This is a genomic window from Anaeroglomus insulsum (assembly GCF_050689095.1).
In the GTDB taxonomy this organism is placed as follows: Bacteria; Planctomycetota; Phycisphaerae; order Sedimentisphaerales; family Anaerohalosphaeraceae; genus Anaeroglomus; species Anaeroglomus insulsum.
The window spans coordinates 1-57,671 of record NZ_JBOGCL010000013.1; the positions used below are offsets into that span (position 1 = coordinate 1).

Below are 57,671 nucleotides of genomic sequence, written 5' to 3' on the forward strand. Positions count from 1 at the left end.
TGAACAAGAGTTCTTTGATCTCGAAACCTTTACCGGCCTCAGCGACTTTCATCAACGCGTTGCATGTTATCAGGCATACTATAATCTGGTCAGGGTGAATATGAATAAACAGTATCAATCCCCCTGGCAGATCGTACAGGACGAATGGCCGAAAATGAGGATTGAACTTGCTAAATTCCCGCCGCTTATGTTAGACTGGATTGGTCCCGATTATATGACCAAAGAAAAATTCGCTCTAAGGGGGGATGATGTACCATGTTATCCCTAATTCCGTCTTTACTGCAATCTAATGTCGGGCTGGCCGAAACCAGCCCGACTCCGCCAATTGGCGGCAGAAGGAGCTTTTTATAGTGGAGCAGCAATGCTACTTGATTGATATGAGGAGCATCACCGCTGACACTCACCGTTGGCTCGCTACAAGCCTGTGAAGAATGCCTGCAAGCGATGCCCCGCTTTGGGGCACCGTCTCTGCACGCCTCTTCACACAATAAATGTAGCGATTTACGGTGAGACGCTCAAAGTCCAGTGGACTTTCGATATTTACTTTTATCTACCAAAATACCGCTCTCAATCATGTTGTCAACCAAAAAATCAAACCTGTCTTCATAGGAGCCTCTCCTATCACCTTTTCCGGCTCGACAATATCCAGTGCCTCCAAAGAATCCTGATGCTTTGTTTAAAACAAAAAGGAGTGCGGAAAGAAGAAGGTGGGCACCGCAAACCTCGCATTCGCTTCGGGCCCTGCAACAGGCCCCGCAAGAATACGCAGCGGCGCCCGTTTTGCCGTATGGCTAAACGAGCGTTTTTGCGTTTCTTGCTATAAAACGTTGCAGGTTCGAAGCGAAACGTCAGACACTCATAAAACACTATTCAATTGTCTGGATACCAAAATACTACTTTTTCAAACCAAATGTCAATCAAAAAAAGCTCCCCACCCATAAAATCTCAACTCAGGCCCATTTCAGCAAGGATTTTGTCCGCCCGGCCTGCACTAACCTGATACGAATCAATCCCCATAACCTGCATTCTCTCAAATATCGTTGCATATTTTTCAGCCAGGTCTTCGACGGGTATCCTGCCCTGCTGTTTGGGAGGGATTTTGGCAAGCCCCAGCTTCTGCATGTGACGGTACCACCGCTTTTCCTCCTTTTCGCATTCCCGGCAGACTTGACGGTAGTACGTCTTGATGCGGCGGAATGATTTGGTGTCCAACCAATGAATTGCCCCGCATTCCTTGCACTGTCGCGTTTTCATGATTCTCATGCGGTCTTCTCAATCTGATATAACACTCTTTGCACAAATACTCCGGCCTATCCTTGCCACCCACATCGACCCAGCTATTTCTGCCTGGATGGTTTTTACAGGGGTATTTCCATGTTTGATGGGTGTGCATTTTGCTTAAACGCTTTTGCGTCTGTCCTGCCCCAGAAACTGAATTTCAGCAAACAGGCTTAACCTGCTGGCAATTCGCCTGTCAAAGGTTTCAGCGATCTGTGCCGGGGTCTTGTTGGAACTGATGATGGTTGCAAGCTGATTGCTTATTCTGCCGTCCAGGATGTCGTAGAATACATCGTATTCATAATCGCTGGCCGTGGCCCTCAATCCCAGATCGTCCAGGAACAGCACATCCAGATTGAGATATTTATCGCGTAGTTGCTGCTCTGGTGTTTTGGTGTCGAAGGCAGTACGTATGCGGCGGCATAGCTGGCCAAAGTCGATAACCAGCCCACAGTACCCATTGGCAATCGCCACCTTCAACAAGGCGTACATGGCCCGTGTCTTGCCCGTCCCGGTGCTGCCGACAAAGTACAGGTTGTCCGTACCATTCCAGCCATTGAGCTTCTCAAACACGCTGCCGGTGAAATCCAACACGTCGGCTTCAAGGTAGATCGGTTCAACGAGCTTTTGAATGGTTTCAATGACCGCTTCCGGGGTTTGCTTACGCATCCTTGCCCACCGCTCAATGCACCATCGGCACCACTTTTTGTCACGTTCCTTGTAGCGGGTACAGCATTGTTCACATTTAGCGAAAGCCAAGCTCTGGGGATTGATGATCTCGTTTATGGGTTTCATTTCTGTCAGTCTTAAATTGAGTTTTGTCGAAATTGTTCAGGTTGAAAATGCCCGGTATAAATTTTTCAATATCCAAAAACAGTCTGCCCAGGGGCCGGTCCCACGCCTGCGAATGTGGCAGCAGCAATGCCTGCCGATAGTTTTCAATCGCCCCCATAATCGCTTCGATCCCCCATTGAGCGACAGCCTGGGTGTAAGCGTACTCGATCCCTATGTCCTCGGCGTTGGCTTTCTGCCTGGCAAAACTGTTCCAGAACTCAACAAGGTCTCTGAGTGCCTGACAGGGAGATTTACCGGCAGACGCACGCTGGGAAAGGTCGTTCGTGCCCGCGCGCGTTGTTGTCGTATTTGTAGTATTTACTGAAGTAGAAGTTGAAGATGAAGGGGTTGGAATTTGCTTGGGGATTTGCTCTGGATTTTGGTTAAGCAAATTCTCAACCAAATGTCCCGTTATATTTGGGTTGCCGCCCTGCTTTCCAGCCTCCGCACGGATGGCCCGTAGTTTCATATCTTCATATATCCGCTTGACATAGAACGCTCCGGCACACTCTCCATCTGCCAACCGCTTGAGAACATTGTTGGCAATTAACTCCTGTAGAAGCCGCATTTTTTCACGGGTATTTCCGCGAATTAAGTTGGCGATTTCTTCGAGTTTAAGTGGAGTTAAACTCGGTTTCAACTGGGTTTCAACTCCATCTAAACCGCCATTTAGCCGCCGACTGAACACGCCTTTAACCGGCATTTCAAAGGAGGTATTGACCAGGCGTATCCACAGACCTTCGGCGGCAAACGAACACATTTTAAGGTCATGGTCTTCGTTCCAGTCCTTGGGATACATCTGGTAGGATGGGGCTTTTCCTGAGTTCTTCTTGTCCATTATTCCGCCTTGAAATATCGCTGCAAAATGGTTGCCATCGTGTCCCACTGCTGGTCGGTATATCCCTCATGTGGATTGGAAAGACACAGCAGCAGACTGTCGCTGCCTTTGAAATTCCCGCACCAGACACAGACAATCTTGCCTGCACGTTTAACCAGGTAAAACATTCTCGGCGATTTTGGATGCCGTGACCGTCTTGGCATGAAAATCCGCTCCTGGATGATTCTACCTAACTCATTTTTTACATTCATGAAGTGACTGGCCATCGTATATCTCCACTGTAATAAACACTCCGGATCGTTCTTGGTGGGTGCAGTAATCTTTACCCGTAACCTGCCGAACGACCTGCGAGTCATCCTTCCAGAGAATCCCCGTCAGGGCGTCTTCGGTGCTTCGGATGAGCTTGGTCAGGTCGGGCTTGGCTATCGGATAAGGACGTTGCCTGCCGGTCTTGGAAAGGGTTGTTTTCTTCGTCCAATGACTTTTGGGCCTCGGAACCCTAAACGACAGGCAAAGCCGTACTGCACCTTCTATCGGGCTGCCATGATAAGCTGCCATCGCAACAGCCCGGACAGACTGCATCCAGGATTTAGTAAACTTACTGGCTGGGGCCATAATGACCCGACCATGCCGATAAAACCCTGTTTTACTGCCTCCAGGCGCAATCCGTCCGGGGACGAAGAATGAAATCTTCATTTCGTCTATTCTCTGCAAGAAATTCTATGAAATGATTAACCGCTTAGAACGGCAGATCGTCAGCCTTTGGTTCAGGCACGTTTGCCGGACGTGAACCGGTTATGGGTGGCGGTGAGGGCCTGCTGGTCTGCGGGGCTTGTCTGGCACCGTTATTGGTCTTCCATCGGGCATTCATCCGGTGCAGCACCTCTTTGGGGGGAAGAACCCGTTCCTTGGGGGCATTATGGGCAATTCCGGGCAACTCCCAGTTCTCATACGTCTTGCCGTCTGTGTCGACAGTGGCATTGGAACAAAGAAGCTCCATACCGTTGTAAAACTCATCTTTGAACTTGGGATTTTCAAAATCCCCGTTAAAGCCGCACTTGGCCAAATCTTTTTCGACATAAGGCCATGCCGTATCGCTCAGGAAGAACTTGACATCCCGATCAAACGGTTCCCCCACCGTTGCCCATCCCGTGCCATCAAAGACATGGGTAATTTTGAAGGTCAGATATAAAAACGGGGTCTTTTTGGCACTCTTGAGGGTATCCACCCCCGCACCGATTAGCGTACCGTAATAAGTTCCTATTGCTTTCCTTGCCATAGATCAGTTGTCCTTTCTTTGATAGATGTGCTGCCAAATTGTTGACCAGACCAGAGCCGGGTCATTAGGTATATTGATTTCTTCCGGCATTCCATACCGGTTCTTTGCATCAAACGCATCCCGCCGCTGGGTGTAAATGATCCTGTCGGCCCCGCCAATCCCTTTGGCCCTGCCGGAAATCTTATCCACCACCGTCAGGTATGTCCCAAAGAAGGCTGCATCCACCCACTTATGGGTAACACCCCATGTCTTGTGGTGGACATCCGAAATATAACGGTCAAAATCTTCCCCCATCGGGTTTTTGAACGGCTTAATCTGCGTATGCCCCAGCAGCAGGATCATAATGCTCTTGGAATGAATCTGGTCGAGCTTATGCAGCAGTTTCAGCCAGTCGGCAATGGCCACCTCATAGCCTTTCTGGAAGGAACTGAAGCCTTTTTCGCCCCAATCCCCCTTGAAATCACGCTGGCATACAAACTCATGGCAAAGCCGTTCGAATCCACCCAGGGCATCCAGGGCAAGCGTCTTATAGCCAATCTCTTCCAGTCCGATCTGAGCATCCAGGAACGCGATCAGTTCCGGCCAGGAATTGATTAAGGTACGGGGTACGGCAGGAACACTGCCGGAACCCAGCAGGGTTTCATAGCCGGTTTCTCCCCGTGCCATCAGGATAGCCGGTTTTGGACAAAAAGCGGCACAGGTCGTTTTTCCCCAGCCTTCAACACAATTAAGAATCAGTTTCGGCGGCAGAAACTTGGCCTGGCCGGTATCTAAAGTCGGGACGGTTACATTCGCAGCGGTATGCTGCGGCGGGAATGTTCGTGGTACTCCTGTAGGCATGTTCATATTGAATCCTTTCGTTGGTAGTATTGGATTATTCGCTCATTAATTCCTGATGTACGTCATCGATACGGATAAAACCTTCCGGCAGTGCCTCAACGGACAGGTCGAAATCCCCCGTGCATAAATCCAGATAAGGGCACGTTCCAAAGCTGTTACAGGCATCATCATTGCGAAGCCATCGATGGGTTTCAAGGTTCTCATAAATCAATTCGGCATAGTGCCACAGATCAAGCTCTGTATCGCGTAAATCCGTAATCAGACGTGGGATTTCCCGGCGGGCAAAATAATAATCACAGCGGCGGCCCATATCGGCGGAGATACGGTCCCCATACATACCGAGGGTTTCCGCAATCGAAATACCCTTTGCGTGCTGAGTCACAGCAGCACAATCACAATTGACTATCAGGTAACTCAAATCATTCCCCTGAGTGACGGCATATTCACCAACCAGCATGGGTTCAGCTTCGTCATTAAATCGTGCGAAGTATTTCCCCGAAGAAATCAGTTCCTTCGTCTGTATCTGAGTCAATTGCTTGGGTTTGGAAAAAGAGGGCTTCCGTACCACATCATACAGAATCGTATCCACATTGTAACCAAGCCGTTGAGCAGCCAGGCAATAAATGGATATTTGAATATCCATCCGCAGCCGTCGCCAATAATTGCTTGTCGGATCAATCTCATCCGAGGTGGTCTTATGCTCCATCACCGCCAGACGACCATCAGGCAATTGAATGATTTTATCTATTTTCCCAGCAATCTTAAAAACCGGGTGACTTATGCCATGTATGGGATGGACAATTTCAAGCTCAAAGGGCAATTCGCTTGCAATAACCTTAATATCACGATCCATCTGTTCCCATCGCCAGAAGTAGCCGCCAAGCAGCCGAACCATCACTTCCCGTTCGATAGTCAGTTTTTCCCTGATCTCATCATCGTTGGTTTGCGGGATATGCCTGTCGTATTGCTCCAGTGCCCCGATAATCGCCTGATGTGTAGTGCAGCCCCGGCTTCGCAAATCCAGCCCCGTATGGAATGCCTGCCCCATTCGGAAATAATGGGCTTCCTCAGCAGGACGAATGCCCAGAATATAGGCGATCATGTGCTTACGATGACATTTACGGAAGCATTTAATCTGCGAACAGGTTAATCGCCGCTCATTCAGTTTTGGCTGATTCAGGAGTCCCGTTAGCTGGATTAATACTTTTCCCAGCTTATGAGGCGATGAAAGTAATCGTGTCACATGTCTCATCTCTTCTGACACTTCCGCAGGTTCATTACATCGCCTGGCAATTTCATCCGCATACCCATTGGCTGCCATAAGAATCAGGGCGAGTTTTTGACCCCTGCTATCCTCCAGGGTATAATGACGACCGCTATCGGTACGTCCAACAATAATTGTGGGTAAATGATTCTTTGTATTCATTTTTTAACCTTTCCTAATGGTGTCCCTTTCTCGGCTGCGTTGGCAATCAACCGGTCAACACTGACTTCTCTGTACCTTTTAGAATGACCAACGACAACTTCCTGAAGGCCGTTGGCAATAAGACGAGCCTTAAGCTTGACAAATGATCGGTAACTTATCCCCAGCCGGGAAGCAACCTCATATCTGCCAATCAAACTTTCCTTTTTATTTGCTTCACTTTGTTCCATTGACATTTCATTGCTCCAAATTTATTGCGTCATTTTGAATTTGACGCAAATGACAAATTGGCATAGTTAATTGTTGTAAAGGTATATAGTGAACAAATGGATGCAGTACTGCAAAAAAACTCTTAGGCCTAATGTTATGTGCATTATTTAGCGTCTTTTCGGCCTTTTGCAAGCATGAAAACAGGGATTATTTTGCGTCAAATTTGCAAGTATCTTTGGTTTAATAGATTAAAATGAAAAAAATAATAAATAATTCCGAGGAGTAGATGCAGATGTTTTCGTGCGATGAAAAGCTGTAAAACAAAAAAGGTGTTTCCGCCATCACGGAAACACCTTTTCCCTTTCACATTCGTTAAATATCAACCGATCTGTTTGTATTTCTGGGCGATCTTTTTAATATCCTCTTTGGCATAAATCGCTGTCACCTTCAGACTGCGATGCCCTAATACGGCCCTCGCCACATCCAATCCCAATTCCTCAGCAATATTGGTCGCTGCACTATGACGTAACTGATAGACCGTCCATTCCGGAATTTTCTGACCATCTCTATTCGCTGCTCGAATAGCATATTTAATCGCCTTACCATAACTGGCCGAATCATATTTGCAACCAATCTGCTGTAATGTCTCATCCTCTTTGGGTTTATTACCCTGATTCATTGGTGTAATGCGATTTTTGTGTTTTTCGGCCAACCGCTGACGTTCGGAATCCCTGGGTGAAAAGCAAAAGCTGTTTTTTTCTCTAAACAGATATTTCCTTAAAATCACCTGTGCTTTGGGGCCAATCGGGACAATGCGTTTGTGTTTTTCGCCATGACGGGCATTCTTGTTATAAATCTGGGGCACATGATACAACCATATCCCATCTCCTGCCTCGGTCTCAATATCACAGGGTCTCATTCCCGTCAGTTCAATACTTCGCATCCCTGTCAAATATTGCACCATCATCATATCCCCCAACACTTGGGTAGTGTAAGGCATAACCGCCAACATAATATTTTCAGCAACAGGCTCTACCGGTGCATTTTCTATCAGACCATATTGGCCGGGTCGCAACCGTTTGATGGCCTGAAGACCGTGATAAGTGCTGGGGTGAACATGGCCCTCCTCGACTGCCCATCGGAACATGCTTTTGATAATCCCTACCTTCTTATTTAGCGTACTCAAACAATACCGTGGTTTTGTTTTGCCTTTTTTATTTTTGCGGGTCAGTCCGGCCACATATTCCCGAAACTCTTTGAACTTCTGTGGTGAAAATTCCTCTATCGGTAACACTCCACAAAACTCGACAAGAGGCTGCATTGTCTCTCTAATCTCAGTCGGATAGTTTGTCATACTGCCATCAGATTTCCGATAGGTATTATCTGCATACGAAAGGAATGACTTAATCAATCCGGATATAGTACCGTCAAGTTTCGGAGAATTATCCTTGCTCGATTTGAAGATTGCCTGATGCAACACAGCCTTTGCAATTTCAACTGCAACTGCCCTGTCGCCCCGATAGGCATAAAGACCGCCCACAGGGATTAGTGGGCGGCCCCTAAATGTTTTCTCCCCCGGAAGCCTGACACTCCACCACCATCTCCCATTCCTCTGATACAGTGAACCCGGTAACTTCTCTTCTTTTGCTTTTCTTGCCATACGATTTCTCCTGTTGTAATAATAAATTGTTAAAATTGTTACATTTATTATTACATCGAAAACGTCGAGCAAAAAAAGCTCATTTAAGTCCTTACTATACAACCACTTAATAACGCGCCCGGAGAGATTCGAACTCCCGACCGACGGATTAGAAATCCGTTGCTCTATCCAGCTGAGCTACGGGCGCAACACCAGAAGCAGAATGACTGCCTTAAGGGATCGTCATCCAGATTAAAGAGGTATAATATTATCGGCAAATGCGATGATTGTCAATCGAAAAAGGCATTTGGGGCTTTGGATTCATTTGCGGTCACGCCCAGGCGATAAAAAGCCGTTTACTGTCGAACCAACCGGGTTTTTGCTTGCAAATCCGTATCATCTTACTATACTTCAAAGTTTCGTACACAGGCACAATACAACAGGTTTCGATTTGTCAGGGAAAAATTATGCAATGGATTAAATGGATTCGTAAGAATCGTCAGACCGCCATGACCGTCTTTGTTATCGTCTTAATGGTCGCATTCGTCGGCGGTTACGGTCTCGAAGAACTGCTGATGCGAATGGGGCAAAGCGGCAAACAGACCTTTGCCACCTATGGCAACGGCAAAAAAATCACGCATCAGGATATTGCCCGTTCCTCGCAGGAGCTGGAAACCCTCAAGGCCATCGGTGCCAATCAGCTGCTGTTTTCCAAGCAGACCCTTGTTGGAACCCCTGATGTCACGTCCATGATGCTGGGATATCTGTTGTTTGGCGATTCACAGATTGCCGGACGTCTGCGTCTGCAACTGCACCAGCTTGCCCAGCAGGGCCAGGTCCCGCTGACGGTTTCACAGATCGATGAGTTTTTCACGCATGATATGGACCGGCCGGATGTCACCTGGATTCTGTTATCCGACGAAGCCAGAAACGCCGGCATTGTCGTCTCGAATGAACAATCTGCCGCCGTACTGCGTCAGGTTATCTCGCAGATGTCGCAAAACCAGGGTGACCCGAGCGCCATTATTCGTTATGTCTCCTCCCAGATCAAGGTCGAACCAGTTGAAATCATTCGCACTTTCGGAAAACTGCTGGCTGTTCTCAAGTGGGCGGATATCGTCTGCGACAATGAAAATGTGACGACTGCCCAACTCCAGTCTGCTGTTGGGCGGATGATGGAACGTATCGATGTTGAGTGTGCCAAATTCCCTGCCGACTGGTTTGTCAACGCGTCGACAGCCCCTGCCGAGGACCAGATTCAAGCTCACTTCGAAGCCTACAAAAATGTTCCTGCCGGCGAGATTACCGAGCAGAATCCATATGGATTCGGGTATATGCTGCCGCACCGAGTCCAGATGGAATATTTCATCATCCTGTCGGACGACGTGAAAAAACAAATCGAGAAACCCAATGCCGAAGCTCTGGAAAACTACTACAGTTCCAACATCGATCGCTATCGCACGCAAATCCCGGTGGATCCCAACAAACCCGACGGCGAGAAGATCACCAAGACACGAACCTTTGCTGAAGTGTCCAGCGAGATCTATCGAACACTCGAGCGGGAGCGAACCCAGAAACTCATGCAGCTGATGATGAAGGATGCGAGGGACTGGCTCGATGAAAAAATGCTGACGCTGGACATGGAAAAGGCTACTGTCGACCAGCTCCAGCAGGCCAGCGGCGATTATTCCCAGGTTGCCGCCCGCATCACAGAAAAATACAAGGTTCCGGTCTATGTCGGACGAACCGGACAATTGAGCCAGAAAGACTTTGCGGAAGATGACTGCCTCAGCGACTTACAGGTGCAGCCGGCGATGAATCTGCGGCTGGCGGATGTGGTCTTTGCGGTTTCCACGGACCCTGTTCCGCCAAAGTCAAAAATTGCAAACTATGTCCCTCGGATGTGGGAGAATATTGGCCCCATGAACGGCGGGTATTATTCAGCCAAGGAGGCCAAATATACGGAACTCAGCGCCCTGTGCCGTGTCATTAACATCCAGAAGGCTGCTCCTGCCGAATCGGTAGATGTCGAGTATAATATTGCCGGGGCCGTTCTGGACAAGGCCCAGGCGGACCAGAAGGTCTTCCAGCTGAAAAAACAAGTCGTCGAAGACCTGCAAAAGCAGCTTGCCATGACCCAAGCCGCAGCCCGCGCTGAAGAGTTCAAACAGCTCATCGCCGCCAGCGACTGGGACAAGGCCTTAGAGCAGTACAATGCCAAATACGCCCCCAAAGATCCCAATCTTGTCGGCAGCGATGCCTTCAAAAAACTGACGATTACGTCGCTGCCGCGGCAACTGCTGATGTCCGACAGTGATTTGGCAAAAATGCGTCAGATCGCAGCCGGCAATCCGGCCTACATGAACTTTGTGACCGAACGCGCCATCAATAACATCCTCAATCGTCAATTCTTTGCTATTCTGGGTGACAAGGAAGAAACCGGCGTGATTGCCGAAATGTTCGAATTCAAACCTGGCATGGCCTGGTATGTAACCAAGAGCATCAAACGTCAGCCTGCCACCAAAGAGGATTATCTGGACCGCAAGAGCATAACCGCCATGCAAACCAATATGTCGGATACCGCCGGGCTGGGTCTGGTTCATTTCAATCCGCAGAATATCCGGAAACGCCTGAATTACGTCCCTGTCGTTATTCCGGAAGCCCAGAACAGCTCAGATTCCTCTGCCGATCAGAGTTCCACAAAATAAGGAATCCTCATGGCGTATCGAACCAAAGCTGATTTTCTGCTGTGGCTGGCGATTGTGGGGCTGGCGGGGTGGATTGTCCCCGGCGGCGGCCATTTTCTGATTCATCAGCCCAAGCGCGGGATGGTTATTTTTGTAACCATCACCCTGACTTTCTGTCTGGGCTTGTATATTGGTTCGATTGGCGTCATCGATTCGGTCGGCGGCTGGGCCTGGTATTTGGCTCAAATGATTGCCACACCCGCAGTGCGGATCCTGGATGGGATGACCCGCAGCGGAGCTTATGTCAGCCGCGGCAGGCCCTGCGACCTGGGCCAAATCTATACTGCCGTGGCAGGCCTGCTGAATCTGCTTAGCATCATCAGTGCGATGTATATGGCTTACAGCGGTCGCGGTGAACTGATCGGACAGGAGGATGAAAATGCCTGAGTGGAACACACTCCTGGCCTCATTTACCACCCCCGAACCGGTAGGCACCACAGCCTTGTCGATGGTGCTGATGTTTCCCCTGCTGCTGGCGATTGCGATTATATACAAGACGACCAAGCTGCGGGCATTCTTCTGGAAAACCATGCTGCGGGAAACGGCCATTTTATTCGGGGTGCTCAGCGGGTTTATGATTCTGGCGATTGTTGTGCTGAATCTGGTGGTCTGGCTGATCACCAGCTGATTGCAGACGATTTACTCTTCTGGCAGCAACGGTTCCAGCAGGCCCAATTCGACCAGGGCGTTGCGGGCGGCTCGCTGTTCGGCGTCTTTTTTGGTAATTGACCAGGCACTCGGATATCGCCGATGATGAATCACAGCAGCCACTTCAAAGCATTTATTGTGGTCCGGCCCCTTTTCATCCAGCAATTCATATGACGGGGTGGTATTGTACTGTTTCTGACAGTACTGCTGCAGAAGGGACTTGAAATTATCCTGATGTTCGTTGGCATCAGCCTGCATAATCACCGGCTTGAAAACCGACAACACAAACTGTCTGGCAGCCTCCAGACCGCCATCCAGATAAATCGCGGCAATCAGTGCCTCCAGCATTCCTGCGGCAATCGAGCCGGTCATGGCCCGGCTGGTATCGGTCCCTTTACCGACGCGAAAATATTCAATCAGGTTCAGCCGGGCGGCCACTTCCGAACAGCTTTTACGGGATACGACGGTACTTTTAAGCCGGGTCATTTCCCCTTCCAGATACGAGGGAAAAGTCTCATACAGGAATTGACAGATCACCAGCGACAGAACCGAATCTCCGAGAAATTCCAACCGCTCATTGCTGTTGCGGCGATCCTCTGCCTGCGAGGAGTGCGTCAAGGCCTCTTTCAATAATTCCTGATGCTCAAAATGATAACCGAGTACCGCTTCTATCTGTGCGATATCTTCCGACCGCATGTTCACGTTTCCTTAAAAAACATGCAGGCAGATTGCGCAGACCGCTTCCACAGCGGTTTTCGTAATATGCCTGGAATCCATTTGACAGCGCTATTATACGCCGTCCGACGGAAATGTCAATTCATCCGATCCAGATGGGTTTTCGGCGCAACCGGACAGGATTATGTGGAACTGATCTGCAACCCGGCCAGGGCCAGGAACTGGTCGTCCACAAATTTAAAAACGGTATCCAGTCCTGTCAGCCGGAAGATCCCTTTGGTCTGCGGCTTCATCCCGCACAGCACCAGCTGACGCCCGTTCTCATAGAGCACCTTGCGAAGTTTGAGCAGTTTGGCCAGACTCGAGGACGTCACCAGGCTGACCCCGGCAAAATCAACAACCACGTCATTGCCTACGGTTTCCGAGACCATCCCAATAACCGTCTGCAATTCCTCTCCGAGGTATGGCTCTTCGGCCAAATTGACCAAAATCACATTTTCAGACCAATTTTGAATTCCCATAAATTCCACTCCACAAAGACATTCCTTCCGAGGCCGCAATCCATAAAGCCATCGTTATGACCGCTATATCGTCTGGATCGCCTCGTTGATTTACCAGCAGATAAAAAAGTTTTGCCGTTTCTTGCCTTATTAGGACATAGTTACTCTATTATCTACACTACTCAAAGACAATGGATTTAGTTGCTTTTGACAGGATAAATCGCTATAGTGAATGACAGTATCGCGGGGGAATCTTGAGACCGCAGCCGGACTAAAGCACCAAATCATTGACCCCAAAGAAGTTACATAATTAAGTCTCGCTGATATCCAGTCGATAATCAGGATGTATTGACAAACGGCCTGTCGATATCAGGTAGGCCTGAAATTGAGGTGGATTATGAAAACCAAAAGTGCAGGAAAAACCGTATTGTATTTATTTATCGGACTGGTTTTGTCGGTTAGCCTTTATGCCGACCAGGTGGATTGGCGTATCTCCGGCGGCGGTAAAATCAAGGAAATCCGCTATTTCAACCCGCCGGCTGCCGCCCCCGCTGCTCAGGCAGCAACCGGATCGACAACAACCGCAACACCGCCGGTTTCCAGTTATATCATTGATTCACCTCCTGTGGATGGATTTGTTCCGTGGATTACCCTGTTAACCACCAACCGCCGTGAGGAAGAGCTGGTTCTGGATGCCGTCGTTGAACCGTCTATCCGGGGTACACTGACCAATCCGGCCTACCAAACTCAGTATGCCATAGGTATTTTCGATACCGGGGCCAGCGCTCATGTGCTGGGGTATCAAAATGCACAGATGCTCAAGTTGCTCAACAGCACCTATAAAACCAATAACGTCTCGGTTGTCAGCGGCGTTACCGGCGAGGTAGATGCCTGGGTCAGCCAGCCTTTGGGCTTGTTTGTCCAGGGCCTGTGGGTGCTTGAGCCCAACACCCCAACCGATCCAAGCCCTGTGCTTCGCTCCACCACGCATTTTGTCGGCGAAAGCAATGTATCGGTCCTGCTGGGCAGCTATCCGGACTCCAGGCCAGACCTGGTCACGGCCATTGGAACTCCGCTGAGCGTTTACTATACGACCTCCATCAAGCCCGGCAATACCAAAACGATTACCCGCAACGGCACCACCTATACCGCTCCGGAGGTACGCATCTATTCGCAGGACGACCCGGCCATTCCCTCCTATCCCAACAAGCTGCCTCTGGAATTAAGGCCTTTGGGCGCAGCGTATGTGCAGTATATTGCCTATGACCTGGACGGCATGATGGGAATGCTGCTGGACCCCTGGGGAGGAAGCACGATGTCATTCAATCCCACCACCCCCTCGGTCATTATTGGCACCGGCACGCAAAGCCTGTTTTTTGTTCACAGCGTGGATCTGGCGGAAGGAAGCTATTCTGCGGTTGATAAAACCCGCTTTATGCTCGACACCGGCGCCCAGATTTCCGTCATCAGCTCCCGGATTGCCGCACGGCTGAAACTCGATCCCGCCAACCCGGATTTTGAAGTCGAAATCGAAGGCGTTACCGGCGAATCCATCATGGCGCCGGGGTTTTATCTGGACTCGCTGAAGATGCCCGCTATCGGCCAATGGCTGGAATACACCAACGTCCCGATGGTCCTGCTGGATATTTCCAGTCCCGAAGGCGGCAAACTGGACGGCATCATCGGGATGAACCTGTTTACGCAATACAATATCGTTATTCGTGGCGGCGGCATGTTCCTCCAGGAGGACCCTGTGCTTGAATTCGAGCGGATTACCGCCCCGCTGGCCGGGGATATTGCCCCTGCTCCATCCGGGGATGGAAAAGTGGACATGCAGGATCTGGGTGCCTACAGCAGCGTATGGATGACCACCAGTCAGTCGGCCACCTGGAATCCCCAGGCAGATATCGCCCCGCCCAACCAGCCGGACAACATCATCGATATTCAGGATTTATCCCAACTGGCCGATAACTGGCTGATGGGTTCCCTGTAAGCCGTTATAGTGTTCTGAGCACCAGTGCCAGCGGCGTCTGCACATTCAGGATGTCTTGCGGCAAAACAAACAGGACCCGGTCACCCTGATTGGCCCAGCCGTTTTTCATAATCACACCGGTGGTGGTTGCGATGAAATCATCGAAATTGCGAGGCCGGGCCTGACAAATACTGATCACACCGTAATGCAGACTCATCTGTCGGGCAATCAATGCATCCGGACAGACCGTCAGAATCGGCACGTCCATCCGGGCCTTGCTTAACAGACGCACACTATGTCCGGCCTGTGTCCAGACGACCGCCAGTTTGGATTTGACATGATCCAGCATCTGGGCAACTGCCCGGGCTACCGCCGCAAGCTCACCCAGCCCGGGTTCGGTCTCAATCATCGGACGTTCCATCTCCTGCTGGTCCTGCCAGGCCTCAATGCGACGGCAGATATGGGCCACGGCTTTAACGGCCTCAACCGGATACCTGCCCACCGCCGATTCGCCGGACAGCATAATCGCATCGGTAAAATCCATCACCGCATTGGCTACGTCGCTGGCTTCGGCTCGCGTCGGTGAAGGATTCTGAATCATCGACTGCACGACCTGAGTGGCCACAATCACCGGTTTGCCCAGCCTGCGGCACATTTGGGTGATACGCTTCTGGGCCAGGGGTACCTGGGCAATATCCATCTCCACACCCAGATCGCCGCGAGCAACCATCGCCGCGTCCGCCGCTTCCAGAATCGACTCCAGATTCTCCAGGGCCTGCGGTTTTTCGATCTTGGCAATCACCCGTATCCACGAATCTCTGCTGGCCAGGTATTCCTTGAGATGGTGAATCTCAGCCGCCGTCTGCACAAAGCTCAGCGCCAGATAATCCAGGTTATTATGAATCGCCCAGTCCACCCAGCGCCAGTCCTTTTCCGTGATGGCGGGGATACTTAATTTGGAATCCGGCAGATTAATGCCCTTATTACTCAATACCGGCCCGCCGACAAGCACCTTGCAGCGGACCTCGGTAGCCGTCTTTTCCATCGCTGTCAGCACAAGCTGCCCGTCGTCAATCATCACCCGCTGGCCGGGCTGGACGTCCTGCACAAACGCCGGATAATTGGTCCCAAATCGGTGCAAATCTCCAACTGGACAATCCGAACAGATAACCACGTCTTCACCAGGCTGGAGAACCTGTCCTTCCGGCTGAATCTTGCCAATTCGCAGCTTGGGGCCGCACAAGTCACCCAGCACGCAGATTTCGTAAGTCAGGTGCTTGCGAATCTGGTTAATCATATTCAGCCGCTGCTGATGTTCCTCGAAGGTGCCGTGTGAAAAATTCATACGGAAGGTTGTCACGCCGGATTGAATCATCTCCAGCAGCACCGCCTCGCTGCTGCAGGCCGGCCCAATCGTTGCCACGACTCCTGTTTTTGTCAGAATCATCTGTGTCCCCTTTGTCCTCTGGTCCGGCCCGACACACACAATGTGCGACATAGTCCGTCCTGTTTAATCCAGCTATCATCTTGTTCCGATGGCTGGTCAAATTATATAACAAGGCATCGGTTTTGTCCAGTTCATACACCTCCATGTTTATTGTCAGCACGGCGACCTCGCACACAGCTTGACTGAGTCAGATGCCGCACCTATTGCATCTCTGGGGTATGTGATCGTGGCATGGTCAAGCAAAGCTTGGCCATGGCTCGTCATCCCGTGCCTGTTGCACTTGGGTCTGACTTTATTGTGAAAACGGAACGACTTTCGGCAAAGATGCCCAGGGGCAGAGGTTGACATCTTCGGGATATTTGACATCTTCGCATTTTTGAGCGAATATCGCGAAGATGCCAACTACGCCGTGGCCACCTTCGCGTTTTTGAGCAAATAATACGAAGATGTCAAATCATAATTATTATACCCTTATTATTATTAAAATAATGCGAAGATGGCCAAAAACACACTCTCGGGAGGGGTGGCCATCTTCGACATAACCTGTGAAAAAGGTGCAACAAACTATATCCTGAATTCTCCCGTTATTGGATTCCGGCCCTGTGGGGTTCATTTTCCTTGACGTTATGGCTAAAGTAGGTAACAATATCCCTGTTTTTCTCTGTCCGAAATCGATGCAATCGAAAATGGTGGTATAGAATGACTGAAATAAACCAATCAACGGGCAAAGCCCGGTTTGGATTGCCGGCCTGCCTGATCATCTGGGCAGGCATAACCGTCTTTGGCTTTTATGCCTCCACGCACATGGTGGCCGCGGGGGATACCTGGGTCGCCCTGGCCTGCGGCAGGCACCACGCCAACCACGGCGTCGATGTCGTGGAGCCGTTCAGCTTCAATTCGCACAAACCCGGCCCCACCGACGAGCAACTGGAAGGCTGGCCTGCATGGACCCACGGCCTGATTCGCACCATCCACCCCACCGGCTGGATTAACCAGAACTGGCTGACCCACCTGACTTTCTATGAACTGGTGCATCTATTCGGCACGGAAGATAACCCCAATTACAACATGCTGATTGTCTGGAAATTTGCCCTGTTCATTGCGACAGCTTTTGTCGTCTATGCCCTCGGGCGGGTCATCGGAGTCAATCCGCTGATGGCGGGGATTGCGGCCTGCTTTGCCATGATTATCGGCAGGTCGTTTTTCGATATTCGTCCGGCCTGCTGGTCGAATTTCTTTGTACCGCTGTATCTGCTGGTGCTGGCCCTGGCGACGTATCGCAATATTCGCTATATCTGGCTGCTGATTCCGCTGGTCGTTATCTGGGCCAATTTCCACGGCGGCTACATCTACGCCTATATGATGATGGTTCCCTTCTGCGGACTGCATGCGGCCTCGCTGATGAGCAGGACCCGCCTCCGGACCATCCCGTTCAAACAGACTCTGACCATCGGCTATGCGGCCATAGCGTCCTTTATCGCGATGGTCATATTCAATCCGTATCACCTGACCAACCTGACGCATACGTTTGAAATCAGTGTCAGCAAACACGCCGAATCCTGGCGTAATGTCAACGAGTGGCGTCCGGCGTTCAGCTTCCTTGACGAGAAAACCAAGACCCAGGGTCCCAATCCTGTCGGCGACGAGGAAGCCTTTGGGGTGATGTGCATCCTTTTATTCGTGGTACTCATCGTCTGGCTGGCAGGGCATCTGCTGCGACCCCGTCTGCTGACAGAGAAACGCCTCAAGCCCGCCGAAATCGAAAAACAATACGCCAACTGGCCTAAAATCGACCTGCCCCTGCTGGCGATTGCCCTGTTGACCACGTATATGGCAGTTCAATCCCGCCGGTTTATCGCCATTGCCGGCCCGGCCGTCTGCCCGGTCATCGCCCTGCTGATTCAGCAGGCCTGGCAGGCCATCACGGCGGCAGCGCATTACAAACGGCAAAACACGCTTGAGCCGCTGCCGGTTCCCCAGTCCTATCGTCATCTGAGCTTGAGCCTTTACGGGGCGATCTGTCTGGTCCTGGGATTATATTGGGGCAGCAGCTTCTATCAGATTTACCTGGCCCCTTGGCCGGAAGACAGCGTTTATCACTCTGTTTTCATGCGGATGACCGCATCCAATGTCAAGCCTATCGATGTCTGCCGGTTCATCAACGACAATCAGATTTCCGGACGGATGTTCAATTACTGGACCGAAGGCGGAGCGATTGCCTTTGGCCAGAAGCCCGACCCCGCAACCGGTGAAATTCCGCTCAAGCTGTTCATGGACGGTCGGGCACAGGCCGCTTACGACCACGACACCTATACCCAATGGCAGGTCATCTATGGCGGCACAGAATGCCCCGCCGTCAAAAACGCTTATCTGGCCGGCAGAGCCATGACCGACGCAGACTACCGGGCCATGGCCGAATGGATTAACCAGACCCTAAAACCTTATGAAGTCTGGGTCGTCCTGGTCCCGATGAGCCAGGGCAATTCCGACTTTATGAAGGCCCTGTCACACTCGGGCAACTGGAAAACCGCGTATTACGACACCTGCCAGTGGATGATGGTGGACACCCGGTATGCAAAGGGCGAAGCACTCATTCGCAGCATTATCAACGGCACCGCGGTATTTCCCACCGAGCTGTCGCGTCATATGACGCTGACAAAACTGCTGCCAACGATCTATACCAGCAGTCTGGCGGGGACCCTGGAGCAATCTGCCGTGGAAGCCTTCCGCATCCGTCCCTGCACGGCCACCCTGATTGAACTGATCAACGCAGGCATGACCACCGGCAATCACAAGCTGATTCTGGAGCAGTTGACGCAATTCATGACAGACTTCGAGGCCAACCGTGCTGCGTACCGGCAGAAAAACGGATACCTTGAACGCCTGCGATGTGCGATTATCACAGCCGACAACCTCAGTCGAAATAACCCGGCCCGAAAACAGGACTATCTGAATCTGTCCAGTAATTTCAAGGCGGAAGCAAACGCAATCCTCAACCGTGCGATGTGGTAACCTATGGATAAACCCGAAAACACATCCCGTCCAGCCGCAGAGAAACGCCATTCCATCAGCGCCTTTTTCCCCTGCTTCAATGAGCAGGCCACTGTTGAACCGCTGACCCGCAAAACCATAGCTGTACTGCAGACACTAACCGATGATTTCGAAGTGATTATCGTCAACGACGGCAGCAGCGACCAGACCGCCGCGATTGCTGACCGGCTGGCCCGGGAAATCCCACAGGTTCGCGTCATCCACCATCCGCATAATATGGGATACGGCAAGGCTCTCCAGTCAGGCTTTCGGGCAGCCACCAAAGAGCTGGTGTTCTACACCGACGGCGACAGCCAGTTCAATGTGGAGGAGCTGGCCGACATCCTGCCCCTGATTGAACGCTGCGACATTGTCAGCTGCTATCGTCTCAACCGGCAGGAAGGTCTGGGACGCCGATTCAATGCGTTTTGCTGGACCCGGCTGGTCTGTCTGGTCTTCGGCCTGCGGCTGCGGGATATTGACTGTGCCTTCAAACTCTACCGCCGCTGCATCTTTGATAGAATGAATCTGATCAGCACCGGCGCTCTGATTGATACTGAAGTTCTGGCCCGGGCGGCCAAACAGGGCTGCACCATCGTCCAGAAAGGGGTCCACCATTATCCCCGCATCGCAGGCAACCCCACCGGGGCCAAACTGCGGGTCATCCTGCGTGCATTCCGGGAATTGTTTGATCTGTACGGACAAATACGTCATGACACCAAAACAATGTAATCGACTTAGTTACGCCGCAGGGCGGCTTGCAAAACACCCTCTTGTGTCTCTGTTTTGCCTTTCCCGGCGGCTCCATTCAGGAATAGAGTAAATGATGAATACCACTCCATTACCTCCATTGATACGCCCTGATCTTCAGGCGCATATTTATTCCGAGCAGTTGTTAACCAACGTCCGCAACCTCCGCACCTTCTGCCCGGCCCGGACGCGGTTTTGTGCTGTCGTCAAGGCCAATGCCTATGGGCACGGCATCGGCGAAATTGTCAGCATTCTCAAAAATTATGTCGATGCCTTTGCCGTGGCAACCTTTTACGAAGCCCTGCATATCGAACCCCTGGCCGGCGGCAAACCCATTTTGATTCTCGAACCGGTCAACCCGGCCTATACCCCCGAACAAATCACGCTGTGTGCCCGGTATGGCTTTCACTGCGAACTGTCTTCGCTGGAAGGCATGGAGTATGTCCATCGTGTCCTGAAAGGCTCGGACCTGCGGATTCATCTGCATTTGAATGTCGAAACGGGCATGGGACGCTGCGGGCTGGACGAACCCATCTGCTCGACCATCCTCCAGCGACTGCCGGACTGTCCCAATATCAGACTGGCGGGGGTCATGACCCATTTTGCCACAGCCGATGAAGAGGATCTGTCTTACGCCTATGAACAGTTGTTCCGTTTCGAACGTTTCCTGACCGAGCATCAGCTCAAAAATCGCAACGATATCATCATTCATGCCTGCAATAGTGCCGGCACCCTGAAAATCCCCCAGGCCCATTACGACATGGTCCGCTGCGGTGTTTCGATGTACGGCTATTACTCCCGGCCGATGAAAAATCCGCCGGTCCCGCTGACGCCGGTCTTGAAACTGCAGGCCCCGATTACCCAGTTAAAAAAGATTCCTGCCGGCCACTCGGTCAGCTACGGACGGTCATTTATTCCCAAACGCGACACCCTGGCGGCCATTGTGTATCTGGGATATGCCGACGGCTACCGCCGCTGCTTTTCCAACCGGGCCCAAATGAAAATCGATCAATGGCTGGCCCCGGTCGTCGGTCGTGTCTGTATGGACCAGGTCATCCTCGACGTCACCGATGTCCCCGATGTCAAACTGGGCCAGATGGTTACGGTCCTGGATAACCAGCACGATTCCCCCTGTGGGGCTTATGCCCTCTCGCAACTGGCCGACACCATCTGCTATGAGATTCTGACGATGATTCATTCTCATGTTAAACGCATTGTCCATTAAGGATCCACCGGCGTTATGTCCAGCCAAACAAAAGAACAAACCGTCTATAACTTATTCGTGTACGGCTCCCTGCGGGAACCCACGATTTTCGAATCCGTCTGCGGGCTGAGCTTCACCCTCAAACCTTCCCGTGTCTATGAGCCGCAGGTTCTGTTTGCAGAACTGGCCATGCTCGACGGCTACCGACGAGTCAGCCCTGACAATGTGTATTTTTACGCGATTCGTGAGCCGGATTCCAAGATTCAGGGATTCGTCATTTACAATATCCCGGCCTCGGCGATGGCAGTCATCGACAAATACGAGGGCAAGCTCTACACCCGTGAGACGGTAACCGTCAATACCGCTGCCGGGCCCGTCTCGGCACAGGCCTATCTGAACCGCAACCGCGATATGAAAAAGCAGTTTGGCGACCGTTTTCACGTCAACCTGATTCACGAACTCTGGCTGCGCAAACGCATCGAGAACTTTTTCGCCAAGCACACCCGTCCCGGCGAAACCTCTCCCGATGCCGATATCGAACGTCGGGCCCGACGTGAACTCATCGGCACCACCGAACGCGATCTGGTCATCAGTCATCTGGGGCAGGATGCCGTCAGCGATTTTTATCTTGAGCACGAACTGTCGCGTCCCGTGCCGTCGATCAAGGATTTATTTGACGACGATCAGGCCCGCCCGTATATCGAAAATTATCTGACACTGGTGGTGCGGCAGACACTCCTTAACCAGTTTGAATATTATCTGCAGTCCCGATATCGGTTTGAATTGGACCGGATGGTTAAATCGACTCGTTATTATACCCGTACCATCCCTCTGCTGATCGCTCTGCGGATGCTGAACTTTAACACTGCGGCGGTGGATTTACTGCTCAAACGATGCTTTGAGGCCCTGCCGCTCAACGGCAAGCACGATCTGCTGGACTATGTCAAATTTGCCGTCGCCGCCGCTGAAAGCATGTTCGACGGCCGCGTCGCCCAGAGCAGCATGCAGATTCTCCGCTACAATCTCCAGCCAGGATTGGTTCCGATGGGCGCAGAAATGGAATTTAGCAACCTGGGCTATCGGGCCGTGCTGAAAAATATCTCTGATAAAGATGCGGCCTTTGACGGCTTTCGCTGGTTTGGGCGGTTTGCACTGGATGTATTAACCTGGAAACTCGGCGGCTACATCGACGACCACTCCGGGGCATTCCGACCAGGCACCTGCGGCTTTTTTGAACTGGCTCCCGGACGCCTGACCACCCAGGGTGAAGTCTCCAAGCCCGCCACTGCAGACCCCTGTATGCTCAGCCAGCTTATCCGTGAAATTGCCGCGTTTTACCCCATTCAGCCGCACAGTCTCCACCTGTCATTCCAGATTCGACGACGGCACATCGGACATCAGACTGTCCTGCCGCTGGAGTTTGTCAAATGCCTGTTCGTTTTGGGCGGCGGACTTCAGCTTTCCGATACCGGACGGGTCTTCATTACCCGCATGAGTCAGGATGAAATCCGACGCGACCAGTACGGTGAAGAACTGGTCTTCGCCCGTACCAGCAAACGGCACTCGACCATCACCGGCGAGGACGAACTTGGGACAGAGCCCAAATTCCAGCCAACCAACTATGTCCAACAGTATAAATTCATCAGGCTGGATGCCCGCGCCAATTACGAACCGCTGATTCTGGCACTGAAGGGACTGCAATTGTCCATCAATCCCGGCGATTATCTTACCCCCAAGCAATTGGCCAGCAATCCGCGGTTACAGGACGAGTACGAAGAACTTAAAAGCTGGGCGGCCAATCCCACAGCCATTCCTCCACACACCCTGCGGAAATTCTTGAGCACCATCCGTGACGGTCTGATGCAGGAAGGACATCACAAACCCTACCATAAGCGGCATTATATCGAGTGGGCTATTGGAGCGCTTGAAGCTCAGATTCTGCTGTTCAATCAGCAATTGGAAAAAAATCACTAACCTGCAATCCGAACACACGGCTCTTGGTCGAATTGCAGGTTAGCGGATCATTGTCGATCGGGGGCAGCTTGCAAAATCATCCTACCCGTCGGGCATTAAATCATGTCACGCACTTTGGCAACCAGGGCTTTAACCCGGCTCACCGAAGCATCCAGCATCTGCTGTTCGTCAGCAGTCAGTGTTAATTCAATAACCTTTTCGACCCCGTTTTTGCCCAGAATCACCGGCACGCCAACATACGCCCCGCCAATATGATACTGTGTATCACACCATGCACAGCAGCTTACTACGGCTTTCTTGTCTTGAAGAATGGCCTCGGCCATGCGAACCGCCCCGGCCGCTGGAGCATAATAGGCACTGTAGCCCAGCAGATTGACAATCTCGATACCGCCGTTGCGGGTACGCTCTACCAGCCGCTGGATCGTCGCAGCGTCCATCAGCTCCGGCAGCGGAATCCCCGCCACGGACGTATAACGCGGCAACGGCACCATATCGTCACCATGACCGCCCATCAATACGCCGGTTACATCGGCCACGCTGACATGGAGTTCCTGGGCTACAAAATACGCAAAGCGGGCTGAATCCAGCACTCCTGCCATGCCCATCACCCGGTTCTTTGCAAAACCGCTGACCTTGCCCGCCACATCCACCATCACATCCAGCGGATTGCAGACGACAATAATATAGGCATTGGGGCTGTATTTGACCACCTGCTCGGTGACGCTTTTGACAATCCTGGCATTCGTCGCCAGCAGATCGTCCCGGCTCATACCCGGCTTACGGGGAACACCGCTGGTAATAATCACGACATCGCTGTTGGCTGTGGCCGCCCAGTCCGTCGTACCACAGACCTGGCCATGAAACGGATACACCCCGCTCATCTCGGCCATATCCAGGGCTTTACCCTCGGCAAGCCCTTTGACAATATCCACCACCACGACATCCCCCAGGTTGCGCTGGGCCGCGATATGGGCCGTTGCTGCACCGACATTGCCTGCACCCACAACAGTTATTTTTTGCCTGCTCACGTTATTCTCCATCATTAAAAAATCTGCTTTATGATGCTGCATCCCATTCCAGGCAGCCTGGAATTCAATCCATCTTTTTATACAATCTACATCTTTATCCAGAAGTATTAATAGACCCGTAATTATAAAACACCCGCCGGAAAAAGAAAAATATTTTTCAAAATCCTCTTTTCCTCATCAGAAGAATAGATTTTTTCTTGCAAAAACAGCTCAAATCCGGTACTTTTTGTTGGTCATATGAAGCTTACGGCGACGTACCCAAGCGGCTCAAGGGGACGGTTTGCAAAACCGTTATTCGTCGGTTCGAATCCGACCGTCGCCTTTCTGTCTTTTTCATCTCTTTTATGTCCCATAATAATATTATTTTCATTTGACTTTTCAGGATTCGATTTCTAAAATAGTTGCTGTGTTGGGGATAAAACACGTTTGTTGAGGAGAGGTAAAAATGAAAACTCTTTGGATTACCTCATTTATAGGATGCCTTCTCAGTGTCATTGTATGTCCAGTGTTTGCGGATGATTTTCCGACAATGAAAACGTATGACTACCGCATCGAAATTCCGCCTGAAATTGAAAATTCCGCTGATATTTTGATTCACACTCGTTTTTCGATACCTGAACCGGCCACGCTGGCACTCTGGGGAATCGGGCTGTTGATTTTTTCGCCCCATAAGGATCATATACCCCGGCTCAAACGAGCCTGAAAATGAGATATAACCGGAGGGGTTATACATAGCATAAGGCCGCAGTCAATATGCAGTTCTGCGGCCTGTGTTTTTATTGGCCGTTCTTATTTTCAGCCCGGCGACGCTGAAAGAATGCCTGCAATTGAAACCGACAATCCTCCTGCAGCACCCCACTGACAACCTCCAGCCGATGATTGAGCCGACCATCCTGAACAATATTGTACAGGCTGCCGCAGGCCCCCGCTTTGGGGTCATCTGTTCCGAAAACCAGCCGATCCAGCCGTGCCAGCACCAGAGCTCCTGCACACATCGGACATGGTTCCAGCGTCACATATATGGTGCACCCGTGCAGCCGCCAGTTGCCTACCACCTCCGACGCCTGTGTCAGGGCAATCATCTCCGCATGGGCTGTAGGGTCATTCAGCAGCTGCCGCTGATTATGCGCCCGGGCAATTACGCGATTGTTATACACAATCACCGCACCAATTGGCACATCCCCATGTTCTTCCGCAATATAGGCCTGGTCAATCGCCATCCGCATATATCGCTGGTCCAGATTGTCTTGATCAGAAATGTCCATTGAGTCTGTAAGCCGTTATAAACCTCACCCAACAATGTCCTTTGACACACAATCAAAATTGACATATTCACATTTAGAATGAGGGATTCTACAAGAACCCTTAATCATCGGCAATACGAAAATTACAATACAGCCCCAATTTTCATAATCTCACTGCTAAAGATATCTTCATCACGGCGGAGCAAGAGCAGGAAATCCACGTTGGCCTTTTGGTACACTACCTACCCATTGAACCCTGAACTCAAATAAAAACAGAGATTTCGACTGATCCTATTTGAAATTTACCGTTTCGTCGCGGCCAAGTACAGCAGCTTCAACCACTTGCTTCGTTTGCTCGCGGAATAATCATACCCGTTGGGTATCCACACCAGCTGTTCAGTGCTGGCTCAATCTGGTTTTAATGACTCTAATATCCGTGGCTTTTATCAGATTCATCAGGCAGCACGGATATTTCAGCAGCACTTGTCCAGCCGTTTCCGTGTATCTCCCGCAACGCGGTAAAACGGAAGAATCGAGCATCAACAGGATCAAAAGTGACTTTCTGTAGCGAAGGATTGTTCCAAATATTGTCAAATGTACCCGATGCGACATTGGTTATCCAGTTTATACCATCCGTGCTGGTTTCAAAGCGATACCGCTGAACGGTGCCGTTTGCGTTGTTATCCTGACGCGGCAGGTAAATAAATCCCTTAATCCGGTGCGAAGCCCCCATGTCAACCGTGATAAAATGGGGCAATTTCAAATCGTTGTGCCAGCGTGTATGCCAGACTGTCGCAGAGTTGTCATCAATCGCATTGGCCGCAGCATTATTGACCTGCCCATTCACTTCCTGGCTGTCAACGTCAATGACCTTCCAGCCAATCGGCATCATTCCCGCAAAAGACCTGGAACCCTCAATAGCCAGTTTTCCATCCGGCAACAGACAAGCTGCTCTGATGGTACCGCCCCACGGCATGGAAATCGGCGTGGTATAAACGGTCGAGTGAGGTGTCGGTGAAGAACCATCAAGGGTATAAACCATCTTCAGGCCGCGATCGTTTCGGAGGGTCACTCTGCCCTGGGCATCACGATCTGAAATCACAGGAGGCAATAAGGCAGCAGGCTGCTGGAAGAAGCCGATTTCCGCCAGCGTCGGCTCCAGGCGGGACCTGGTGATGTGAATACGCACCTTGTCATTTGTCAGCGGAGACTTCAGCCGTATCAGGCGTTTATGGCCGATGGTAGTCAATTCATCCGATGCGATAGGTTCGGCAGCAACCCAGGCCAAGCCATCCCAGGTTTCAATAACAAAAAATTCGACTCGCTGACTGCGATGATCCACGGCTTCCTGGAGTGAAACCACATCAAAAGTAACAGGCTTTGGAAGCGTCAGAGTGATGATGGCACTGGTCCGGCCCGGGGCGGCTTCCCACCAGGTATCCAAATCTCCATCCAACGCCAGCGACGGACCGTATTGCGTATTAGAGTTATCCGCTGTCAATTGACCGCCTGAAGCCAGATTGACCGCAAAGGTATCCCGGATGACCTCCGCCATCCTGCTTAAGGCATTGAGCTGATCATCCGGAATCAGGCCGCGGTCATCCGGAGACAGATTCAAAATCAGATTTCCGTTGCGGCCGATTGACGTGTAATAGATATCCACAAGCTGGGAAACACTTCTGGGTTTCTTGTCGGGAGCCCAAAACCAGGCCCCACGATCAAGCAGAGTAACATTGGTTTCTGTCGGATACCACCACAGGTGGGAACCGGGTGTCAGTTTGGTGCGACTGCCCAGATCCCCGGCCTGCATGTCAGGCCAGTAGAACTGATCCGGTGACATCGGCAGCGGAATGACGCTCCATTCCGTGGTGCGTCCGACCCCGCCTTCATTACCCACCCAGCGCCCGTCCGGCCCTTTGCCAAAAATGATCGCTTGCGGCTGCAGTTTACGAATCAAGTCAAACCATGCTGCATAATCATAGGTCTCCTGGACACTCGGATCCGGGTTGGCACCATCGAACCAGACTTCATGGACCGGCCCGTACTCGGTCAGCAATTCATACAACTGATTAAGAAAATAGCGGTTGTAGTCATCTACCGTATAGGTAAAACTGCCAAATCCCGGCGCCGGTTCACGGCCTTTGGCGGGATCTGTTTTGAAAGCATCCGGATCAGTGGGAATGGTCGAGGGCACTTTGCCGCTGTTGTTGCCATAGTAGCCTTTGGGATTCTTCGGATTGGTCCGCAACTGATACAGGTCGGCCGGTGAAAGATAGACACCCAGCTTAATCCCATGCTTGCGGGCCGCATCGGAAACCGCCCGCACCACATCACCTTTTCCATTCATCCAGGGACTTGACGCCACCGAATGCGAGGTATATCGGCTGGGCCACAGGCATAAGCCGTCATGATGTTTGCAAACCAGCACAATCATTTTACCGCCGGCGTCTTTGATCGCACGGACCCACTGTTCGGCGTCGAACGATGCGGGATTAAAATCCGAGGGGTCTTCACGACCGCTGCCCCATTCCACGTGGTTGAAGGCATTCGGGCCATAGTGAAGGAAAAAGATCCATTCCAGCCGCATCCAGGCCGTCTGGTTGGGACGGGGTAAAACCTTGGCCGCCTTTTCCACCCTAACAGCCTCGGAATCGTCCGGACCAATGACATGCATTGCGGCATAAGGAATCGGGCCGGAAGAGACCGCCTTATCTGCGTTGGTTTGTCCGTTCCCCCAGGCCGGCAGCATCCATAACAGGGGGATCAATATACTTCTAACGCATGCCTGTCGAGTGTGTATGATTTTCATTTCATTTTCACCTTCAATCCTAAGTTTACCGAACTGCTATAGCATCCACCGCCACAGGACCGGGGCCGCGATTGACAATATTGATAGTATGTTTGCCCGAAGGCAGTCCTGTCAGCTTATACACTGTCTGCTGAGCCTGACGTGTCTCTGCAGTGGACAGATCTGCCGTTGCGCGGGTCTGGCCATCAATCTGAATCTCGATCTTTCCCGCTGCTGGTTCTCGTGGAGCAATAACCTCGATGCTGCTGCCGGCGAATTCACAACTCCAGACGTCACCTGGTATGCTGCTGGTGGTCAAATCGTTATTATAATCGCCGGATCCAAGATTGCAGCGGCGAAGCCATCCAGGGGAGGTCGCACCCGGGTCATCATCATTGAACCAGCCTTTGTCATGGGTGATGCGTAAAACCCGGCATTCCGATGCCAGCGAAGGGTTGACAATACCCGGCAGCGGCTGAACCGCTCCGCCGGGGGTTACCGTCAGCCCCTGCTCATCCTGGACAAATGTCAGCGGGCTATCAGACCCCAGAAGGTCAACTTTGGATACCTTGCCCAGGGTTGCCCCGCCGGCGTGCAGAGCCTTCAGGGTAATTGGCCCGCCTTTCCATTCCAGCAGCGTCGCATACACATAGCCTTTATTGCGTGTAAAATATACTGTATTGTCGCCAAAGACCTCAAATGGGCGAGAGCCGTACACAGCTTCTCCGTTGACTTTCAGCCAGCCCCCCACATCTTTGCAGATACGGACAGCCTCAGGATCCAGATCACCCCGCCCTCGCTGTGTGATGTTCAGCAGCATGGTTCCGTTGCGGGACACGTTCTCCATGAGCAATCGGATGACTTTTTTGGCATCCAAATAGTTCTGGCCGGTCTGGTAGTGCCAGTTCTGAAGCGTTGTTTCCGTCTGAAATGGGTAGGCCATGATTTGCGGTTCAATGATCGCCTCGGTACTCTTAACCAGGGCACGCTCCACGATGGGGATCAGTTCGGGATTGTTTTTAAAACTGTTGTAGTGTCCGCCGATACACTTCAGATTGATCACCACATCCATTTTGCCGTCATTCCATCCCATGGACTTATTATAGAAATTGGCCACCAGCGGCGGAGCGAGAAAATCCAATCCCATATGCACCCCTAAATCCCACAGGGAGTTTCCCGCGGCCTCATCAAAATAAATCACATCCGGATGATACCGGGTAATGGCATCATCCACCCGCCACATAAACTGGTTGGCAAAGGGTGAAAGCAGCGGCTCCGTGGCGGTATGAACCGGTCCATACAGATCTACCGGGTCCAGACCTTCCCACCATTTGCCCTGACCGTCCCGAATGGTCAGCATCGCATCATAAGGAACACCCTGCCTGGGTCCTTTTTTATCCCCGGTGTAACGTACCGGCATAAACTGACCCCAAGTTCGAGGCGGCGAGTGATGGAAGCCAATACCGAAACGCAGACCATATTTTCGTGCTGTTTTTTCCCAGACACCGACAATATCCACCTTGGGTCCGACTCGGACAGAGTTCCAGGGCTGATAGGTCGAGTCCCAGCAATCAAAATTGTCATGGTGGACCCCCATGGCCATGAAGTAACGGGCACCCATTTCGACAAACAGCGCCATCAGCTCATCAGGTTTCCATCGGTCAATCACCCAATTGTGACAGATATCCTTATAACCATATTCCGACGGATGCCCAAAATGCCTGAGATGATATTCATATTGGGGACTGCCCTCCATATACATCCCGCGGGAATACCAGTCCCCCTGTTCAGGCATTGACTGCGGATCCCAGTGAGACCAGGCCCCAAACTTGGCTTCACGCCACCAGGCCGGTACGGTATAAAGTCTGCTTATCGCCTTCCAGTCGGGCGAATAGGGCCCGGCCGACACCGGCAGCGGCGGCAGATTCCAGATATCCGGCGGCAGGCCCAAATCTCCCTGACCTACCAGGATATAATCAATATTCACTGCGACATCATCCGCCGTCTGAGTGATAGTCAGTCTGGCGCCGGCAGATATTTCAACCCGTATGACTGCATCAAGAAACGAACCCATAACAGCCCCTGAAGAATGTACATTGACCTTGCGAACCGGCTGGTCATTGACGGAAATGCTGATCGTACCGGTTTCTATCGACGCATAGCGAATTGCCAATGTCTCCGCGGCAGGCAGGTCGGAAAATGTGATGCCTTGCCCAGGTTTGCCCAAACTGACTGAATACCCTTTGGAGGCAGCAGGATCCGCTGTTTGGGATGCCCCGCCGTTCAGTTCGGCAACTTCAGCCTCCAATAGATTTCTTTGGGCTGCCATGGACAAAGCAGAAACAAAATAGAGGATTGTGTATCCAGCCACACATATCCGGATTTGATGGGTCCATGATATCCGCATCATCCTGTTAGACTCCTTTTTCACTATACACTACGACTGGGTTTTATTTTGGTGCCGGATTGTCCAGATTAAACAGAAACATCGATTCCGCCATACAATACTAATCCAAGGAAAGCCCCTCCGCTGCACTCGGCCCAAGCAGGCGAACATCATACAGCCCTCCGGCCAGTCCCCTGTTTGCGACAAATCGAACCGTGAGACGGCCGTTAACAGCAGCCTGCATTATCTCAGGAGAAATCGCATATCGTTTTTCAACAAAATGATTGGGTTTTTCGCCGGTCAGTCTCTGAGTAGCAATCCGCGTCCCGTTGACCAGAATATCAAATTGTCTGCCGCGATCGTCGCCGGAATAGGTAACAGACAAAATGACCTCCCTGGCCCCCCGTGAATCAAGGGTATATTGAATCCAGGAACCGTGACGCCAGCGGCGACCATTGTGAATGCCTGTTTCCATACCTTCACCCTGAAGGTCATGTTCCACCTCAGGCTGCTGCTCGCCAACCGCTATCCAGTCAATGGTCGCCGCCTCACGTGCCAGTCGGACACGTTCCTCGGCAGCAAGTTTTTCCTTTCTGGCTGCAACCTGCTGGGCAGTGGTCAGTTCCCAGTACATCTGGTAGCGACGCTCATGCAGTCTGAAAAACGGCATCAGCGGCAGACCCTCTGGGGCAGCCGGCTCGATTACATCCATAATACGGAAGTTCAGCGGCCCGGCGGATCGATCAGGAACCACGTGTGCAAGCAGCTCCTTTTCCTCTGCAAGCAGGACCGGAACCTTGTCAAGCGAAACCATCGGACCATTCGCCACCTGTGACATGCGGCCTTCGTCGGCAAACAGACCGTCCATATTGTCAACACCGTCGGGCTTGGCCAGCACAATCGGGCCATACAGAAAAGCCACCCAATTAGAGCCATCGGGCAGACGCTCTGTATGCAGATGCATGGGAAGTTCCACATCCACCGTATCGCCGTCCCTCCACTCCCGTCGAATCGCAGCATACGAAGACGGGGTTGATTTAAGCTCCATGGACTGTCCGTTGACCTTGACCGTAAAATCGCCAGGATTGACCCATCCAGGATGGCGGATATTGAGCGTAAAGGCGGCTGGTTTGGCGAGTTTAAGGCGAAGCCGCGTTCTCGGCTCATCCGGAAACTTCGTCTCCTGCCTGAGCACCAATCCGTTTGCGGCCACAGACAGTTCCGAGGGGATGAATAGATTCACATACAACTGGTCTTTGGACTGAGCATAAATAAACGCTCCGTACCGGCCTGGATTCTCCATACCCGTTCCAACACAGCACCAGAAGGCAACTTCAGGCTGAGAATACACCCGATAATGATCCGGACGGATAGGGGTAAAATAGACATACCCGGGCTTTTGGGGATGAATAGAAGCCAGAATCTGATTGTACAAGGCTCGCTCATAATAGTCGACATAGGCAGCCTTTGGTTCGGCCATAAACAGCATCTCAGTAAGCTTGAGCATGTTGTAGGTATTACAGGACTCCGGGCCTTCCCGATGCGAAATCATACCGCTGAAATCCTTGGGATCATTAAAATGCTCGCTGACACTGTTACCCCCAAAAACCACACTGCGGTTTTTGACAACGGTTTCCCAGAAAAACGCCGCCCCGGTATGCAGGGTATCGTCACCGGTCAGTGCCGCAATGCGCTGCATACCGACAATCTTGGGAATCTGAGTATTGGCATGCATGCCGGTCAGCTTGTCCTGGCGATTCTCGAGAGGCTCAAAAACAGACCGATGGTTGAAGCGTTTGGCCAGGTCCAGGTATTTTTTTTTGCCGGTCATCGCATAGACATCAGCAAGGGCTTCATTCATACCGCCATATTCAGTACCCAGCATCTGCTGCATCTGCTGATCGCTCAGGCCGGAGGTGGTTGCCTCACACCAGTCTGCAAAGCCAACAAACAAATCACGTGCTTTCGTATTCCCTCCGTACAGATAGGCGTCCCGAAGCCCGGCAAACATTTTATGGAGGTTATACCAGGGGGCCCATCTTTTCCCGATAAGCTCAACATGCCCCTCAGCAATACTTTTCCAAAATTCTTTGCTTCCCTGGATACCTCCAAGATACCCGTTGCCATTGGCTTTTTGGACCTGGTCCAATTCATTAATCATAGCATCGAGACGCTGACGGAACAGACCTTCCGGATCGGCGCCCGACGCAATCATCAGCGAAATCGCCGAAAGGTAGTGCCCCGCCGTATGCCCTTCAAGCCCCATGCTCTCCCAGTTGCCGTAGGGACGAGCCTTGGCCTCAAGACCCGCCTGGCGCCGAAAGGGCGCAAGCAATCGGTCGGGGTCATGAGCCAGGAGATATTGATAATTGGCTTGAACCGCCTGAGAAAAAGGACTCTCCAGCAATCGGACATCTTTCAGGGGAACAAGCTGAACCGACGGCTCAGGTGATGCTGCCTGACGGGAAATGCCTTCCTGAGTCTGCGTGACGGGTTTGATGGTGCCATCATCATTAAAATAAAGATATTCCACACAGACACTCCGCCGGCAGTCGCCGCCAGGCATCCCATTCAGCGAAGTGGAACCGTCATGGTAAAAGAAATACCACTGCCCCTTGAATTCGATGACTGCCGGATGAATGGTAAAGCCCGCCTTGGGAGAACCGGTTACCAATCCGCGATAGGTCCAGGGACCGGTGATTTTCTCCGCTGTGGCATAGGCAATTTTTTCCGGCGGATTGCCGGGAATATCCGCAGCATAGACATTGTAGTACAGATTGCCGCGTTTGAAGAGCCAGGGGCCTTCAGCAACATTCTTAAATGCCATCTTTTGGATTGGCCCGTCGAGTTCGATCATGTTGGGTTTCAGTTTTACCAGATAAAAGTCGCCGTTGCCCCACATCATCCAGGCGGTGCCGTCGTCGTCAAGAAAAACCGTGGGATCGATGTCGGCGTTGGGACGACTCGAATCCGGGGTCATCTCATCGGTAATCAGCGGAGTTCCGCGGGCATCCTTGAAAGGCCCTGTCGGACTGTCACCCACAGCCACGCCGATACAGTGTTCATTGTTGTTATTGCGACGCAATGTTGTATAAAAATAGAATCGTCCATCCTTTTGGATCATATGAGCGGCCCAGGCAACATTGGCCCGGGCGTATGGAAAATCCTCCGGCCGGAGAATGGGACCGTGTGCCGTCCAAGTCTTCATGTCCTTGGAGGAATAACATCGCCACTCAGGCATGGTAAAAAACTGACCCTCTTTGGCGTTGTCGCGACCGACATAGACATAGACCGTATCGCCGACAACCAAAGCCGCCGGGTCAGCCGTAAACACATCGCGAAAGATGGGATTCTCCGCATAGCACGTTGCGCCAGCGATAATCAGAATGGTTATGAATCGCAACCTCATCATGGAACTCCTATTCATTATGAATACTGTTTAATGGCTGAACTGCCAGGAATCAAAATTAAAAAGTGGCTTCCCTTCATTGCCTTTGAATACAAAGTAAAGGTCATGTACCCCCGTCACCTCGGATACGCTGGCCGTGACGGTTTTCCAGGTCTGCCATCCGCCGGTGTTGGCAACAGAAACGGTCCCGATGCATTTGCCACTGCATTCATCAAGATGCAGTTCAATGGTACCGCCTTCCGATGCACTGGCAACTCGGGCAGTAAAAGTCGCTGCCGGCGTATCGCCGAAATCGACCCCCTTGACTTTGATATAATCGCCATGATCAATCTGGCACACATTCATCCCCCCTGCACTGCAGGGTTCTGTCTTGACACCCGACGACCAGCAGATCGTTTCGGCCTGGATGGTCTGGTAGGGATTAAGATGGCCGACCTGAGGCACACTCGGTATCGCCGTACCGTCTCCCCACCAGGCAACTTTCTGAATCGTACCGTCGGGGTTGTAGCTCATGGTCTTTACGCAGACCGAACGCCTCTCCAGTTTCCTTCGATGGCCCTGAAGGGTAAAAAACAGCTCGTAATTTAAACCAAACACATAAGATGTCCCCTGATATTCAATAATGCCCGGATGGTTGCCGTCTGAGTGAGGATGCGGATCCATAATCGTCCCCTTACACCTCCAGGGTCCCGTAGGACTGTCGCTCATGGCATAACCGATACCTTCGGGGCAGCAGCGTGAGGCCCAGGCCAGGTAGTAATGACCATTTTTCTTCCAAAGCCACGGCCCTTCCGTGTAAGACGCCTCAGGAGGAGTGCCGGTAAAATCAATCGATGCCGTCTGAATGTCCCCCGACGTAGAAATCATGTCTTCGTTGAGCTTAACATAATAACAGGGACCGTTTCCTCCCCAATACAAATAGGCCTGCCCATCATCATCAATAAAGACAGAAGGATCGTAGTCGCCCGGATTGCCGCGATAAATCAGAGGCTTGCCCAGAGGATCAACAAACGGGCCCAACGGACTGTCCGCCACCGCTACACCAATGGCCATTCGGCCTTTGAATATTGTGGGACAATAGAAATAAAACCGATTGTTTCGGGCAATACACTGAGGCGCCCATGCACTATGACCATCAGCCCATTTGAATGTCTTATTGGGCTCCGCCACGCTTGCGATAATCCCATGATCCGTCCAATTGACCATATCCGTTGAACTATAAAGCAGCCAGTTAAACATTTTAAAACCCGTCGCATCGTCTTCATCATGGGTGGTATAAAGATAGACTGTACCCTGATAAACCATCGGCGCCGGATCGGCAGTATATTTGGTTTGAATGATTGGATTGTCCGCTTGACATAAACCGGTTAGGAATACGATTAAAGTTGTTCCAAACATCTTTTTCATTGTACTCTTCCTCTTTCAAATCTTCTGTATCGATGCGACGAGAATGCTTTGGGGGCCGCCGCGGAACAATCTTGTTCATGGAATATCGTTTTGCTTAGGATGCCGCAGACTATATGGCTCACTTGTGCCAAACGAACATTAATAGTACAGGGTACCCTGAAATGGAATAAGAACAAGTTTGTTTTTCACCAATAGCTCTTTTCGAACAGACATAATGCTCTCCGAATTTTGTACTACGGTATAAGAAGGAGGTTGTGGTGTAATTCAATCGGCAATTAGAGATGAAAGGACGTATAAATCAAGACTCAACAGAGGCATTTTCCGGCGGCCTTCAAGACAAAAGTGACCATCGAAGCCATTAAGGGTCAAAAGACACGCGTCGCTCTATGAGGTTCACCCCACGCAGGTGGCCCAGTAGAAAAAGGAGGCGTGTGAATTGCTGCCGGCAGACACCTGCTGGTAGACTGCTACCCGGGTTTACTGGCTTGCCAGAAGCCAATTAAAGACAGATGAAGTCTGTTAAAATTGATCTTCCTATCGCTATAAAGAAATAATATGAACTACACCATCACGGCTTTTTTAAATTCCAGCGTGACTTGCCGCTGCGGGGGTCGAATTTAGTCAGCGACGGTGTACTGAGGCCCACCGCACTCAATGCCAGCGGTTCCTTTGAATCAGACTCAGTCATCGGGATAATACGATATGTCCCGTCAATTAACTGGTCAATACGCCACAATTGTTCAGGCTCGCCGGTAAAGGCTGCAACCACCTCAACCTCGGCGTCCTTTGTTGCCGCCAGAGCGCGATCCGTACCGGCAATCGTAATCTTGAAAAAGGGTGAACCGAGATACCCCCCAACATTGGGGACGGGCGTGATAGTCCACTTTTGATGAGCCTGCAGCATATACTCTCCCAGACGAACGGGAACACTGCCAGCCGGCCAATTTACGGACACTACCGCGACATCCTGATCCGGAATCGGAGTCACTGGCCCGCTGTATCTTCTGCCCATCATACCGGGGCCAGCCGGGCCAGCACCTGGACCGCGAGGGCCTGCCCCGCCGCCGGGCCCGCTGGGCCCTGAAGACATTTCACGAATTCTTCGATTTTCACTGAGCGGTACCGCTTCTACCCCGAGTTCCAGGCAATAGCCGCTGCGTTCAGACTCGATTTGGAAAGTACCTCCATTAAAAGCTTCCCCGGCAACCGGCCAGCCGTTTTTCCAAAGCAGAGTACGAATGTCAAGGACGCTGCGACCACCGCGATCCATATCGGCTTCGTAGTGGCAGGAGAATTTCTGCACGTCATTGCCAAGGTCGATCAGGCCAAAGTGGCCGGGACCGATGAGGCGATTATTGGCGGCCACAACAAGTTTGCCGCCGCCCCGGAGCATGTCCACGCCCATGTGGTCAAGGTAAGGGCCGGTCGGCTTTCTGGACCGTCCGACTCGAATGTTATAGGTAGAGTGGGTACCGCTGCAGCAGGTGCCGTGAGTACCGAAAAGGTAGTACCAGCCGTCACGATAGATCAGGGCCGTTGCTTCACAATCGATGGCAATATTGACCGGTTCGTTGCCTTTGACACGCATGCCCGTTTTGGGATCAAGCTCGACAATCCTGATGTAGCCGAAATAGGTCCCGTAGGTACACCACAGTTTGCCTTCGGGACTCAGACACAGCGAAGGATCAATGGCATCACAATCCTCGATGCCGTCGCTGGAGGCCACAAGAACCGGTTCGGTGAATTTAAAATCGGGGGAATTCGGGTCGAGGGTTTTATTCCACATCGTCAGAATTCTGCCGTTATGTCCCCCCCCAAGACCGCCGCCGGTTGCACCATAGACCACCAGATAACGGTCGCCGATCTTCATAACATCAGGAGCCGCTCCGCCGCCGGGACGTACAGCGCCGCTTCGCCAGGTCCAGCCGTCATCAGATATCAGCCCCCCCCCGCCAGTGCCGAAGGTATAATACTTGCCATCGCACTGCACGATAGTCGAAGGATCGTGAATGTAGGGTTCACCATTCAGGGTCATTGCCGGACAAGACGGCTGCAGCAAATACAGGCCCAAAACCAATGCTGCAAAATAACGTGATTTCATGGAACCTCCTGAGACAATAACAGGCAATTAGGACATATTTAACCAGACAAGACGAAAGCCCGGAAGAATTTACTCCGCGGCCTTTTCAAGGTTCAGGGCAATATCCTTGATCGGTTCACCCTGCTCATTGATAAAACGTACGCAGAAATCGCTTAATCCCGGACCGTTAATGACAGCACCGCGGATAATATTGCGGCCTTTCTGGAGCGTAACGCGTTTGGAAACGCAGTCATCCATCACCATACGCCGATCACCAAACAATCCCACGGCCTCCTTGCCGTTGAGCCACCACATGGACGCGGAATTGGAACCGACTGCCATACGGACATTCTCTATCTGACGCGGGCTGTCAACCACAGTCACGGCCCAGAACAGGACTCCGTATGTCGGCTTATTCAGGCCGTAGGCAAAACGAAACAGCTTGACATTGAAGTTGGTACTATCCAGCGCATGCCATGTGAGTTCCTTATCAGACACTGTCACCTTGTCGCCGTCACACGGAACGACGGTAAACTGGTCGGGAAAGTACTCTGTACAGATGGTATTGCGGACAAAGCTTTCGGTAAACCCGGCATTACTGCGGATGGGCAGCGAAATTGGTTCCAGAAGCAGCCATCGCTGGAGGAAGCCGTCGGGATCCGGCGATTTGGCACCCGATGTGGCCGCCGTGAAATAAGGTGCAACGCTGCGAGGAGCTTCACTGGTTTTGGGACTCTCAGCGGTACTGCCAGGCGCGGCAGAACAGCCTTCAAATAACATTACAAACAGGATACTGAACATCAGCAGTATGAGATTGCGAAATGTATTCATGGCAGACCCTTCACTTAATTTCGAAGTTACGCAGGCAAAACAAGAACAGTTTCTTATTTGAAAGACCGATATACACAATCCATACCACACTGTCAAGTATTTTAATCAACCGTTGTGGAATAGACAGGGAACATCGTATCCCCCTTAGACGGATACGCTGTATGACGATGAAGCGTTATCAAGAACTAAAGAAGATGTGGTCTGGCGGAACCGACTCGCGATGCAGTCCCAAACTAAATCCGTCTGAATCCAATGTTCCACCCCGCCGCACTTTAGCCGCTGGTCTGCAGATGCCGGCAACAAAAAGATTCGTTTGTCCGCCAAAATGAATTTTTAGAGGAACCCTTTAGCCGGGCCGACAAAAATCACACTCCACAAATCACCGACTGGACAGCGTATCCATTTGGGATGCAATGACCCTTGAAAAACCGTCTTGCCGTCCATAAATCGCTACGGAGGGGTGGTACAGATCGAATGCCAAAGGTATGATTAAAAGGCTTGTTGACATAGCTTTATACTCCTAGGGGGTTTTATTTTCCCCTGTCCTACTATGTCTTTTTTTTACAACCACCTATCCATTTGCCGAATAACCCACTCTTGCAAATAGCATAGGTAATACTATGTTTTTGAAACGCTGTTTTACACTAAACATATTAGCATAGCACTTCAAAACAGAATCAATAAGTCCTTGTAAAACAAAGACTTAAGAATACCCCCAAGGGGATTCGAACCCCTGTCGCCGGGTTGAAAACCCGGTGTCCTAGGCCTCTAGACGATGGGGGCATGGGCAACACCCTTGCCGCATCAAACTTCACGTTGTTAATCAAGCTGCTTTGGTACTTCACACAACCCGCAGGTCGTGATTTTAATTGTTTTGAGGATAAAGCCTTATGGCATTATTCCATAGCAATCGCTTCGACCGGGCACTCATCCACGCACACGCCGCAATCGACGCATTTATCAGAATCGACGAAAGCCTTACCATCTTTCATCGAAATGGCTTCACTGGGGCAAGCTTCGACGCAGGATTCGCATCCTGTGCAGGTCTCGACATCCACTTTTGCTGGCATAGTTAATCCTTTCTTTTAGCGTATCATTACTTAGCATTGCAAGGCGGAGAATTTACAAAATTTCCGTGCATTACACAATAAAAATTTTTAAATTTTTTTGATTTTTTCTGGATATCCCTAACCACTTGGCATTCAAGCAATTACAATTATTTCTCGACAGGAGGTTCAGACTGGCCCGGCAAAGGCGGCTTGCCCCCCAAAACAACAGCCAATCGCTGGTTGAGCCAAAACGGATCATGCTGGGCCTTCCAGTCCAAGACAGGCTGGAAGGACTCTTTTTGTTGGGTGGCCAAAAGCCACAGAGCAACCATTCGCACCGGCCAGGCATCATGGTTGAGGTTTTCGGAAATCGAGGCCGTCATTCCGTAATCCAACCCGACCGAATAACGTCCCAGACAAGACATAATGTGGACTCGAACTTTCCAGTTTTCATCCATGATAGCCCGCCTGACCGAGTCAGCCAGCAATGAAGGCTCAATGGCTATATATTTATAAGGAATATTTCCCAGTTTAGCCGCTGCTTGTTCCGCATACAAACCCGCAAACAATTCAGCCGCGCGAATCCGCTGTCCTTCCTGGCCCTTGGCTACAGCATCAAGTCGCTGAAGCAAGAATTCCCGACTCATTTCAGCTTTTTTGCGATGTACAACCGTCTGAATCAGACCCACGCCATTCACTCCATTAGCCAGCGAGCCGTCCCGGGTGACTATCGGATCCAGATATAAGGTAAAATCAATATCCACCGAAGCCTGTGGGCAGGTAAACAGCAAACGGGATAATTCCCCTGTATTTACGTCCAAACGCACCGTAACCGATTCACCCGGCAAAATCGCCCGACTTGGACGAAAGGTTCCTTCCAGCAAAGCAGGAATTTTTTTACGAATATCCCCACGAATGTCCACATCCACGCGATACCGCCCTGTCAGCATCCCGTTTTTACCGATAACCAGTGGCATGGCACCGGTATTTTCCAGAGTCAGCCGGGCATCGAGCGGGCTGCCGAAAAAGAATTCTTCTCCGCCAAAATTCAGTTTGGCTTTGAACAGTTTAGGGGGCACTATAAACGGGGGCACAATCTGTTTGCCAAATTTATCCTTAAGACCGGTTTCAATAATCCCGGGGGAAAGCTCGGAAATATAATCCGATCCCGCTTCTTTTAATGCCGCCCTAGCTTTGAGCATGATGGGAAGCGAAACAGGTTTTGACAGTACCCCCCGCAGCAGTTCGACGGCTTTTTCTTTCTGGTCTTTCTGAATATAAGCACGGGCCAGGGTCAGGGCTGCCACCGGGTCGTTCTGGGCCAGAGGCTCTGCATAGTCGACAGCCAGATCGATCTGCTGATTCAATAAAAACGCATACGCCATCAGCGATTTGGCTGCCGGCAAATTCGGCTCCTGAGTATAGACCCGATTGCACCATGCAAGGGCTTTTTCCGGATCTTCCGTTCCAAAGCAGTAAAACCACCCCGTCTTCAAAGCATAAATGCCCTCTTGCTGGCCGGTGCCCTGCTGCTGGAGCTTGTCGGCGGCCAAAGCCAGAATTTGTTTTTTCTGATCCGGAACTCCGGTTTTTTCCGCTGCCAGTGCCGCCACAGTTTCGATGATCGGATTCACGACGCCACCGTCTCGCACCTTCTGGGCAATTGCCGCACACTGCGTCTGTCGAGAGGAAGACATATAACAGCTTTCAATCCATCCCAGAGCGATGTCTTCATGTAACCCTTTGCCTGGCTCCAGATACTCATACAATCCTGCCGCATACGCAAATGCATCGGCAGCCCATTCATACAGTCCGGCATGATATGCCGTTTGTGCAAACCCCATTACCGCTTCCAGATTGCTCGGATTCACCGTCAGCGCCAGACGATCCCAGATTAATTTTTCCGTGACCGCCGCATTGGCTGTCGCAGGTTCGGTCAATTCCATCCACTTACCCATGGCCAGCAGGTTGTATGGATTCAAGCGGAGGGCATAATCAAATTGCGCAGCCGCCCCGGCATAATCGGTCTTCTCCGCTGCATACAATCCCAACTGGGCCGCTACATCCGAAGCAAAGACCGGATTAGATGTCGCCAAAGGTCCAAGACTACGGCTCAACAAATTTTCCCGTTCCTGTCGTGTATCGACTTGTTCCAGCACGCAGTTCAAGGCCTGAGCCGCAACCTCCAGATCTGCATTGGCATCCATATATCGCTTCATCGCCATCAGGATGGTATCGGAATAATCCGAGCGAACTCCACTGCGTCCAACCCCCCGCAGGAATTGTTCATAGACCGCAGGGGATTGCTCATCCAGAATGATGCCCGCCTGCAGAAATAGCATGCAAATATCGGCCTGGTTCGAGGAAGACGAAGAAATGTCATTGCCCAGACGCCCGAATAATTCGGCTGTAAGGGGGGAAAATAACGTCTGCGATTGCAATTGAGGTGCTGCAAAAATCGGCCCGACTATCAGTCCAATCCATGCCGTAATAAAAACAAAATCCCTTTTGACCATTCGGTACTCCTGATAAAAAAACTCTATGTTGCGATTGCTTGTCGATTAACGGCTGTGATACGCAAAGCTCAGGATTCTGGGACGGGCCAGGATTTTATAATCTGACAGCTTGATTCGCACCGCCTGATCATGTGAACCTGCCTGAAACGTTATGTACTCATCCTTGTCGAGGGATTTATCCATCAGCGTCTCAATCCCATACAGCATGCCAATCGGCGGTTCGGCTCCCAGTTCGCAATCCCCAAACAGTTTTACCATTTCGGTTTCATCCGCCAGCCGCACATCGCGGGCCCCAATCCCCTGCTTCAACGCTGCAAGGTCTATTTTGCAGCAAGCCGGAAGGACACACATATAATATGTCCCATCCGCCTGAACCAGCACCGGCTTGGCAACCGCCATTCCCGGCACATGTTCTTCCGCAGCCATCTGTTGAGCAGTAAACGCCGGTCGGTGTTTCGTCAATTCGTATCGGACCTTGTTCGAATCCAAAAAGGACAGTAACGCCATAATGCCACCTCCCTTTCGATAAACCTGTTCCAACAGATACATTGTTATTATTATAGCCCCCCTGCCGCAACCAGTCAAACATTGAATTTGAACCGCCTTAATCCAGGCGTTCAGCCACCGCCACAACCGCCGCAAAAACCGCTTTGGCACCAGCCTGACGCAGCGTGACAGCACATTCCTTCAGCGTGGCACCACTGGTACTAATATCATCCACCAGACATACAGTTTTCCCCTCAAACGGGTGGCCTTGACGAACCGCAAACGCACCTTTGACATTTTTACGACGCGCAGCATCGTCTTCCAGTTCCCACTGGTGACAAGTATAACGCATTCGGACCAGATCGGTCGATATTGTCGAACAAAATCGTCGTAATTGCCGGGCCAGCAGAAAAGATTGGTTAAACCCCCGTTCCAGCCGGCGACGCCAATGCAAAGGTACTGGAACTAATATATCTATTTTGTCGGAAAATCCGGATGCCTCAAATGCCCCCTGAATGATTGGACCCAAATACTCTATATTTTCGGTTTGGTCTTGAAATTTTAATCCCCGCAACAAATTTTTCAACACGCCCGTATAGAATCCTGCACGGCACAGGCCGTCATATTCCAGTGCTTCCTCCAGGCATCCGCCGCATCGATTGGCTACCAGTCCATATCGTGTCACTGTCCGGCCGCAGCGGCGGCAATAGTCACATCCCACCGCCGTGGACAGTTCCTGCCAGCAGGCCAGACATAAACCTCCTGCGTCTTCTTCAATGGGGGTTGAGCAGGCATGGCACAGGGCAGGCCAGATCAATTGATGCATCGTCCGCCACAGCCCCAGCATCGGGCGCACCAGACAATTCCTTCCGGATTGTAGCAGCTCCTTATCCATGCCTGAATTGTATAAAACAGGCACACGCTTGTGAAGAGGCAACTACCGTAAATCGTATGCAGAATTAGCTTCCGATAGAAATCCTATGGGAGTCTGCGGATTCTGCTGGTTGTGCTGCCGGATAAGGTCACTGGTTCCATCGGAATCCGTACCTTCAAACAGCTCTGACTGGGATGCCACACTCCCATCACACCAGGCCACATTGGTATTCCGATTGTGTCGATACCCCTGTGTCCCACCCCAGCGTCCGGAAAAATTCATATCCGTCTCCGACGGCAGCGGACTTCGCATGAATTTATTGGCCCCATTGAGCGTTTGACCGTCTCCGAACATCGCACACCCGGCCGGATATCGAATCTCATGATAGCGGATAGGCAGTACAACACCCTCATTCTGACCGTGCCCGATATAACTCGTGTTATAATTGTACCCGGTATAAGGATTAGCCGCCGTATTCGAATCCCCTTTAAATGACGGGCATTGCTGGACTTTTTCTATCATTGTCTCCTGCCAGAGCAAACCGGGCTGCACAACCACACCCTCACTGCTGCGGCATTCGGTAAAATCCCAGCAATATTGGGTTCGCTGGCCAGGCAACTTAACCGAATAATAGGCTATCGGCAGAAACCCCCGCTGATTTTCCGCATACACTACCGCCGCGATGTGCATCTGGCGAAGATTATTCTGACAATAAACCTCCCGACCCTGTTCTTTGGCCCGTGCCAGGGATGGCACCAAGACCCCCAGCATCAACGCGATAATCGCCATGACCACCAGCAGCTCAATCAGAGTAAAGGCTTTGGGCTTCATTGCTGACAGTTCCATGTACATACCAGCCAGTTTTCCGCCAACACTGCCAAATCCAGCAGATTGACCCGGCAGTCCTGATTGACATCGCCAGCCGGCAGCGGATGCTGATAGTCGCCGCATGCCGCTACATCCGACACCGCGTCGATTTCTCCGGCCAGCGGACTGACAGAGCTGAGCCGAATATATTGAATCCATCGCCGACCCGTCTGGTCATCAGCCCGCAACTGTTCAAAATCCCCCGGAGTCAGCCACCGTAAATCAAATCCAGTTCCGCCTGCTGAACCCTCATACAGTTCGATTGCCTGGGCCACAGTTAATCCTGAAAAATCCGACAGTTTCAAGTTCGGATTCACCGGCCGCAGCGGGTCCAGGGCTTGCCCCCAGGTTTTGCCCTCGTTATTCCATGCAAATCGATTGGTTGGAAACAAATTATCCGCAAACGGCCCGCTCGAAAACCCAAACCATGGACCATTGGGATCCTGGGCGACCTCGACTTTCACTTTTTCACCAATGATTGCTGCAGGGCTGCTGAGCCGAAGCCCCCCCATATCCGAATCCGGCCGGACCACACCCTGTGTGATAAATGCCGCATTGCCAAAAACAATAAAATCAATCCCATAGGGATTATTGATATCATCGGCTACACGGTGATCAAAGCCCAGCACGATGGAACTGCCTGGCCCCAGCGTTACCACGGTTCGCTCATTTTGTAGGTCGGTATTCCAGGCACCATAAACCAGCGAACAGGCAAAAGACGCAAAATAGACATCGTCATCATAAAGCCATGATGCCGGTTCCCCCAGCGCCGCTGACGGCTGGTCATAGGGATACATCCCAAACGGTCCTTTGGACTGTACCACGACCGTGGCAAAATCAGAACCGACCGCCGTCGCCGCAAGCACCAACCCTATTATCCATTCGTTTCGCACAATTTCTCAATTCTGTATAACAACAGGGCCGGCATCCCTGCCGACCCGCATTGAACGGTTATTTATTTGCGCCGCATCCAGACTACACCGATTCCCAGCAACGCCAGCGTCAGCGGTTCAGGGACAGCCATCTGCCCAGGCTGGCGATTCGGCATGGACCAGTCCGCCGGATAATCCGTCCACACCCAGCTATCCCAGCTTCCATCGGTCAACATTCGCCCCTGCACTCCGACCATGCTAAGGTTCCACTCGAAATTATTATCGCTGATAAAGTATGCCCAGCCAGTATTGGCCGAACCATAATCCATCTCCACACCTCCGGGGTATCCAAAATCATACACCCAGACACCCCAGCCGTAGTCCATATAGGACATCTCAAATACACCCGCGGCATCAATAGCCTGCAATGCATCCCAGGCCGTCGCCTGCCCGTCCCATTGATACTGGAACACAAAAACCGAACTGCCGTTAAAATCCAATGCGATATACGCTGTATTCGCACCCGAGCCTGCAGCATATTCTACTGGATTGGAATACGTCGGGGCCTGCATCGCAACCCCCTGAACCGAAATCAGTGACACCAGCAACAACATCCACATCTTTTTCATACACATCCTCTCATTGGTTCCGGCTTTCAAATAGCCGGAAGTCTTATTCTCATTTTTTTTTGACTTTGAAGCTGCCGCGGCGGACGGCAGATCTGTGCCCGCCGCGACAGACTGTTGGAAATAGCAATTTTCGGATACATTCTGGTTCGGCTGCCAACCTCCTGTTCTGCGTCGGTCTTTGACGCGAAGACCCGTAAATAAAACAAAAAAGCCGCCGCTCCCACGCAGGAAGCGACGGCTTTGTATTCAATTTCTAAAAGGGACAGAATCAGGCTCTTGGGCCCAATTGCCATTTTCCATCCGCACACGCCTTGTTCCTTCTCGCGAGAACAACGTTACGCAATTGCTTTCCGGCAGGTTTTCTGGCTTGTACCCTACCTCAAGGCTCCTTCCCATCCTGTGTTGGACAGTGGAATATTGCCTTTTGGATTTGCCTGGTTTTGGGCATCGGGTACATACAGCGGCGCGACCGCCACGGACTTTCACCGTGTTCCCTTTTTCATTCGGCCCGAATGGGCCAAACCGTAAAGCAGATTCAAATTTCCAAAGAGCTGATTGTATTATTAATCGCCGATGCAATGAATTGCAAGCAAAAAATTCACACGTGTTCCAACAGAAAATACCCTGTCATCATAGCTGCTTTGAAGCACCATCCCGCTGTTTTTACCGTGTGGACGTCCAGATTTCCATCGCACCTTAGACTCCCACGAATCCTAAATTCGACCTTGACGGATTAGCAACAAAAAGGTATTCTACTGAAATAATACAATCAAATAGTACTACCTCCGGACTTTGCAAAACCTGCCGGGTGGGTATGTTGGCCAACAAGTGAATGGAATTAGTGTAGTTTTGAGTAAAAAGGGATTACATTATCATTATATCACAGCCCTTTCGGACCTGAAAGACTTCCTGGACAAACTCCGACACGTATCCGCTGTGGCAGTGGATATTGAAGCCGATAGTTTTCATCATTATTATCCAAAAGTCTGCCTGATTCAGATGAGCTTTGATGGGGAAAACTATGTGATCGATCCCCTGGTCAAACTGGATATGAAGCCGGTATTTGAGGTTCTGGAGTCAAAGAATCTGATTTTTCATGATGCCGGCTACGATTTGCGGATGCTTCGACAAAGCTTTGGATTTGAACCTAAAGGCGAAATTTTCGATACCATGCTGGCCGGCAAACTGCTGCGGCTGGAATCCTTGAACCTGGCCGGGATGCTTCACCACGTTCTCCAGGTCACTATCAGCAAGGGCAGCCAGAAAGCCGACTGGTCCAAACGCCCCTTGCCCGTCCACCTGCTCGAATACGCCGCAATGGATACTCATTACCTGCTGGAACTGGCAACCCGGCTCGAAGGCATACTTCAGGAACAAAATCGTACCGGCTGGCACCAGCAGATGTGCCGTCGTTCTGTGCGAGCCGCAATAAACCATAAGCCCGATATCGACCCGGAACGTGACTGGCGTATCAAAGGCAGCAGTCTGTTGAATCGCCGACAGCTGGCTTTTCTGAAAGAGCTTTGGCTTTGGCGTGAAAAACAGGCCCAAAAAGCTGATTTGCCGCCATTTCGCATCCTGCACAATGAACGGCTCATCGACCTGGCCATTCAGGCCGACTCGCATATCAACCCGGATTTTCGTCTCTTGCTCAGCTCACTTAAACATTGTAAGGGGAAACGTCTGGATTGTCTTGAACAAGCTCTCCAGAAAGCCTTCGCGATGGAATCCTCCCAATGGCCCGCCAAAAAGGTACCAACCCGTCAGCCTAAACCAGACCCGGAATTCCTCAAACGCATTGACAAAATTCGCAATTGCTGCAAATCCCTCGCTGAACAGCATCAAATCGCTCTGGAAATCCTGATGCCCCGCCATATCATCGGCATCATCGCCAAATCCGGCCCTGCTCACCTCAATGAACTGCTCAAAGAAGGCGTCATCGTCGAATGGCAGTATGAATTGCTGAAGGAGCCGCTCGAAAGCTGCTTGGGACATTCTCAATCTGATATGTCTTCTAATACCCCGTAATTCCATTGACTTTTTACTCCCGTTTTGATAGAATCCCCTACTACGCTGATTGGGCGGGGGGATACACCCAGTTTCTGGTAAGCCGACGGAGTGGCAAAAAAGCTCTTTTGTTAGTTTCAGAGTTGTATTGTCGTATTCTTGCGATAGAAACCCGTCAACACGGTTTATGGAAAGGGGACCTGTTTGAGTCTTACCGAGAAAACTCTATTTGCTGAAAATACAAGACGTTATATTATTCGCACCAGCGTTATCATGACCGTGGTTGTATGCGCTTGGATATGCATCAGAATGTGCATGACAGCCTCAGGTCCTATTCTGTTAAGCACTCGTATCCCTGTAGAAGGACAAACTGTATCAGTTTTACCGAATTTATCACCTATAGAAAATAGTGGTTTTGTGCCGGCAGCACCACAAGTTCAGAATCAGCCCCAAACCGATGATCAGCAGCTTATCGCCCTGCTGCAAAGCTGCCCGACTTCCAACGCTAATGGTTCTGAATGGAAAATCGTTCGTATGCGGGTCACGGGCTATTGCACCTGTCCGCGATGTTGCGGGAAATTTTCTGATGGCCTGACCGCGGACCTTCACAAGATCCGTAAAGGGGACGCGTTTGTTGCTGCCGATAAACGCATCCCGTTCGGGACTGAGATGATTATCCCGGGATATAACCAAGACCGTCCAGTAAAAGTCAAAGACCGCGGTCGTCTCATCAAGGGCAACCGACTGGATGTCTTTTTTAGCGACCACAAGACCGCCCAGAAATGGGGAACACGATATCTCGATGTCCTGGTCAAAGTTGAACCATAAAATATCACAAGGACTGGCTCGTAACCAGTCCTTTTTTATGTTATATACTCCAACTGATTCAAGTTTTTTGTCAATTCAACCGTTATATCCTTCATCGTGTGAACTGTTCGGCTCGTTTAGACTACAAAGGTATAAATCTGATGGCTGCTGCCGCGGATAAATAGCTTTGAAATCGATGAGTGATGTTTGGTCCGGTATCGCACTGGATCGCAATCCATACGGCTGCGGCATTCAAAGGAGTATCCCAATATGGTCATTACACGTCAAAATTTGACCCTACTGCTCAATATGGATCTTGAGCTGGAACAAACCGCAGCGATTCAATACATTCATCATGCCTCCACGCTCACTGGGATCGTTTATCGTCATATCGCCGGCATGCTTAAGATATTCGCGTTTCGAAAGCTCAAGCATGCCATGATCCTGACGGAAATGATTCACGAGCTTGGCGGCCATCCAAGTCCGCGCATGGGCACGATTCATCTCGCGGAGGACAATGAACAAATACTATGGCTGGATTTGGATGATGAACAGGATGCCATCCGCCGCTACAAAACCCGCATCGAACAGGCCGAACAGCTCAGGGAAACGAATCTGGCAAAACGGTTATGGGCAATCCTGCGAATGGAACAGCAGCATGCAAAATATATCCAGAAACATATTTTGTCCGGGATAACTCCCGAATACGAAGCCCCCTTTCGAGTCATGGATGTTGGCAGCCTCTCTCAGACGTGGGCCGAAAAGGCCGCTAATGTGCCACTCCGAATTAAAAGGCAAAATGCTACTGATTCGACTTGAAATGTCCTGTTTCGTCACAGCTAAATAGTTTTCATCTGCCGGCGTCCAGCAACACACGCCGTGTATCGATAGGGACAAAAAGATGCCATACTTGAGCTATTCGATCCGGTTTTGTGGTATTAGACAGATTACTGTAAACACAGTAGCGAGGCATTCAATTGCCCCTTTAATTTAGCAAGAATGGAGGAGTGCATCTGGCAGATGCGAGACTCGGACAATCCCAGTGCATCGCCGATTTCCTTCATCGTCATCTGCTCATAATAATACAGGATCACGATAAGCTGGTCTTCCCGTGAAAGCCCTTTTTTGATAAATTCCTGAAAGTCTTGTTTGTGTACTTCATTACAGGGATTCTGACTTTTCCGGTCGTAAACAGTATCTAATTCTGAAAATTCTTCATCTTCGTCCGATTCCGACATATTCATATTCAGTGAGATCAGAACCATTGCATTGGCATCTCGCTGAAAACAGTAAAACTGGTCCATATCCATCCCTAATTCATCCGCCAGTTCTGCATCGGCAGGAAGCCGCCCCAACAGAGCCTCCAGCTTCTGGGTTGCAGCGTGCAGCTGGTGTGCACGATAACGAACCAACCGCGGAACCCAATCTGTTTTTCGGATATAATCACGGATTGCACCCTGAATACGCTGAACACCATAAGTTTCAAATTTGGCATTTTCTGTGGGCTTGAAATTTCTAATCGCACTTAGCAAGCCGAATATTCCGGCACTATACAAATCTTCTACATCAACAAACCGCGGGAAACGAACACGCAGCCGTTCTGCGGTATATTTGACCAAATGCAGATAATGTTCTATTAGAATGTTTCGCGATTGAGTATCCCGGTTTTGAAAATAATGGTCCCAGACAGCCTGAATATTGGTTTTCAGAGATGTTTCCATATATGACCTCCGTGTCATGATCTTCTGGAAAATATCTATTGGAAAGATTACATCGGCATTTTCGCAAAATCCCTTGAAAGTGAAATACTCATTTAAAACAATCCCAAACTCATCACCCAAGTCAATACAGTAACGCGGCTTATCAGTTTAATGTCAGCCAGAAACAACACACAGCAATATGATCTCCAGAATTTTCTGAAGGAAATCAGTATAATTCCGATGGCTCCCAGAAAAACAAGTAGGTATAGATACAAAGGATAGCCTTTATCATTAATCATCCGAGGCAAATTAAACCGATCGGGCTTGAAATGTCTCGTTTCGTCGCAGCGAAATAGCTTCCAGCTGTCAGCAACCGTATCATCCCCGCAGCTGCGCAGGATAACGTTGCCCCGTGATAACGTACGGCATAAGACAGCCTGTGGTCGTCGCGGAATAACCATACCTGTTGGGTATAGTCATGGATTCAGAAGAACAATATGGAGATTGGGTGGGGATTGAAATGCGGATCCGAGACACTAAAATCCCAATCGCGCCGCTTCATCTTCCAGGCCATACCGTTTCATCTTCTTGTACAGCGTTGTCCGATTGATTTTCAGGGCATCCGCAGTGACCTGGCGATTCCACTGGTTGGCTTCCAGGGCTGCGTGAATAATCGCACGCTCCGGCCCTTCCAGTGCCTTTTTGAGACTAAGGCCTGTATAGTCTGAAGATCCGAGACGTTTGCTCTGACTGATGACCGCAGGCGGCAAATCCTGTTCTTCGATATAAGCCCCCTTGCTCAGCAGGACGGCACGCTCCATCACATTTTCGAGTTCACGGACATTTCCCGGCCAGCCATAGCGCTGCATACATTCGATGGCTTTTTCAGTAATCCCCAGCTTGCTGCGGTTATGGACCTGACAGAAATGCCGCAAAAAATGATCCGCAAGCAATGTAATATCCACCGGACGCTCGGCCAGTGGCGGCACGTTGACTGTCACAACATTGATTCGATAATACAAATCTTCACGAAATCGCCCCGCCTTGACTTCCGCAAGCAGGTCTGTATTGGACGCCAGAATGACCCGCACATCCACATTGATGGTGCGGTTGCTGCCGACAGGTTCAAACTGTCTGTCCTGAAGCACACGCAGCAGTTTGACCTGCATAGCCGGGGTCGCACTGGAAATTTCGTCCAAAAAGATCGTCCCGCCATCGGCAGCCAGAAACTTGCCTTCTTTGTCGCGGATTGCCCCCGTAAAAGCCCCCTTGACATGCCCAAATAGTTCGCTTTCCAGCAGCGTTTCGGGCAATGCCCCGCAACTGACTTCAATGAACGGCTTGTCCTTGCGCGGCGACCGGAAATGCAGTGCCCGCGCCAGCAGGCTCTTGCCTACCCCGCTGGGCCCGGTCATCAGGACTGTCGTCTTGCTGTCGGCAACCGCTTCGATCAGTTCAAAGATGCGAGACATTTTATAGTCCTGACTGATGATGTTTTCAAGACGGTAACGGTTGGTCAGCTGCTCACGCAGCTGGCGGTTCTCATCCATCAGACTCTGCTGACGCACTGCCCGCTCCACCGCCAGCCGCAGATCATCATCCACAATCGGTTTGGTCAGATAGTCATAGGCCCCCATCTTAATCGCTTCGACAGCACTTTCAATCGTGCCGTATCCGGTAATCAATATGACCACTGTTCCGGGAAAACTCTGCCGCGTCAGCGACAACACCTCAAAGCCGTCCCCATCCGGCAAATTTACATCGGAAATAATCAGCGAAAATACCTGATCCTGCAGTTTCTGGCGAGCCTGAGCAAGATTGCGTACGCCTTCGGCATGGTACCCCTCAATTCTGAGAAACTCACACAGGGATTCCAGGATAATCGTATCGTCATCAATTACAAGTATGGCATGTTTAGCTGACATATATGCACCTTAACTCGATATCGTCGTCAGGCCGGATGCTGCAGGCAGTCGAACAGTGAATATGCTGCCTCCTGTCGGCGGACATTCCACGCTGATGGTTCCATGATATTTTTCTACAATGTCTTTGCAGATGGCCAGCCCCAGCCCGGTCCCCCGGCCCGGGGTTTTAGTCGTAAAGAAGGGCTGGAAAATGGCCGTCATGAATTCCGGCGGAACCCCCGGCCCGGTGTCCCGAAACCGAACCAGCCAGTCGGTATCGTCTTGTCCCAGGGTAATCGTCAAAGTCCCTTTGCCTTCCATCACATCTGCAGCGTTTTTAATCAGATTGCAGAACACCTGACACAAATTATCATTGCGCATCATCAGGGCATGCCCGTGATAATCTTTTTCAACACAGACCTTGATTCCCGAAAGAACACCACTCATCATGTCCAGCGCATTATCCACAATTTTATCCAGCGGTGCCGGCTCCATCGCCTGATGTGTGCCGCGCGAGAATTCCAGCAGCTCTGAGATAATTCCCACCATCCGCATCAATCCATTACGACACTGGGTCAGATAATCACGGGCTTTTTCTGTATGTCCCTGCTCCAAAACCCGAATCGCCAGGTTCAGATAGCGCAAAATGCCATCCATGGGATTATTCAGCTCGTGGGCAACCTTTCCGGCCACTTTACCGATAGATATCAGTCGCTCCGCCTGTATCATCGCGTTTTCCCGCGCAGTTTTATCCGTTACATCATCCAGGACAACCGCCCCACAAGAGACCACCCCCTGTGCATCGAGAACGGGGGCACAAAGGATATCGAGTATCCGGTTTTTGCGTTGAAAAGAATACCGAACAGCCCTCAGACGTGTAGGACGCCTCTGTTCAAAAACATCCGACAATACCTGTTTCCAATTCACTTTGGAGTCCGTTCCTGCCGCGAGGGATAAATCAATCGTTCCACAAAGTTCAATCGTGCGAACTGCAGCTGGAGAACAATAGTGAATATCAAGCTGGGAATTATACAAAATAAAGCCGCTGTCGAGAGATTCAGCTATGGAGCGGAATAAGAAGAGAGCTTCAGGAGTAATCGACCCCGCAAGGTGACTATTTGTTGTTTTTTTGCCATTCTCTTCGATTGTTGTGACCAATACATCCGCCATAACAGCTAATAATATCTATTTTAGGTCTAAATGTCAACATTGATGTTGACAAAAAACAACAATCCCACTCAGTCTTCTGGAAAAACACCAGGCTATTGGTTCATAAGCATTGTAATTACAAGGAAATAAAATCAATTTTGCAGTGAATTATTTAATCTTTAAGCTAACCTCAGCGATAATAACTTAGAGAAAGATGTTTATTCTGTACATCGTTTTCTTTGAAATGACAAGAAACAAGCTGTGAACCGAACCTGTACAATATTCGTAAAAGGCTGGTAAATAAAGACTTGCAAAGATAACCAAAAGAGCAAATGAAAGCAACGTTTTTTGGCACAAAGATTGCTCTCCTAAACTGATAGAAAATATCAATATTCACTGCTTCGTTGCATGGAGGCAACCCAATGGACTCGGATCGAAGAAAACACAAACGATTGCCACTGAAGTTTACCGTACTGTGTCAAAAAGTCGGACTCAGCGATGGCCGGCTGTATTCAGGCAACACCATCAATGTCAGTCCGGGTGGAATGCTGGTTGAGGTCAACAACGCCAAGCTCCGTGATGGCGAACTGGTTAGTGTAGAAATGACCGTTCCACCTACCGAAGGGTTGCTCGAGTACGGCGGAAGCTTTTCCAGCTATGCCCGTGTCGTTCGGGTCGGGTCCCCCGATTTCATGGTACGCCCGTCGAATTCAATGGCCAGCTCGGTCGCTATCGAATTCTGTGAATCACCACGTTTACGGGTATAATCTATACACAGGCCGCTGTTTGCCGTTTGACACGATATAGAGGGGCTGTATAATAACCTCTATGCGAGTGACTATTGTTATCGTGTTGATCAGTGCTCTTTTTTATCTAGCTGGCTGTATGCATACCCCTGCTCAGGCCAATGCCCAGCTAACGCCTAAACGCTTGACACTGCAGGATTTAGGCCCTGTCAAAACACCCCATTTTCAAAATCAGATCAGTTTTGATATTGTCACCTTTGAAATCGAAGACACCCAGGTGGAATTACTGAATAAATCGCTCCAGACATTCCGTCCCAAAAATATTACCTTTCAAAACCAGAGTCTTTATCCCTCCAACGGCATCGTGGTTGGCGAAGGTAAATCTGTGCGGGGACCAGAACTGGTTGAGATACTCTCAAGCGTAGGAGCGGTTCGGGTCGCTCGAAAAGTCCTGACAACCCTCGATCAGTCGTCTGAATTATTTGCCACCATTACTCTGCAACAACATCGTAACGTTTTTTTCTCAACGAACACTCAGACATCCAGGACCTTTGATCCTGGATATATCGGGTGGACAATAAAGCCTAAATTAACCTCCCGAGAAAACTCCATTGAGCTCCAGATGACCCCGACGTACTGCCCTTTAGTCAAGCTCCGTCTGCATCAGACGAACTCTGATGAGGACTATCGGGGAATCCACCTGCCCCCCGGCAGACTGGATTGCACCCTTGAACAGGGGGATTTCCTCATTCTGGCTCCTGGCCGTGTCCCGACCAGCACGACCATCGACGCGATGCTGTTTAATGTCGAGCAGAATCCAGGCAAAATAAGGCTGTACGTAGTCATATTTAATGCTGCAGAATATTCCTAATAACAGCCCTGGTTTTACTTGTAAAAAGCAATTATTCTCTGTTATAATTCAGTATCGTGGATTTGGCCTCGCCTCCGGTGGTCAATCTCGTATAGCAATGAACCCATTTCAGGTCAAGCGATGAAAGGAACTGGAAATGAAAGTACGAATTGACGACAACTGTACCGCATGTGGACTGTGCGTGGATACCTGTCCGGAAGTCTTTACCATGGGCAATAATAAGGCCGAAGTCCTTGTCGATACGGTACCCCCTGAATTAGAAGAAACTGTCCAGCAGGCTGCCGATGAATGTCCCGTCGAGGCAATCCAAGTGGAATAGAATGACTTACGACTCTAATCTGTGACAAGTGAATTGCGGTCATTTTACCACCCCAATCTAAACGTTACTTTTCCGAAATGAATTCCTTTTTTGGCGGAGAGCTTCTGTGAACAATACGATCAGCAATATCCCCAAACCAGTCAATGAACCGGTCTATTCCTATGCCCCTGGCACCAAAGAACGGACCCTATTGAAACAGGCCATTGCACAACTGGAGTCACAGCATCTTGAAATCCCTCTGATCATCGGGGGCAAGGAAATCCGCACTGGCCATATCGGCACATGTATCCAACCGCACAACCACAGCAGCATACTGGCTACGTATCATAAGGCCGGTCCCAAAGAAGTCCAACTGGCCATCGAAGCATCTCAGAAAGCCAAACACGATTGGGAAACGCTGCCCTATCTGCAGCGAGCCTCGGTCTTTCTGAAGGCCGCCGACCTGCTCAGCGGCAAATACCGCTATATCCTCAACGCCGCAACGATGCTCAATCAAAGCAAAAATGCCTATCAAGCGGAGATTGACAGTGCCTGTGAATTAGTTGATTTCTGGCGGTTCAACCCTTATTATATGCAGGAACTTTACAAAGACCGCCCCTTGTACTCTCCCTATGGCAACCTGAATTTTGTCGAATACCGGGCCCTGGAAGGATTTGTTTTTGCCGTGACGCCGTTTAACTTCACCTCCATCGGCGGCAATCTGAGCACGGCCCCGGCCATGATGGGCAACACCGTGCTGTGGAAACCCGCCTCGACCGCTGTTTATGCGGGGTATTGGATTATGCAGATTCTTCATGAAGCCGGTCTGCCCGATGGGGTCATCAATTTCATTCCAGGTTCCGGGTCCAGCGTTGGCACTCCGGTCCTTGATTCTCCTCTGTTATCCGGTCTGCATTTTACCGGCAGCACTAGCGTTTTTCAGGGTATGTGGAAAACCATCGGCGATCAGATTTCCAAATACAAGACCTATCCCCGCATCGTTGGCGAAACCGGCGGCAAAGATTTTATGGTCATCCACACTTCCGCCGATATTGCCGCAACCGTGACCGCGATGATCCGCGGTGCGTTTGAATATCAGGGCCAAAAATGTTCAGCCCTTTCGCGGGTTTATGTCCCCCGGGGCATCTGGCCCAAAATCAAGGCCCAGCTCATCGACCAGCTCAAGACGGTCACAATCGGCCCGGTCCAGGACTTCCGCAATTTCATGAACGCTGTCATCGATGGTGATTCCTTCAACAATACCAAAGGGTTCATCGAGCGGGCCCGCGTTTCCAATGAAGCCAAAATCCTCTTCGGCGGCGGATGTGATGACACAACCGGGTATTTTATTGAGCCTACCCTAATTGAAACAACCAATCCTTACTATGAATCGATGGTCGAGGAAATCTTTGCTCCTATTCTGACTGTGTTTGCTTATGAAGATGCCGAATACGAACAGGCTCTTGAGCTATGCGATCAGAGCAGCATCTACGGTCTGACCGGCTGTGTTTTTGCCCGCGACCGCTACGCAATTGATCTTGCACTGGATAAACTGCGGCATGCGGCTGGCAACTTTTACATCAACGACAAGCCTACCGGTGCCGTTGTTGGTCAGCAGCCCTTTGGCGGGGCTCGCGGCTCCGGTACCAATGACAAGGCCGGCTCGATGATGAATCTGACCCGCTGGGTATCGCTGCGGGCGATCAAGGAAAACTTCATCCCCCCGACCGATTACCGCTATCCGTTTATGGAATAAAAACAAAAAGCCCCGCCTGATACAGGTGGGGCTTTTTTATGCCTGCGAATAACATTTAGCTGTTTTCGACTTCTTTGGACAGTTCCATACTTCGCTGCCGAGCCCGCTCAAAACCAGCAAACAGCGTATCGCCCAGATTCAACTGGCCGAATACCTTAATCGCCGCTTCTGTCGTTCCGTTGGGTGAGGTTACTTTCCGCCGCAGTTCGGCGGGGCTTTCCCCGCGGGCATAAGCCTGTTTAGCCAGCACTCCGGCCCCCTTGGCAGTCTGATACACCAGGTCTTCAGCAATATCCACCGGAATCCCCATCCTGACTCCCGCCTTGACCATCTCTTCCATCAGCAGGAAAAAATACGCCGGGCCTGATCCGCTGATGGCTGTCACCGCATCAATCAGTTCCTCCTTATCCACCAGGACCGCCCGTCCCACCGCTGAAAACAGCTTGAGTGTATGGTCAATGGATTCTTTCGATGCATTGGCGGAATACAGTGCCGTAGCCCCCTCGCCAACCATCGCCGGGGTATTGGGCATCACACGAATAATTTGACAGTTGCTCAGACGCTGGGCCAGATAAGCAGTAGTAATGCCAGCTGCAATACTAATAACCAGCGTATTGTTGCGGGTCTTACCCTCAATTCCGTCGAGCATCTTCTTGACATTTTGCGGCTTGACACAAAT

Annotated in this window: 49 protein-coding genes, 3 tRNA genes and 1 riboswitch (1 of these 53 running past the window's edge); of the genes, 18 read left to right on the forward strand and 34 right to left on the reverse strand. The window is 50.9% G+C overall.

The window, feature by feature from the left end:
- The coding region (locus ACQ9LF_RS11655) for a hypothetical protein (RefSeq protein WP_462489585.1) at positions 1-268 on the forward strand (268 nt) is incomplete at its 5' end.
- 677 nt (positions 269-945) lie between these two features.
- Here the strand turns inward: ACQ9LF_RS11655 and ACQ9LF_RS11660 are convergent.
- The 11 genes from ACQ9LF_RS11660 to ACQ9LF_RS11710 form a co-directional block, all read right to left on the reverse strand.
- The gene (locus ACQ9LF_RS11660; RefSeq protein WP_462489586.1) at positions 946-1,254 is read right to left on the reverse strand and encodes a hypothetical protein; all 309 of its coding nucleotides are present in this window, start codon (positions 1,252-1,254) and stop codon (positions 946-948) included.
- Between the two features lie 144 nt (positions 1,255-1,398).
- Positions 1,399-1,947, reverse strand: coding sequence for an ATP-binding protein (locus ACQ9LF_RS11665; protein WP_462489587.1), 549 nt, complete (start codon positions 1,945-1,947; stop codon positions 1,399-1,401).
- A 76-nt stretch (positions 1,948-2,023) separates the two neighbouring features.
- Positions 2,024-2,950: a hypothetical protein gene (locus ACQ9LF_RS11670; RefSeq protein ID WP_462489588.1), complete on the reverse strand. Its 927-nt coding sequence runs from the start codon at positions 2,948-2,950 to the stop codon at positions 2,024-2,026.
- Complete coding sequence (locus ACQ9LF_RS11675) at positions 2,950-3,153, reverse strand: hypothetical protein (RefSeq protein ID WP_462489589.1); 204 nt, start codon at positions 3,151-3,153, stop codon at positions 2,950-2,952. The genes ACQ9LF_RS11670 and ACQ9LF_RS11675 overlap by 1 nt, the downstream gene beginning before the upstream one ends.
- A 31-nt stretch (positions 3,154-3,184) precedes the next feature.
- Positions 3,185-3,646: a RusA family crossover junction endodeoxyribonuclease gene (locus tag ACQ9LF_RS11680; protein ID WP_462489590.1), complete on the reverse strand. Its 462-nt coding sequence runs from the start codon at positions 3,644-3,646 to the stop codon at positions 3,185-3,187.
- 43 nt (positions 3,647-3,689) lie between these two features.
- Positions 3,690-4,229 (reverse strand): hypothetical protein, encoded by a 540-nt coding sequence (locus ACQ9LF_RS11685; protein ID WP_462489591.1) that lies wholly within the window; start codon positions 4,227-4,229, stop codon positions 3,690-3,692.
- A gap of 3 nt (positions 4,230-4,232) precedes the next feature.
- Positions 4,233-5,075 carry an AAA family ATPase gene (locus ACQ9LF_RS11690; protein ID WP_462489592.1) on the reverse strand — a complete coding sequence of 281 codons (843 nt, stop codon included), beginning with the start codon at positions 5,073-5,075 and terminating at the stop codon, positions 4,233-4,235.
- 28 nt (positions 5,076-5,103) lie between these two features.
- On the reverse strand, positions 5,104-6,495 hold the full coding sequence (locus ACQ9LF_RS11695; RefSeq protein WP_462489593.1) for a PD-(D/E)XK nuclease family protein: 1,392 nt from the start codon (positions 6,493-6,495) through the stop codon (positions 5,104-5,106).
- Positions 6,492-6,728 carry a hypothetical protein gene (locus tag ACQ9LF_RS11700; RefSeq protein WP_462489594.1) on the reverse strand — a complete coding sequence of 79 codons (237 nt, stop codon included), beginning with the start codon at positions 6,726-6,728 and terminating at the stop codon, positions 6,492-6,494. The genes ACQ9LF_RS11695 and ACQ9LF_RS11700 overlap by 4 nt, the downstream gene beginning before the upstream one ends.
- A gap of 353 nt (positions 6,729-7,081) precedes the next feature.
- A complete protein-coding gene (locus ACQ9LF_RS11705; RefSeq protein WP_462489595.1) occupies positions 7,082-8,434 on the reverse strand; it encodes a tyrosine-type recombinase/integrase in 1,353 nt (450 codons plus the stop codon).
- A gap of 41 nt (positions 8,435-8,475) precedes the next feature.
- A tRNA-Arg gene (locus ACQ9LF_RS11710) sits at positions 8,476-8,549 on the reverse strand.
- A 259-nt stretch (positions 8,550-8,808) separates the two neighbouring features.
- Between ACQ9LF_RS11710 and ACQ9LF_RS11715 the strand changes: the two genes are divergently transcribed.
- From ACQ9LF_RS11715 to ACQ9LF_RS11725, 3 genes are read left to right on the forward strand one after another with little or no spacing between them, the layout of a single operon-like run.
- Positions 8,809-11,049, forward strand: a complete 2,241-nt coding sequence (locus ACQ9LF_RS11715; RefSeq protein WP_462489596.1) for a hypothetical protein — start codon at positions 8,809-8,811, stop codon at positions 11,047-11,049.
- A gap of 9 nt (positions 11,050-11,058) precedes the next feature.
- Entirely contained in the window at positions 11,059-11,475 is a 417-nt protein-coding gene (locus ACQ9LF_RS11720; protein ID WP_462489597.1) for a DUF6677 family protein, read from the forward strand.
- Positions 11,468-11,716: a hypothetical protein gene (locus tag ACQ9LF_RS11725; RefSeq protein WP_462489598.1), complete on the forward strand. Its 249-nt coding sequence runs from the start codon at positions 11,468-11,470 to the stop codon at positions 11,714-11,716. The genes ACQ9LF_RS11720 and ACQ9LF_RS11725 overlap by 8 nt, the downstream gene beginning before the upstream one ends.
- Positions 11,717-11,727: 11 nt before the next feature.
- Here ACQ9LF_RS11725 and rnc read toward each other — a convergent pair whose 3' ends face one another.
- Positions 11,728-12,432, reverse strand: a complete 705-nt coding sequence (rnc, locus tag ACQ9LF_RS11730; RefSeq protein WP_462489599.1) for a ribonuclease III — start codon at positions 12,430-12,432, stop codon at positions 11,728-11,730.
- A 161-nt stretch (positions 12,433-12,593) separates the two neighbouring features.
- Positions 12,594-12,932, reverse strand: coding sequence for an STAS domain-containing protein (locus ACQ9LF_RS11735; protein WP_462489600.1), 339 nt, complete (start codon positions 12,930-12,932; stop codon positions 12,594-12,596).
- Between the two features lie 376 nt (positions 12,933-13,308).
- Between ACQ9LF_RS11735 and ACQ9LF_RS11740 the strand changes: the two genes are divergently transcribed.
- On the forward strand, positions 13,309-14,904 hold the full coding sequence (locus tag ACQ9LF_RS11740; protein ID WP_462489601.1) for an aspartyl protease family protein: 1,596 nt from the start codon (positions 13,309-13,311) through the stop codon (positions 14,902-14,904).
- Positions 14,905-14,908: 4 nt separating this feature from the next.
- Here ACQ9LF_RS11740 and pyk read toward each other — a convergent pair whose 3' ends face one another.
- On the reverse strand, positions 14,909-16,330 hold the full coding sequence (gene pyk, locus ACQ9LF_RS11745; protein ID WP_462489602.1) for a pyruvate kinase: 1,422 nt from the start codon (positions 16,328-16,330) through the stop codon (positions 14,909-14,911).
- Between the two features lie 699 nt (positions 16,331-17,029).
- Here pyk and ACQ9LF_RS11750 point away from each other — a divergent pair.
- From ACQ9LF_RS11750 to ACQ9LF_RS11765, 4 genes are all read left to right on the forward strand, one after another.
- Positions 17,030-19,342, forward strand: a complete 2,313-nt coding sequence (locus tag ACQ9LF_RS11750; RefSeq protein WP_462489603.1) for a hypothetical protein — start codon at positions 17,030-17,032, stop codon at positions 19,340-19,342.
- Positions 19,343-19,345: 3 nt separating this feature from the next.
- On the forward strand, positions 19,346-20,092 hold the full coding sequence (locus ACQ9LF_RS11755) for a glycosyltransferase family 2 protein (RefSeq protein WP_462489604.1): 747 nt from the start codon (positions 19,346-19,348) through the stop codon (positions 20,090-20,092).
- Between the two features lie 91 nt (positions 20,093-20,183).
- Positions 20,184-21,335 (forward strand): alanine racemase, encoded by a 1,152-nt coding sequence (gene alr, locus ACQ9LF_RS11760; RefSeq protein ID WP_462489605.1) that lies wholly within the window; start codon positions 20,184-20,186, stop codon positions 21,333-21,335.
- 15 nt (positions 21,336-21,350) lie between these two features.
- Positions 21,351-23,288 (forward strand): gamma-glutamylcyclotransferase family protein, encoded by a 1,938-nt coding sequence (locus tag ACQ9LF_RS11765; protein ID WP_462489606.1) that lies wholly within the window; start codon positions 21,351-21,353, stop codon positions 23,286-23,288.
- 95 nt (positions 23,289-23,383) lie between these two features.
- Here ACQ9LF_RS11765 and mdh read toward each other — a convergent pair whose 3' ends face one another.
- Positions 23,384-24,316, reverse strand: coding sequence for a malate dehydrogenase (mdh, locus tag ACQ9LF_RS11770; RefSeq protein WP_462489607.1), 933 nt, complete (start codon positions 24,314-24,316; stop codon positions 23,384-23,386).
- Positions 24,317-24,564: 248 nt separating this feature from the next.
- Here mdh and ACQ9LF_RS11775 point away from each other — a divergent pair.
- Positions 24,565-24,638: transfer RNA gene (locus ACQ9LF_RS11775), tRNA-Cys, on the forward strand.
- Positions 24,639-24,761: 123 nt separating this feature from the next.
- Positions 24,762-25,019 (forward strand): hypothetical protein, encoded by a 258-nt coding sequence (locus tag ACQ9LF_RS11780; protein ID WP_462489608.1) that lies wholly within the window; start codon positions 24,762-24,764, stop codon positions 25,017-25,019.
- Between the two features lie 73 nt (positions 25,020-25,092).
- On the opposite strand, the gene tadA is transcribed toward ACQ9LF_RS11780, so the two are convergent.
- The 15 genes from tadA to ACQ9LF_RS11855 all read right to left on the reverse strand — a co-directional run bounded on the left by tadA (position 25,093) and on the right by ACQ9LF_RS11855 (position 45,754).
- Entirely contained in the window at positions 25,093-25,581 is a 489-nt protein-coding gene (gene tadA, locus ACQ9LF_RS11785) for a tRNA adenosine(34) deaminase TadA (protein ID WP_462489609.1), read from the reverse strand.
- A gap of 406 nt (positions 25,582-25,987) precedes the next feature.
- Positions 25,988-28,369 carry an alpha-L-fucosidase gene (locus ACQ9LF_RS11790; protein ID WP_462489610.1) on the reverse strand — a complete coding sequence of 794 codons (2,382 nt, stop codon included), beginning with the start codon at positions 28,367-28,369 and terminating at the stop codon, positions 25,988-25,990.
- A 25-nt stretch (positions 28,370-28,394) separates the two neighbouring features.
- On the reverse strand, positions 28,395-30,758 hold the full coding sequence (locus tag ACQ9LF_RS11795; RefSeq protein ID WP_462489611.1) for an alpha-L-fucosidase: 2,364 nt from the start codon (positions 30,756-30,758) through the stop codon (positions 28,395-28,397).
- A gap of 97 nt (positions 30,759-30,855) precedes the next feature.
- Positions 30,856-34,146 (reverse strand): beta-L-arabinofuranosidase domain-containing protein, encoded by a 3,291-nt coding sequence (locus ACQ9LF_RS11800; protein WP_462489612.1) that lies wholly within the window; start codon positions 34,144-34,146, stop codon positions 30,856-30,858.
- 27 nt (positions 34,147-34,173) lie between these two features.
- Positions 34,174-35,550 (reverse strand): family 43 glycosylhydrolase, encoded by a 1,377-nt coding sequence (locus ACQ9LF_RS11805; RefSeq protein ID WP_462489613.1) that lies wholly within the window; start codon positions 35,548-35,550, stop codon positions 34,174-34,176.
- Between the two features lie 568 nt (positions 35,551-36,118).
- A complete protein-coding gene (locus ACQ9LF_RS11810) occupies positions 36,119-37,585 on the reverse strand; it encodes a family 43 glycosylhydrolase (RefSeq protein ID WP_462489642.1) in 1,467 nt (488 codons plus the stop codon).
- Between the two features lie 135 nt (positions 37,586-37,720).
- Positions 37,721-38,410, reverse strand: coding sequence for an acetylxylan esterase (locus tag ACQ9LF_RS11815; RefSeq protein ID WP_462489643.1), 690 nt, complete (start codon positions 38,408-38,410; stop codon positions 37,721-37,723).
- A 761-nt stretch (positions 38,411-39,171) separates the two neighbouring features.
- Positions 39,172-39,244: transfer RNA gene (locus ACQ9LF_RS11820), tRNA-Glu, on the reverse strand.
- Positions 39,245-39,357: 113 nt separating this feature from the next.
- Positions 39,358-39,531, reverse strand: a complete 174-nt coding sequence (locus ACQ9LF_RS11825; protein ID WP_462489614.1) for an indolepyruvate ferredoxin oxidoreductase subunit alpha — start codon at positions 39,529-39,531, stop codon at positions 39,358-39,360.
- 146 nt (positions 39,532-39,677) lie between these two features.
- Positions 39,678-42,026, reverse strand: coding sequence for a tetratricopeptide repeat protein (locus ACQ9LF_RS11830; protein WP_462489615.1), 2,349 nt, complete (start codon positions 42,024-42,026; stop codon positions 39,678-39,680).
- A gap of 45 nt (positions 42,027-42,071) precedes the next feature.
- On the reverse strand, positions 42,072-42,533 hold the full coding sequence (locus tag ACQ9LF_RS11835; protein ID WP_462489616.1) for an aminoacyl-tRNA deacylase: 462 nt from the start codon (positions 42,531-42,533) through the stop codon (positions 42,072-42,074).
- Between the two features lie 97 nt (positions 42,534-42,630).
- Positions 42,631-43,359, reverse strand: a complete 729-nt coding sequence (locus ACQ9LF_RS11840; protein WP_462489644.1) for a ComF family protein — start codon at positions 43,357-43,359, stop codon at positions 42,631-42,633.
- Positions 43,360-43,449: 90 nt separating this feature from the next.
- The gene (locus tag ACQ9LF_RS11845) at positions 43,450-44,232 is read right to left on the reverse strand and encodes a type II secretion system protein (RefSeq protein WP_462489617.1); all 783 of its coding nucleotides are present in this window, start codon (positions 44,230-44,232) and stop codon (positions 43,450-43,452) included.
- A complete protein-coding gene (locus ACQ9LF_RS11850) occupies positions 44,214-45,146 on the reverse strand; it encodes a hypothetical protein (RefSeq protein WP_462489618.1) in 933 nt (310 codons plus the stop codon). Before ACQ9LF_RS11850 ends, ACQ9LF_RS11845 begins: the two co-directional genes overlap by 19 nt.
- 62 nt (positions 45,147-45,208) lie before the next feature.
- Positions 45,209-45,754, reverse strand: coding sequence for a PEP-CTERM sorting domain-containing protein (locus ACQ9LF_RS11855; RefSeq protein WP_462489619.1), 546 nt, complete (start codon positions 45,752-45,754; stop codon positions 45,209-45,211).
- A gap of 335 nt (positions 45,755-46,089) precedes the next feature.
- A riboswitch (cobalamin riboswitch) is annotated at positions 46,090-46,296 on the reverse strand.
- A 307-nt stretch (positions 46,297-46,603) separates the two neighbouring features.
- On the opposite strand from ACQ9LF_RS11855, the gene ACQ9LF_RS11860 reads away from it, so the two are divergent.
- The 3 genes from ACQ9LF_RS11860 (at position 46,604) to ACQ9LF_RS11870 (ending at position 49,387) form a co-directional block, all read left to right on the forward strand.
- Positions 46,604-47,782, forward strand: a complete 1,179-nt coding sequence (locus ACQ9LF_RS11860) for a ribonuclease D (RefSeq protein ID WP_462489620.1) — start codon at positions 46,604-46,606, stop codon at positions 47,780-47,782.
- A 183-nt stretch (positions 47,783-47,965) separates the two neighbouring features.
- Entirely contained in the window at positions 47,966-48,589 is a 624-nt protein-coding gene (locus ACQ9LF_RS11865) for a 3D domain-containing protein (protein WP_462489621.1), read from the forward strand.
- 249 nt (positions 48,590-48,838) lie between these two features.
- Positions 48,839-49,387, forward strand: a complete 549-nt coding sequence (locus ACQ9LF_RS11870) for a ferritin-like domain-containing protein (RefSeq protein ID WP_462489622.1) — start codon at positions 48,839-48,841, stop codon at positions 49,385-49,387.
- 128 nt (positions 49,388-49,515) lie between these two features.
- Here the strand turns inward: ACQ9LF_RS11870 and ACQ9LF_RS11875 are convergent, their stop codons facing one another.
- The 3 genes from ACQ9LF_RS11875 to ACQ9LF_RS11885 all read right to left on the reverse strand — a co-directional run bounded on the left by ACQ9LF_RS11875 (position 49,516) and on the right by ACQ9LF_RS11885 (position 53,099).
- Positions 49,516-50,289 carry a FliA/WhiG family RNA polymerase sigma factor gene (locus ACQ9LF_RS11875; RefSeq protein ID WP_462489623.1) on the reverse strand — a complete coding sequence of 258 codons (774 nt, stop codon included), beginning with the start codon at positions 50,287-50,289 and terminating at the stop codon, positions 49,516-49,518.
- A 515-nt stretch (positions 50,290-50,804) separates the two neighbouring features.
- Positions 50,805-52,193 carry a sigma-54-dependent transcriptional regulator gene (locus tag ACQ9LF_RS11880; protein ID WP_462489624.1) on the reverse strand — a complete coding sequence of 463 codons (1,389 nt, stop codon included), beginning with the start codon at positions 52,191-52,193 and terminating at the stop codon, positions 50,805-50,807.
- A gap of 9 nt (positions 52,194-52,202) precedes the next feature.
- Entirely contained in the window at positions 52,203-53,099 is an 897-nt protein-coding gene (locus ACQ9LF_RS11885) for a sensor histidine kinase (RefSeq protein WP_462489625.1), read from the reverse strand.
- A gap of 644 nt (positions 53,100-53,743) precedes the next feature.
- On the opposite strand from ACQ9LF_RS11885, the gene ACQ9LF_RS11890 reads away from it, so the two are divergent.
- From ACQ9LF_RS11890 to pruA, 4 genes are all read left to right on the forward strand, one after another.
- Positions 53,744-54,088 carry a PilZ domain-containing protein gene (locus ACQ9LF_RS11890; protein ID WP_462489626.1) on the forward strand — a complete coding sequence of 115 codons (345 nt, stop codon included), beginning with the start codon at positions 53,744-53,746 and terminating at the stop codon, positions 54,086-54,088.
- Positions 54,089-54,206: 118 nt separating this feature from the next.
- On the forward strand, positions 54,207-54,938 hold the full coding sequence (locus ACQ9LF_RS11895; protein WP_462489627.1) for a hypothetical protein: 732 nt from the start codon (positions 54,207-54,209) through the stop codon (positions 54,936-54,938).
- A gap of 136 nt (positions 54,939-55,074) precedes the next feature.
- Positions 55,075-55,257 (forward strand): ferredoxin, encoded by a 183-nt coding sequence (locus ACQ9LF_RS11900; protein WP_462489628.1) that lies wholly within the window; start codon positions 55,075-55,077, stop codon positions 55,255-55,257.
- A gap of 106 nt (positions 55,258-55,363) precedes the next feature.
- Positions 55,364-56,992, forward strand: a complete 1,629-nt coding sequence (pruA, locus tag ACQ9LF_RS11905; protein WP_462489629.1) for an L-glutamate gamma-semialdehyde dehydrogenase — start codon at positions 55,364-55,366, stop codon at positions 56,990-56,992.
- 55 nt (positions 56,993-57,047) lie between these two features.
- Here the strand turns inward: pruA and proC are convergent, their stop codons facing one another.
- A protein-coding gene (gene proC, locus ACQ9LF_RS11910; protein ID WP_462489630.1) for a pyrroline-5-carboxylate reductase crosses the window boundary here: on the reverse strand, positions 57,048-57,671 show its 3' portion. 201 nt of this gene lie beyond the right edge of the window; only the last 624 of its 825 coding nucleotides appear in the window; its start codon lies off the right edge, out of view — the gene reads right to left on this strand; its stop codon occupies positions 57,048-57,050.

Coding starts and splice junctions, on each gene's coding strand:
- ACQ9LF_RS11660 (WP_462489586.1), bottom strand. CDS start 1,254: ATGAAAACGCGACAGTGCAAGGAATGCGGGGCAATTCATTGGTTGGAC.
- ACQ9LF_RS11665 (WP_462489587.1), bottom strand. CDS start 1,947: ATGCGTAAGCAAACCCCGGAAGCGGTCATTGAAACCATTCAAAAGCTC.
- ACQ9LF_RS11670 (WP_462489588.1), bottom strand. CDS start 2,950: ATGGACAAGAAGAACTCAGGAAAAGCCCCATCCTACCAGATGTATCCC.
- ACQ9LF_RS11675 (WP_462489589.1), bottom strand. CDS start 3,153: ATGCCAAGACGGTCACGGCATCCAAAATCGCCGAGAATGTTTTACCTG.
- ACQ9LF_RS11680 (WP_462489590.1), bottom strand. CDS start 3,646: ATGAAGATTTCATTCTTCGTCCCCGGACGGATTGCGCCTGGAGGCAGT.
- ACQ9LF_RS11685 (WP_462489591.1), bottom strand. CDS start 4,229: ATGGCAAGGAAAGCAATAGGAACTTATTACGGTACGCTAATCGGTGCG.
- ACQ9LF_RS11690 (WP_462489592.1), bottom strand. CDS start 5,075: ATGAACATGCCTACAGGAGTACCACGAACATTCCCGCCGCAGCATACC.
- ACQ9LF_RS11695 (WP_462489593.1), bottom strand. CDS start 6,495: ATGAATACAAAGAATCATTTACCCACAATTATTGTTGGACGTACCGAT.
- ACQ9LF_RS11700 (WP_462489594.1), bottom strand. CDS start 6,728: ATGTCAATGGAACAAAGTGAAGCAAATAAAAAGGAAAGTTTGATTGGC.
- ACQ9LF_RS11715 (WP_462489596.1), top strand. CDS start 8,809: ATGCAATGGATTAAATGGATTCGTAAGAATCGTCAGACCGCCATGACC.
- ACQ9LF_RS11720 (WP_462489597.1), top strand. CDS start 11,059: ATGGCGTATCGAACCAAAGCTGATTTTCTGCTGTGGCTGGCGATTGTG.
- ACQ9LF_RS11725 (WP_462489598.1), top strand. CDS start 11,468: ATGCCTGAGTGGAACACACTCCTGGCCTCATTTACCACCCCCGAACCG.
- rnc (WP_462489599.1), bottom strand. CDS start 12,432: ATGCGGTCGGAAGATATCGCACAGATAGAAGCGGTACTCGGTTATCAT.
- ACQ9LF_RS11735 (WP_462489600.1), bottom strand. CDS start 12,932: ATGGGAATTCAAAATTGGTCTGAAAATGTGATTTTGGTCAATTTGGCC.
- ACQ9LF_RS11740 (WP_462489601.1), top strand. CDS start 13,309: ATGAAAACCAAAAGTGCAGGAAAAACCGTATTGTATTTATTTATCGGA.
- pyk (WP_462489602.1), bottom strand. CDS start 16,330: ATGATTCTGACAAAAACAGGAGTCGTGGCAACGATTGGGCCGGCCTGC.
- ACQ9LF_RS11750 (WP_462489603.1), top strand. CDS start 17,030: ATGACTGAAATAAACCAATCAACGGGCAAAGCCCGGTTTGGATTGCCG.
- ACQ9LF_RS11755 (WP_462489604.1), top strand. CDS start 19,346: ATGGATAAACCCGAAAACACATCCCGTCCAGCCGCAGAGAAACGCCAT.
- alr (WP_462489605.1), top strand. CDS start 20,184: ATGATGAATACCACTCCATTACCTCCATTGATACGCCCTGATCTTCAG.
- ACQ9LF_RS11765 (WP_462489606.1), top strand. CDS start 21,351: ATGTCCAGCCAAACAAAAGAACAAACCGTCTATAACTTATTCGTGTAC.
- ACQ9LF_RS11780 (WP_462489608.1), top strand. CDS start 24,762: ATGAAAACTCTTTGGATTACCTCATTTATAGGATGCCTTCTCAGTGTC.
- tadA (WP_462489609.1), bottom strand. CDS start 25,581: ATGGACATTTCTGATCAAGACAATCTGGACCAGCGATATATGCGGATG.
- ACQ9LF_RS11790 (WP_462489610.1), bottom strand. CDS start 28,369: ATGAAAATCATACACACTCGACAGGCATGCGTTAGAAGTATATTGATC.
- ACQ9LF_RS11795 (WP_462489611.1), bottom strand. CDS start 30,758: ATGATGCGGATATCATGGACCCATCAAATCCGGATATGTGTGGCTGGA.
- ACQ9LF_RS11800 (WP_462489612.1), bottom strand. CDS start 34,146: ATGATGAGGTTGCGATTCATAACCATTCTGATTATCGCTGGCGCAACG.
- ACQ9LF_RS11805 (WP_462489613.1), bottom strand. CDS start 35,550: ATGAAAAAGATGTTTGGAACAACTTTAATCGTATTCCTAACCGGTTTA.
- ACQ9LF_RS11810 (WP_462489642.1), bottom strand. CDS start 37,585: ATGACCCTGAATGGTGAACCCTACATTCACGATCCTTCGACTATCGTG.
- ACQ9LF_RS11815 (WP_462489643.1), bottom strand. CDS start 38,410: ATGTTATTTGAAGGCTGTTCTGCCGCGCCTGGCAGTACCGCTGAGAGT.
- ACQ9LF_RS11825 (WP_462489614.1), bottom strand. CDS start 39,531: ATGCCAGCAAAAGTGGATGTCGAGACCTGCACAGGATGCGAATCCTGC.
- ACQ9LF_RS11830 (WP_462489615.1), bottom strand. CDS start 42,026: ATGGTCAAAAGGGATTTTGTTTTTATTACGGCATGGATTGGACTGATA.
- ACQ9LF_RS11835 (WP_462489616.1), bottom strand. CDS start 42,533: ATGGCGTTACTGTCCTTTTTGGATTCGAACAAGGTCCGATACGAATTG.
- ACQ9LF_RS11840 (WP_462489644.1), bottom strand. CDS start 43,359: ATGCTGGGGCTGTGGCGGACGATGCATCAATTGATCTGGCCTGCCCTG.
- ACQ9LF_RS11845 (WP_462489617.1), bottom strand. CDS start 44,232: ATGGAACTGTCAGCAATGAAGCCCAAAGCCTTTACTCTGATTGAGCTG.
- ACQ9LF_RS11855 (WP_462489619.1), bottom strand. CDS start 45,754: ATGAAAAAGATGTGGATGTTGTTGCTGGTGTCACTGATTTCGGTTCAG.
- ACQ9LF_RS11870 (WP_462489622.1), top strand. CDS start 48,839: ATGGTCATTACACGTCAAAATTTGACCCTACTGCTCAATATGGATCTT.
- ACQ9LF_RS11875 (WP_462489623.1), bottom strand. CDS start 50,289: ATGGAAACATCTCTGAAAACCAATATTCAGGCTGTCTGGGACCATTAT.
- ACQ9LF_RS11880 (WP_462489624.1), bottom strand. CDS start 52,193: ATGTCAGCTAAACATGCCATACTTGTAATTGATGACGATACGATTATC.
- ACQ9LF_RS11890 (WP_462489626.1), top strand. CDS start 53,744: ATGGACTCGGATCGAAGAAAACACAAACGATTGCCACTGAAGTTTACC.
- ACQ9LF_RS11895 (WP_462489627.1), top strand. CDS start 54,207: ATGCATACCCCTGCTCAGGCCAATGCCCAGCTAACGCCTAAACGCTTG.
- ACQ9LF_RS11900 (WP_462489628.1), top strand. CDS start 55,075: ATGAAAGTACGAATTGACGACAACTGTACCGCATGTGGACTGTGCGTG.